The following is a 57671-nucleotide window of genomic DNA, read 5'->3' as shown; positions in this document are numbered from 1 at the left end:
TGGCCGCGCCGTTTATCGAGGGACTGGATCGAGGTTACGCCACGCAACTGGGACGCTGGTTTGCCGGTGGCCAGGAGTTGTCTGGCGGGCAGTGGCAGAAGATCGCCTTGTCCCGTGCCTACATGCGCCGCAACGCCGATATCCTGATTCTGGACGAGCCGACCTCAGCACTTGACCCGGCTGCGGAAGCGGCGGTGTTCGAGCATTTCAGCGAGCACACCGAAGGCCGCATGACGTTGCTGATTTCCCACCGGTTTTCCAGCGTGCGCAATGCCGATCACATCATTGTGCTGGATCAGGGGGTGATCCTGGAGCGCGGCGATCACGACAGTCTGGTGGCAGCGGGCGGGCGTTATGCGCAGTTGTTCAACCTGCAAGCCCGGGGTTACCGCTAGACCCGGCCACCTGCGCCGGTTTTGCCTTCATCAGGTTCTCGAGTGCCTGGCGGTATTGGCTGCCACCCAGGCTCATGCTGTTGTTGTGCGTACCGCCGGGCACCAGCAACAGGCGCTTGGGTTCGCTGGCGGCATTGAACAGCTGCTGGCTGAACCGCGAGGGCATGAACGGATCGGCCAGGCCATGCACCACCAACAGCGGCATGTCGATGTCGACGATCTTGTCGATGGAATCGAATTTCTGCGACAGCAACCAGCGCACCGGCAGCCATTTCACCGGCAGGTTGTTGTCGGCCACTTGCGCCACGGCATCGCCCAGCGACGTAAACGTGGACTCGATCACCAGACCGCGCACCGGTATCGCGCTGTGGTCCTTTTTCGCTTGTGCCGCCAGGTCTGCCGCGAGGTCGATGGCCACCGCGCCGCCCAGGGAATGGCCGTAGATCAGGCGTTTGTTGGCGTCCGGTTGCATCGCCTTGAAGCGCTCCCAGGCGACTCGGGCATCTTCGTAGACACTGGCTTCCGACGGCAGATCACCCTTGCTCTGGCCAAAGCCTCGGTAGTCGATCGCCAGCACCGAATAGCCCATCGCCCGCAATTGCTCGATGCGGAACGCCTGGCCGGTCAGGTTCCAGCGCACCCCATGCAAATACAGGATCGACGGCGCATCGCGACGCGCAGCGGGCCACCACCAGGCATGCAGGTTTTGCCCGCCCTTGAAGCTGGCAGGCTTGATATCGAATTCCTGAACGTCTTTGGGCAAACCGCGATACCAGCCGGCAGTGCCCGGCTCGATACGGAACAGCAGCTCGCGCTCTTTGTATTTGAGTACGCCGCAACCCACGGGCAAGCCGACAACCAGCGCGGCCATGCACAGCCAGGGTAGCCAGCGTCGGCTCAGGCGGCTCATCAGGTTTGAAAACATGCAAAGGTCCGGAGGGCGTAAAGGAAAGTTCGGGTTTTAACAGATGCGTGGGGGGAGGTGGGGATAAATTCGACAGTCGTATGGATGGGCCGGATCAGGCGGTGATGCTTCCGGCCCCATCGTCGGAACGCCGCCCGGAGCCGGCTCGCTCCCACATTGGAATGCGTACTCCTGTGGGAGCGAGCCTGCTCGCGATGGCGTCATTCCTACCTACGCATGTTCAAAGCTGCGCGCAAAGCCATTCGTCTTTGCCTCAAACCAAATCCTACAAAAAGATTGAATAATCACACAAAATGTTATTTAAATAACAAAACAACAACGTCCAGCGTCAGTCTGGCAAGCCGGATCAAGGTGGGATAGCAATGAGCAAGATCGCAGTCATCGGCAGCAACATGGTGGATCTGATCACCTACATCGACCGCATGCCGGCCCAGGGCGAGACGCTCGAAGCGCCGGGGTTTGCCCTCGGTTGTGGCGGCAAGGGCGCCAATCAGGCGGTCGCTGCGGCGAAGCTCGGTGCGCAGGTGCTGATGCTCACCAAAGTCGGCGATGACATGTTTGCCGACAACACGCTCGCGAATTTCCAGCGCTTTGGCATCGACACCCGTTACGTGCAGCGCGTGCCCGGCGTGTCCAGCGGTGTGGCGCCGATCTTCGTCCAGGCCGACTCGCACAACAGCATCCTCATCGTCAAAGGCGCCAATGCGCATCTGGTCCCGGCGGATATCGACGCGGCGGCCCAGGCATTGCGCGAGTGCTCGCTGATCGTTCTGCAACTGGAAATCAACGTCGACACCGTTTACCACGCCATCGAATTCGGCCGCGCCCACAACATCCCGGTGCTACTCAATCCGGCACCGGCCTTGTCAGGTTTGAACCGTGAACACCTGGCGCAACTGGATTTCCTGGTGCCCAACGAATCCGAGCTGGCGCTGATCACCGGCCAAATCGTCGACTCGCCGGAGTCGGCGCATAAAGCCGCGCAGACGCTGGTCGCCAGCGGCATTCGCCACGTCATCGTGACCCTCGGCCAGCAGGGCGCGCTGTATGTGGGTGAGGAGGGCGAGTTCCAGATTCCTGGCCTGTCCGTCGCCGCACGCGACACCACCGGGGCAGGCGACGCCTTCATCGGTTGCTTCATCCATCACTGGTGCCGCGACCGCGACATCCGCGCCGCCATGACTCAGGCCGTGGCGTATTCCGCCTGCTCGGTCACGGGCCTCGGCACCCAGACCTCCTACCCGGACGCCACTGCATTCGCTGAATTCCAACGCCAACTCGGCGCTTGAAATCGAGCTGATTCACCCTTCGACACTCACCACGGAGAACAACAATGACAAAGCCTCCGCTCCAACAGACGGCCGATGGTTTTTACCTGAACCGCACGCCCTGGTTCGCCTTCATTTTGCTGTGCAGCATCTTCGCGTTGTGGGCGGCGGCCGCGAGCATGAACGACGTGCTCATCGCGCATTTCAAGAAGGCCTTTCTGCTCAGCGATTTCCAGACCGCGTTTGTGCAGTCGGCGTTTTACCTGGGCTATTTCTTCGTGGCGATTCCGGCCGCGCTGGTGGTCCGCCGTTTCAGCTACAAGACCACTATCCTCATCGGCCTGATGCTGTACATGTTCGGTTGCCTGCTGTTCTTCCCGGCGGCGTCGAGCGCCAAGTACGGCATGTTCCTGCTGGCGCTGTTTGTGATTGCGGCGGGGCTGTCGTTTCTCGAAACCGCGTGCAACACCTATTCAACGCTGATGGGACCGCGTGAAACCGGCACCCGTCGCCTGAATATTTCCCAGACGTTCCACCCGTTCGGCGCGATGGCCGGCGTGTACGTCGGCAGCTTCGTGATGTTCAAGGACACCGACGCGACCCGCGAGCAGCTCACGCAAATGAGCGCATCCGACGCGGCGGTCCAGCAACTGCAAATGATCCAGTCCACTTTGCTGCCGTACAAATGGATGATCGCGGTGTTGGTGCTGATGTTCATCCTGATCGCCATCACCCGGTTTCCGAAGTGCAAGGGCAATCAGCCGAGCAGCACGAAAACCGCCAGCCTCGGCCAGAGCCTTTCCCGCCTGTGGCGCAACAAGCGTTTCACCTTTGGTGTGTTGGCGCAGTTTCTGTACGTGGGCGCTCAGGTCGGGGTGTGGAGTTTCACCATTCGTTTGGCGATGCAGTTGGGCGGCATGAATGAACGCAGCGCGTCGTGGTTTTTGCTGACCACATTTGCCGCGTACTTTGTTGGCAAGCTGATCGCCAACGTGCTGATGCGCAAGCTGCACCCGGCCAAGGTGCTGGCGGTGTACGGCGTGCTGTGCATCGCCTTGCTGGCATATACGATTCTGGTGCCGAACATCACCGCGGTGTACGCAGCCGTCGGCGTCAGCGTGTTCCTCGGCCCGTGCTGGCCAACCATTTACGGCCTGACGATTGACGGCTTGGGTGAAGACACCGGCGTCGGCGGTTCGCTGTTGGTGATGAGCATCGTCGGAGGCGGGGTGATTCCGATCTTCCAGGGCCTGCTGTCCGATTACAGCGGCGGCAACATGCAACTGGCCTACAGCGTGCCGTTGCTGTGCTTCATCGTGATCGTGATGTACGCGGTGCGTTGCCTGCGTCATTCCGACAGCGAAAGTGCGCCGGTGGGTGCGGTGGTGGCTTCATGAATACGCGGATCAGTCTGCAACCGTCGCAGTTCGGCGAGGCGCGCAAAACCTTGCTGGAGTCGGAGGCGTTCACGGTCAGTTCCTGGGTCTATCCCAGTGGCGTGCTTGCACTGGAATTGGCCAACAGCCGTGGCCGTCTGGTGGTGCTGCCGTATCAGGGGCAGATGATCTGGTCGGCGGTGTTCGACGGTTGTGATCTGACCATGAGCAACCTGTTCAGCCAGCCCCGGCCCAGCCCGACGGTGATCGGCACCTACGGCTGTTTCATGTTCCACAGCGGCCTGCTGCGCAACGGGTGCCCGAGCCCCGAAGACAATCATCCGCTCCACGGCGAGATGCCTTGCGCGGCGATGGATCGCGCCTGGCTGGAGGTCGGTGAAGACAGCGTCGGTCAATACCTGCGATTGGGTGGCGAATACGAATACGCGCAAGGTTTTGGTGATCGATATCTCGCCGGTCCGAGCGTGACCGTGCGAAAAGATTCGGGGCTGTTCGACATCGCCCTGCAGGTGACCAATCTGGCGGGCAAGCCCATGGACCTGATGTACATGGCGCACATGAATTACGCCTATGTTGAAGGCGCCCGTTTCATCGAGCCCTTGGGTTTCGAGCGGGTGCGCTTGCGCAGCAGCGTGCCGGCTCACGTGAAACCGACGCCGGCCTGGACCGACTATGTGCATGAGTTGGGGCAAGAACCGGGGCAATTCAACCGTCTGGATCAGCCGCATCTTTACGATCCAGAGATCGTTTTTTTCTTCGACAATGTGCTGGCAGACGACAGCGGTCATGCGCATTTTCTGCTGAGTCACCCAGACGGCGCCGCGTTCTACACCCGCTATCGTCCGGATCAATTCGACCATGCTGCGCGCTGGATTTTGCACAACGCCGATCAGCAAGTGGCGGCGTTCGTGCTGCCGTCCACCTGCGAGCCGGAAGGCTACCGCGCCGAGTCCACCAAGGGCTATGTGCGCTCACTGGCGGCGGGTGCGACGGCGGATTTCAGCGTCACCACCGGTTACCTCAGCGCGGAGGAGCAGCAGGCCTTGATCAGATGATCAACTGCGCGCCGCTGGCGCTGATCGCCTCGCGATAGACCTTGGGGATTTTCTTGTCGCTGACCACGAACTGGAAATCCTCAAGGTTGGCGAAATGTGCGGTGCGCACCGTGTCGAACTTGCTGTGGTCGGCCAGCAGCAGCCGCTGTTGCGCCTGACGCAGGACCTTCTGCTTGACCTCCACTTCGTTGAAGTTGAAACAGGTCACGCCGAAGTCCTGGCTGATGCCGGCGGCGGAAACGAAGGCCCAGGTCAGGCGCACGCTGTCGAGAATGCCGCTCTCGGTGGTGTTCTCGAACACCTGGTTCTTGCGGTGGAACGTGCCGCCGCACACGACGATGTGGCAGTTGGGTTTTTGCGACAGTTTGAGCAGCACGTTCAGGGAGTTGCACACCGCGGTGAACTCAAGCTCGTCGGGAATGAAGTCGACCACGAAAGGCGTGGTGGTGCCGCAGTCGAAGAACACCGTGTCGCCCGGTTGGATAAACCCGGCGGCGAGCTTGCCGATGCGGCGTTTTTCTTCGACGTGTCGGGTGTCCTGTTCGGCCACACGGTAATCGCCGGGCTCGTTGCCATCGTGGATTTTGGTGATGTAGCCACCGAGCAGCCGCAGGTGGTCGGTGTATTTGCAGAGGTCGCGGCGCAGGGTCATCTCGGACACGTCCAGCAATGCGGCCATCTCGCGCAGATGAATGGCGCTCTGGTCTTGCAGGGCTTGTTGAATCAGCTTGAGACGCTCGGCTTTTTTACTGTCCACAGGCATTCCGGGGTTGATTGTTGGTGTTATTTAAGTAACATTATTTGTGAGTTTTGTAACGTTTTTGCGCGAATCACCCTCGATTGTGGCGCAGGGGCATTTGAATATACAAACTGGAGTTTTTGCCATGGCACACCTCGAACCCAAAGCGCTGGCGCAATACATCGATCATACCTTGCTGGCGCCCGATGCTTCCCGCGAGCAAATCGCCGCGTTGTGCCACGAAGCCGCCGAACACGGCTTCTATTCGGTGTGCGTGAACTCGGGGCAGGTGCCCCATGCTGCGCAGTGCCTGGCAGGGCAAAGCGTGAATATCTGCGCAGTGGTCGGCTTCCCGCTGGGCGCCGGGTTGAGCGACACCAAGGCGTTTGAAGCCGAGCGGGCGATTGCTGCCGGCGCCGGGGAAGTCGACATGGTGTTGAACATCGGCTGGTTGAAGGACGGTTTGTTCGATCAGGTGCGCGACGACATCGCCCAGGTGTTGCAGGCGTGCGGCAAGGTTCCGTTGAAAGTCATCCTGGAAAACTGCCTGCTCACCGATGCGGAAAAGGTGAAGGCTTGCGAGATCTGCCGTGAACTGAACGTCGCGTTCGTCAAGACCTCCACCGGTTTCAGCCGCAGCGGCGCCACCGTGGACGACGTTGCGCTGATGCGCGGCACCGTCGGGCCTGACATCGGCGTCAAGGCCTCCGGTGGTGTGCGCGACTACCCGACCGCCCTGGCGATGATCGAAGCCGGCGCCACGCGACTGGGCACCAGCTCGGGCATCGCGATCATCAGTGGCGCAAAATCGGCGGGCGAGGGGTACTGAATCAGTCCACCTGCAACACGATCTTGCCGATGTGATCGCCGGCTTCCATCCGCGCATGGGCCTGCGCCGCATCGGTGTACGGGTAAACCTTGTCGATCATCGGCAGACAACGCCCGGCGGCGAGTACCGGCCACACGTATTCGCGCAGCTGCTCGGCGATCGAGGCTTTTTCTTCACGGGTGCGCGAGCGCATCAGCGAGCCGGTGATCGTCGCGCGTTTGCCCATGATCGCCATCAGGTCGACATCGTTGGCGTGGGCGCCGCCGAGGAAGCCGAGCATTACCAGTCGGCCTTCCATGCCCAGTGCCGCGATGTTCTGGTTCAGGTACGAGCCGCCCATGATGTCGAGGATCACGTTGACGCCTTTGCCGGCGGTTTTTTCCGCGATGACCTGGACGAAATCCTGGTCGCGGTAGTTGATCGCCTCGGCGCCCAACTGACGGATCGCCGCGCATTTTTCCTCACTGCCTGCTGTGGCGAAGGCCTTGACCCCGAATTCGCGGCAGAGCATCAGCGCGGTGGTGCCGATGCCGCTTGTGCCGCCGTGAATCAACGCGCGCTGGCCTTTGCTGGCGCCGCCCATGTCGAACAGGTTGGCCCAGACCGTGAAGAAGGTCTCCGGCACCGCCGCTGCGTGGACCCAATCCATGCCTTGAGGAATTGGCAGCGTCTGGCTGGTCGGCGCGACGCAATATTGCGCGTAACCGCCGCCATTGGTCAGCGCACAGATGTTGTCACCGACGATGAACTCGCTGACGCCCGCGCCGATGGCCACCACTTCACCGGCCACTTCCAGCCCGGGAATCGGGCTCATGCCGGGTTTCATCGGGTACTTGCCGGCGCGTTGAATCACATCGGGACGGTTGACCCCGGCGGCGTGCACGCGAATCAGCACTTCGCCTGGGCCGGCCGTGGGTACGGGCTCCTGGCGCGGCTTAAGTACCTCGGGGCCACCGGGCTCGGTGATTCCAATCAGGGTCATGGTTTGGGGCAAAGTCATTTCGGAGTCCTGTCTAGAAAGTCATCTGTAAATGGGATCGCATGAATGAACCAATGATTCAGTCCAAAACACCAATCCCCTGTAGGAGCGAGCCTGCTCGCGATAGCGGTGTTCCAGTCACCTACTGTGTTGAATGTGATGCCGTCTTCGCGAGCAGGCTCGCTCCTACAGGGGATCTATTCAGCAACCGCATCATTTGTTCCAGCAACAACGCAACCACAATCGCGCCCGCCGCAATCACAAACAACAACCCATGCTGCCCGCCACTGGCATTGAACAGCGCCGAATACGCAAACCCTGCAATCGCCTGAAACGTGGCAAACGACACCGTCGCGCGGCTCCAGGCAATTTGCTGCTGGTGATGGTTCGGCAGCAGTTCATGAACCCGCGCCAGCGCCAATGGAACGATGCCCGGCGGGAACGAACCGAGGATCACTGCCAGCAAGGCCAGCGCGGTGAACGAACTCGAAATCGACAACAGGCCAACGGCAATCGCCTGAACCACCAGCACCAGCCGGATGCTCAATTTCGCACCGAGTTGATCCGCCAGAAAACCGTAATTCACCGGCCCGATGATCGCGCCCAGTCCGTACATCACCCAGATCAGCGCGCCGACATGCGGCCCGGCGCCGAGCCCGCGGGCCACGTAATCCACCAGGAACACCATCGCCGGCACCAGCCCGGCGGCCATGAACGCGTATTGGGCAAACAACAGGTAAATGCCTGGATCGGTCGGCGTGGTAATTTTTTCGATCGACACTTCAGCGGCTTGATGATGCGCCTCTTTCGGCCAGCCGAACCAACTCGCAGCCGTCAGAGCCAGTGACAGCAGGCCCAGGCCAAACCAGGTTTGCTGCAAGCCAAGGCTTAGCAACGGCGGAACAATCGTCCCCGAGCCGGCAATGCCCAGGCCGATGCCGAGGAAGATCGCACCGCTGGCCAGACCTCGGCGCGACGCCGGCACATGCGGCAACACCGTTGCGGCCACCAGCACCATGATCGCGCCGCCGGCAACGCCCGACAGCAGGCGCCAGCCGAAGAACCAGCTCACCGAGAATGGAAAACCACAGGCGAAAAACGACAAGGTCACGGCCAGCATCATCAGGCGCAACGCGGTTGTGTTCGACGTGCGGTTAGCCAGTGGCCGGCCGATCAGTGCACCGATCAGGTAACCCACGAGGTTGGCGGCGCCGAGGTACACCACATCACTGGCGGAAAACCAGTGCGCCTGGATCAATGACGGAATCAACGGTGTGTAGGCGAACCGCGCCAGGCCAATGCTGACCAGGCTGGCGGCGAGGCCGGCGAAGATCGGCAGCCAGATCGCGCTGCGCGGGGGGGTCGATGTGCTGTGCATGGGAAACGTCCTGTGAGGTTTTACGCTTGGCCTCCAGACTATCTTGAACGCTTGATGCAATAACGCAGCGATTTTGCGCTATGTTGATGCGATTCTGCATCAGTAGGGGAACGGCATGAATTGGGATGACGCGCGGGTGTTTCTGGCGGTGTGCCGAGAGTCGACACTCAGGGGCGCGGCGCGGGTGCTGGGGGTTGATCAGGCCACGGTCGGCCGACGGATCACGGCGCTGGAAAAGTCATTGAGTGCAACGCTGTTCCTGCGCACTTCTGAAGGCTATGCGCTGACAGCGGTGGGGGAGGCGGCGTTGGCGGCCGTGGAGAAAATGGAGCATTCGGCGCTGGAGCTGGAGCGCCGGATTCAAGGGCTCGACGATCGAACGACCGGGTTGGTGCGGATCAGCACCACCGACTCCCTGGCGGTCGATTTTCTGATCCCGGCCATTGCTAACTTGCATGAACGACACCCCGACGTACGGGTGCAACTGGACGCCTCCACGCAGATTCTCAGCCTGGCCAAACGCGAAGCCGACATCGCCGTGCGCAACACCCGGCCGGATAACCCCGACCTGATCGCCCGCCGCATCGCGCGCTGGCCGGTGGGCCTTTTTGCTTCTCAAGACTATGTGGATGCCCATGGCGTACCGGCGCAAGGCTCGGCATTCGAGGGGCATGATCTGGTGGTGTATCAGCCGTATCTGCAAGGCAACAAAGACATGACCCTGGTTTCAGAACCGCTGGGGCGCGGGCGGATTGTGGCCAGTCTGAGTTCCAGTCTGCTGGTGCGTCGATCCCTGGCGGCGGGACTCGGGGTCGGGGAAATTCCGGTGTACATGGGGGAGAGAGACGGGCTGGTCAGGCTGTGGCCGGAGCGCACGCGACCGGTGCCGTATGACGTCTGGCTGGTGACCCACGCGGATTTGCGGCATACCGCCAGGGTTCGTGCGGTCATCGATGAAATTGTCGCGGTGTTTTCCGGTACCGGCGAATGAGTCGTCGCTAAGCAAAGGACTAACACAACCCCTGTGGCGAGGGAGCAAGCTCCCTCGCCACAGGTGATGTGATTGGCTGGTAAAAGCCTGAGGGCAAAGGCCCCCAGGTCATTCACGGTCATGGCATTTCCGGCAGTTCCTGCGGCCGCAAATCGAACACCAGCACTTCGGCATCCACACCGTTGCTCAACGCCAGCACCTGCTCTTCACGAACCCGCACACCATCGCCTTCCTGCAACTGCACGCCGTTGAGTTCGACACTGCCACGGGCCACATGCACATAGGCGTAGCGGTTGGTGGCCAGCTCCAGGGTGGCGCTTTCCTTGCCGTCGATCAGCGCGGCATATACCCGTGCGTCCTGACGCACCTTCAGCGAGCCCTTGGCGCCGTCGGGGGAAATGATCAACTGCAGGCGCCCGCGTTTTTTCTGGGTGCTGAAGTGCTCTTGCTGATAACGCGGCTTGGCGCCGCTGACTTCCGGCACGATCCAGATTTGCAGGAAGTGCACCGGCCGCGTGGCCGAATGGTTGTATTCGCTGTGCGCCACGCCGCTGCCGGCGCTCATCAATTGCACGTCACCGGGGCGGATCACGGAACCGGTGCCCAGGGTGTCCTTGTGTTCCAGGGCACCTTCGAGCACGTAGGAGAAGATCTCCATGTCGCGGTGCGGGTGCTGGCCAAAACCTTTACCGGCCGCCACGCGGTCATCGTTGATCACCAGCAGGTCGGAAAAACCCTGCTCTTTCGGGTTGCGGTAGTTGGCGAAGGAAAAGGTGTGGAACGACTTCAACCAACCGTGATTGGCGGCGCCGCGATCGGAGGCTTTGCGAAGGGTCAGCATGATGAAATCTCCTGTGGGGACGTTGATTCGTCCGAGTGAGGAGAAGGTTAATGGTTACTGGCTGGTGCAATAAGTAGATGGAAATTGAAATACTGTCGCCTTTAGGTTGACAGTGATTGGTACGCAATCAGGTAATCTTCTCCGACACCGGCCCACACATTGGCCATAATGCACAGCATCCCTCTAATGCCGGCCACAAACCCCCTGTGGGAGTGAGCCTGCTCGCGATAGCGGTGTATCAGTCAGCATTTTTGGAAACTGACACACCGCTATCGCGAGCAGGCTCGCTCCCACAGGGGGGATCGGTGTTTGGCAGATGGAATTTCTTTTGACTTCAGTGATTTTTGAACCCATGAAAACCGTGGCTATGGTGTTGTTTCCGGACTTTCTGCTGCTCGACATGGCCGGGCCCATGGAAGTGTTTTCCATCGCCAATCGATACTTGGCAGCGGATGACCGTTATGAGCTGTCGACCCTCGGCACCGAGCATGGCGCGCTTCGCGCCTCCAACGGCGTCAGCGTGCACACCGATCTGCACATCGATCAGGCCGATAAAGCCTATGACCTGCTGTTGGTGCCGGGCGGCCCGGGGGCGTACAACGAAAAACATCCACCGTTGCTGTGCTGGCTCAAAGACGCGGTGAAACGCGCCGAGCGCTACGGCTCGATCTGCACCGGCGCATTTGTGCTGGGGCATGCCGGTCTGCTGGACGGTTATCGCGTCACCACCCACTGGCATTACACCGAGCGCCTGATCAAAGGCTTCCCCAAGGCAACGGTGGAGACCGATCAGATTTTCGTCCAGGACCGCAACCTCATCACCTCCGGCGGCGTCACCGCCGGCATCGACCTGGCCCTGTCGGTGGTCGCCGAAGACCACGGCAAGAAAGTCGCTCAGGACGTGGCCAAGGTGCTGCTGGTGGTGATGAAGCGCCAGGGCGGGCAAGCGCAGTTCAGCCCGTTGATGGCTACCGTCGCACCGCAGGAAACGCCGATCACCCGGGTGCAGAACCATGTACTCGAACACCTCGATGAAGCCTTCAGCATCGAACGCATGGCCAGCCTGGCGAACATGAGCACGCGGCACTTCGCCCGGATGTTTGCCCGGGACGTGAACATGACGCCTATGGAGTTTCTGCAGAGCGCACGGATCGATTGCGCGAGGAACCTGCTGGAAACCAGCGACTTGCCACTCAAGACCGTAGCCTTTAAAAGTGGCTTTGGCAGCGTGCGGCACATGCGCTTTCTGTTCGCTGAAAAGCTCGGTCTGACCCCCTCGCAATACCGCGAACAGTTCAGCTAGAGCGTTCTTGGCCGTTGTGCGCACCGCAATGGCCGCAACGCTCCCACCGTGGCAGTTGTACCGTCACGGAGGCCTGCCAAGATAGCCGTGAACTCTTTGCAATGGAGGTGCGGGAGCCTGGGAGGCGGGTGCGATGGACATTTTGCACGGTGAGCCGGGCCAGGTTTTCAGCACGCAAACGTGCATGAACAGCCTCAGAGATTTAAACAGCGATACGGTGCTGCGGTTCGGCCCCTACGCATTCCACCTGCGGCAACGGCTGATCCTGGACGGTGATCGGCCGCTACGCATGGGCGGTCGGGCTCTGGATATCCTCCAGGTGCTGGTCGAGCGTGCCGGCCAGGTGGTCAGCAAGGACGAGTTGATTGCCCACGTCTGGCCGACATCGGTGGTCGAAGAAATCAACCTGCGCGTGCACATTGCGGCCCTGCGTCGGGCCCTTGGCGATGGGCAGAACGGCCAGAGTTACATTGTCAACATTCCCCAGCGCGGCTACAGCTTTGTCGCCCCGGTGGAGCCTGTGCCTGCGGGGACATTGGTCCCGATCGAGACCGCGCAAAAACATCAACACAACCTGCCGGCACGGCTCACGCCCGTGACAGGTCGGGATTCGATTGTCGGCAGTCTGGTCCGGCAGTTGCCGGTGCGGCGGCTCATGACCCTGGCCGGTCCCGGTGGCATCGGCAAGACCACGGTGGCGCTGCGCGTTGCCGAACTGCTGTTGCAGCACTATGAGGATGGCGTGTGGCTGGTTGATTTTGCGGCGCTCGATGACCCGGCGCGCGTGGTCGATCATCTGACGCAAACCCTTGAGCTGGAAGTCGGTACGACCCTGGATGTGTTGGCGCAACGGCACACGTTGCTGGTGCTCGACAATTGCGAGCACTTGTTAGAACGCTGCCGGACTCTGGTCGAGGATTTGCTGGTGTCGGCGCCTCGGTTGTCGATCCTTGTCACCAGTCGCGAACCGCTGCTGGCGACGGGGGAAACAGTCCAGCGTTTACCGTCCCTGGCGGTGCCACCGGCGTCGGCCTTGAACAGTGTGGCCGAAGCCATGGGTTATTCGGCGGTGCAGCTGTTCGTCAGTCGCGCCCGCGCCCGTCAACAAGGGTTTGCCTTGCGCGAACAGGACCTCGAGGCGGTGCGGGAAATCTGTCGGCGGCTCGATGGTTTGCCACTGGCCATTGAACTGGCAGCGGCGCAAATCGATGCGCTGGCATTGGTCGGTTTACAAGCGCAGCTGGATAACTGTTTTCAGTTGCTGACCCAGGGACGGCGCACGGCCGTGCCCCGACATCAGACCCTGAAGGCCGCGCTGGACTGGAGCTATGAACGATTGAGCGCTCTGGAACAAACCGTGCTGCAGCGTCTCTCGGTCTTCAAAATGTCCTTCACCCTCGATGCCGCGATGGGCGTGAGCAGTTGCGAGGCGCTCAAGCCCAAGCAACTGGCGACGCTGTTGCAGCGCCTGGTGGCCAAGTCGTTGCTCTCGATGGATCAGGTCAACGGCGCCACCCGTTATCGTTTTCTTAACACTACGCGCACTTATGCGCTGGAGATGCTCGAGCACAGCGGCCACCTGCGTACGTTCGAGCGGCGCTATTCGCAATACATCAGCCGTGCGCGCTGGGTCTCAGGCGTGCAGTTGCCCATGAAGCTCGTCGAGTAGACGCCGGACGTTGCTCAGGTCCGGCGTGGCAAAACCTTCGGTGAAGCGGTTGTAGACCGGCGCCAGCAGATCATGGGCTTGCTGATTCAGGCCCTGTCGCTGCCAAAGTTGTGCCAGCGACGTCGCGCTGCGCAATTCCCAGGCCAGGGCACCCTGATGCCTGGCCACATTTAATGCCCGAAGTAATATCTCCTCGGCTGCCACGACCGTGCAGGAGCGAGCCTGCTCGCGATGGCGTCCTTCCAGGCAATCCATCGCCGGCTGATAACCCTCCGCCAACAAGGCATCAGCCCTGGCGCGCAATATCTCCGCCGTGCTCCAGCCGGCCGTACCGGCGTCGGCCCGTTGCAACAGGGCGTCATCGACAAAGCCGCTATCCAGCGTGACCATGATGTCTTTGATCAATCCCACGCCTGGCTGAAGAGGCAAATGCGCCTCGGCGCGGTCGATCACCTGCGCGTAGTGCCGGGCCCAGGTGTAGAACAACAGCACCGAGTGTTTCTGTGATTGCTCCAGCAGCAGGCGCAAGAGTTCACGAGCCGTTCGGGTGTCGCCGTTGTAGTGGGCGATCAGGCAGCCGGCCAGCGCCAGGGTGTAGCAAATGGAGGTGCCGTGGTTGATCTGGATCGCGATGTCCAGTGCCTGACGGGCGGTTCGCCACGCTTGCTCCGGACGACCTTGCAGCCAGAGGATGCGCGCCAGAATGGTCAGGGCCGCCACGCTCTGATCGTATTGCACGCCAAAACCGTGGGTGAAGCGGTTGAGGTGTCCGCTCTGGGCCATGCGCTGGATGACCTGTTCGGCGTTCACCCGGGCCAGTTCCTGATTCCCGGCAAAGTGCAGGGCGAGGACGCGCAAGCGGTGCGTGCTCAGCGACAGCACGGCGTCATCCTGCGCGCCCAGGCGGTCGAACAGCTGGCTTTGCTCCAGCGCCATTTGGTAATGGCCGCAACTGAGGTTGACCGCCATGTGCCCGGACACGGCCCGCAGCTGACCGGCCACGTCATTGTTGTGCCTGGCCAGGGCTCTGGCGCTGACGAAGGCGGCGATGGTTTCGGTCGTACCGCCCTGGGTGTGGTAGCAGGAACTGCCGAGGGCCAGCTTGAGAGCCATTTCCAGGTGAGGGCAGGGCTCGGGCGCCGCCTCAAGCAGGGCCAGCGCTTTGCGTACGTAGACGCCGTGTTCCTTGAGCAGCGACAGCTCCTGCCAGAGCGGCGTCGAGGTCGCGGTCAAGCGGATCGCCAGTACTTGCGGACCTTGAGCGTTCAAGCCCCAGTCGAGGGCCGAACGAATGTCATCCAGACTGCGGGCATAACGCTCGATCCACAGGTCGGTGGAGATCAGCTCCCAGTCAGTTTGAGCCTGTTGCATCAAGCCCAGGCAGCGCTCGGCGTGGCGCTTTCGCGTGTCCGGCAGATCCACGGTCTGGTCGAGTTTCTCCAGGGCGTAGCTGCGGGTGGTGTCGAGCAGGCGATAGAACACTTCTTCGTCGCCCACTTCCACGTTGAGCAACGACTTGGCCACCAATTGCGTGATCGAGCCGAACACCACGCCGGGCTCGATGTGGTCGCCGACGATCACGGCTGCCGCTGACTCCAGCGTGAAGCCGCCCCTGAACACACCCAGTCGACGCAGGCAGGTTTGCTCGCAGGCGTTGAGCAGTTCGAAGCTCCAGTCGAGTGTGGCGCGCAGGGTCTGGTGCCGGGCCAGCGTCGATGGACAGCCTTGGGTCAGCAGGCGAAAGCTGCCTTGCAACTGCGTGAGCAAACCGCTCAGACCAAAATTGCCGACCTGCGCTGCCGCCAGTTCAATGGCCAGCGGAATGCCGTCCAGGCGGTGGCAGATCTCAATCAACCGCGGCAGTTCATCATCGCTCAGCTCGAAGCTGTCATGGCTGGCCATGGCTCGTTCGACGAACAGTTGCAGCGCGGAAAAGGACATCGCCTGGGTGCGGTCCAGCACTGCGATGGGCGGCGGGCAATCGAGGGATTCCAGACGCTGGACGAATTCACCTTCGGCCCGCAGGCTCTCGCGGCTGGTGGCCAGGATATGCACATGTGGCGCGGCGCGCAGGATGCTTTCGCAGAGCAATGCGACGGCGTCGATCAGGTGCTCGCAGTTATCGATCACCAGCAGCATCTGCCGATCGAGCAGGCACGCGGCGATGCCGCTCATGGGTTCGGCGTCGTGCAGGGACAGATCCAGTAGCGTGGCCAGATGCGCGGTGATCGTCGACGGGTCGTTGATCGGCGCCAGGTCCAGCAGGCGAATGCCGTCCCGGTAGCGACCGATCAACAGTTCAGCGACGCGCAACGCCACGGTGGTCTTGCCGATGCCACCGGGGCCGACGAGAGTGATGAAGCGCTGGCGTGACAGTTGCGTGACCAGGCTCTCGACCAGCGTTTGGCGACCGATCATGCGCGTGCGACGGACCGGCAGATTATGCGCGCTCGGTTCGATGCTTTCGCTCGTCAGAGATGGTTCGATCGGCTCCAGCGAGAAAGGCGCAACAAAACTGTAGCCGCGCTGGGCGACGGTGATGATATAGCGCTGGCCGGCCTGGCCATCGCCGAGGGCTTTGCGCAACGCGGCCATGTGCACGCGCAGGTTGATGTCTTCGACGACGCTTTTGGGCCAGACCCCGGCGATCAGTTGCTGTTTGCTGACCACGTTTGGGGCGTGCTCCAGCAGGATCAACAGAATGTCCATGGCGCGCCGACCCAGGCGCAGCGGCTGGTCGGCCTCCAGCACCAGACGTTTACCGGGATAGATCCGGTAGGGGCCGAAATGGATGGCCTGATCGAGGGGAAGGGTCAACGTGTCACTCCTGCTTGCAGCCGTCTAATACGCGGTTTTGAGCATATTCCTCAGGTTTTTCCATCAACGCAACGAGGGATCGGATGACTGCCAAGTGTTCGCCGCGACCGTCTATACCCGGCGCCACTGGCCGGTGCCGTGTTTATTGGGTGCAAGGGTAGCAAAGCAGGTGTTGAGGCTTTTGGCGCGCCAATGAAAATTAACAACGTTTAACTCGTCCTGCGTCTGGTCTACGCCCAAAACTCTGCTGCTTCAACCTCCGCCGGTCTTGCGGGATTGCGCAACCTGTAGGAGTGACCTGTGGCGAGGGGATTTAGCGAAACGTCGCACCGCCCCGTTGGGCTGCGAAGCGGCCCCAAAACCATTCAACTCAGTAGTAACAGCTAAACCGCATCAGCCGGATTTACGACTGCTGCGCAGCCGAACGGGGATAAATCCCCTCGCCACAAAGGCTCGCTCCCACAGGGGGAGGGGTAGTGTTGCAAAGGGATCAACTTGTCATGAGGACACCGGGATGAGCAACGTGGTGGTGGTCTATCACAGTGGCTACGGACACACCCGGGTCATGGCCGAAGCCGTGGCCCAGGGTGTGGAACGGCACGTGGGCAGCTCCTGCCTGCTGATTCCGGTCGACGAAGTGGACCAGCACTGGGACCGGCTGCACAGCGCCGACGCGATCATCTTCGGCGCCCCGACCTACATGGGCAGCGCGTCGGCACCGTTCAAAGGCTTCATGGAGGCGACAGCGGCGTTCTACCTCGCCCAGCCGTGGCGCGACAAACTGGCCGCAGGCTTCACCAACTCCGGCTGCCTGTGCGGCGACAAACTCAACACCCTGCTGCAGATGGCGGTGTTCGCCGCGCAGCATTCGATGATCTGGGTCGGTCTCGACCTGCTGCCGGCGCGCTCCAGCACCGGCGCCTTCGATGGGCAAATGAATCGCCTCGGCAGCTCGCTAGGCGCCATGGCCCAGTCGAATGTCGAACAGACCCCGGACCTCGCCCCACCGCCCGAAGATCGCTGCACCGCCGCGCATCTGGGCGAGCGGGTGGCGCGTCTGGCCGAACGCATGGCCCCTCCACCGGTTTGATCCACCCCAACACTCGCTAAGGAGACATCGCATGAGTACGTTCACGACCCGAGACGGCACCGAGATCTACTACAAGGACTGGGGCACCGGTCAACCCATCGTCTTCAGCCACGGCTGGCCGCTGAACGCGGACAGCTGGGAATCGCAGATGATCTTCCTGGCCTCCAAGGGCTATCGGGTGATTGCCCACGACCGCCGTGGTCATGGCCGCTCCAGCCAGCCGTGGGCCGGTAACGACATGGACACTTACGCCGATGACCTGGCGCAATTGATCGAGTTGCTCGACCTCAAGGACGCCGTGCTGTTCGGCTTCTCCACCGGCGGTGGCGAAGTGGCGCGCTACATCGGTCGCCACGGCACCGGGCGCGTGGCCAAGGCCGGGCTGATTTCTTCGGTGCCACCCCTGATGCTCAAGACCGAAGCCAACCCCGGCGGTCTGCCAATCGAAGTGTTCGACGGGATTCGCCAGGCGTCCCTGGCCGACCGTTCGCAACTGTACATCGACCTCGCCAGCGGGCCGTTTTTCGGCTTCAACAAACCGGACGCCAAGCCGTCCCAGGGCATGATCGACTGGTTCTGGATGCAAGGCATGACGGCCGGGCACAAGAACGCTTATGACTGCATCAAGGCGTTCTCCGAAACCGATTTCACCGAAGACCTGAAGAAGTTCGACATCCCGACGCTGGTGGTGCATGGCGACGCGGACCAGGTGGTGCCGATCGAAGCGGCGGGCATCGCTTCGGCAAAACTGGTGAAAGGTTCTACGCTGAAGATCTACCCCGGCGCGCCCCACGGCTTGACTGATACCCACAAGGATCAGCTCAACGCTGACCTGCTGGCGTTCCTCAAGGGTTGATGTACCCCGGCGCGGGCGTAGATCCGCGCCGGTTTTCGCTCCTGATGAGAGTAGACAACCATTGAGATCAAGTTCATGAAAAAGCTCACAAACGCCACCGGCGCCCCGGTGGTCGATAACCTTAATATCCAGACCGCCGGCCCTCGTGGACCGGCGCTCTTGCAAGACATCTGGTTGCTGGAAAAACTCGCCCACTTCGACCGCGAACTGATCCCCGAGCGGCGTATGCACGCCAAGGGCGCGGGCGCCTATGGCACCTTCACCGTCACCCACGACGTCACGCGCTACACCAAAGCCAATATCTTCAGTTCAGTGGGCAAGGAAACCCCGCTGTTCGTGCGTTTTTCCTCGGTGGCCGGCGAGCGCGGCGCGGCGGATGCCGAACGCGACATCCGTGGCTTCGCGGTGAAGTTCTACACCGACGAAGGCAACTGGGACATTGTCGGCAACAACACGCCGGTGTTTTTCTTCCGCGACCCGCTGCGTTTCTCCGACCTCAACCACGTGGTCAAGCGCGACCCGCGCACCGGCCTGCGCAACGCCACCAGCAACTGGGACTTCTGGACCCTGCTGCCTGAGGCGCTGCACCAGGTGACCATCGTCATGAGCGATCGCGGGATTCCCACCAGCTTCCGCCACATGCACGGCTTCGGCAGCCACACCTTCAGCCTGATCAACCGTGACAACCAGCGGGTGTGGGTGAAGTTTCACTTTGTCTGCCAGCAAGGCATCGAAAACCTCTCGGACGCCGAGGCGGCAGCGGTGGTCGGCAAGGACCGCGAAAGCAATCTGCGGGACCTGTATGAAGTCATCGAACAGGGCAACTTCCCGCGCTGGAAGCTGTGCATCCAGGTGATGGAAGAAGAGCAGGCGATCAACTATCGGCATAACCCGTTCGACCTGACCAAAGTCTGGCCGCATGGCGAATTTCCGCTGATCGAGGTCGGCATCATGGAGCTCAATCGCAACGCCGAGAACCACTTCGCCGAGATCGAACAAGCGGCGTTCTCGCCGGCCAACGTGGTGCCGGGCGTCAGCTTCTCGCCGGACCGTATGCTCCAGGCGCGGCTGTTTTCCTATGGCGATGCCCAGCGCTATCGCCTGGGTGTGAACTTCAACCACATCCCGGTCAACGCACCGCGCTGCCCGGCCCACAGCTACCACCGCGACGGCGCGATGCGCACCGACGGCAACCTCGGTGGCACCGCCAGTTACTTCCCGAACAGTGTGGGCGAGTGGCAGGACTCCCCGGAACTGGCCGAGCCACCGCTGCCGCTGGAAGGCTTCGTGCAGCACTACGATCATCGGCTGGAAGAGGACCATTACGAGCAGCCGGGGAATTTGTTCCGCTTGCTCGATCCGGTGCGCAAACAGCTGCTGTTCGACAACACCGCGCGGGCCATGAACGGCGTGCCGCAGGCGATTCGTCAGCGCCATATCGACAACTGCACCAAGGCTGATCCGGCGTATGGGTTTGGCGTTGCCGAGGCGTTGGAACGCCTGTCCCCGTTGGGGTGACGCGATCCACGTGGCAACGCAAGGCTCAGTAGCAACTGTCGAGCCTGCGTTCGGACCTGTAGCAGCTGTCGAGCCTGCGAGGCTGCGTTCGGCTGCGCAGCAGTCGTGAAATCAGCCAACGCGGTGTTTCAGGTAAACCGCGTATTCAGGTTTCACGACTGCTTCGCAGCCGAACGCAGCCTCGCAGGCTCGACAGCTGCTACAGAACCGGGTGCAGCTTCGCAATCACTACGAACGTGGTGACGAGATTTATTGCGCGTGAAGTTGAGCGGTGCAGGCGGGGCGTTGGGGCAGGGCGCGCACCGCACGGCATCGCCATGCGAACGGATTGATGCCTTCGCTGCGAGTGAAGATGTGGCAGAAATGCGCCTGATCGCAGAAGCCGCATTCGAGGCTGATTTGCGTCAGTGACAGGTCGGTGCTCTGGATCAATTGCTTGGCCCGGGCGATGCGCTGGTGGCGAATCCAGTCTTGTGGGGAGTGCCCGGTGCTGCACTTGAACGCGCGGGAGAAATGGCTGCGCGACAGGGCGCAGGCGCGGGCCAGTTCGGTCACTTCAACGGATTCACCCAAGCGTTCGAGGATCAGTTGCTTGACCAGGCTTTCGCGCCACGGGGTCAGGCCGCCGGTGGTTTTCTTGCGCGTATCAGTGACAGTCGCGCAGGCGAGGTTTTGCTGAGAAGAGGCCATGACAGATGTCCGTGTCGGTGAGCTTCATTCTTGGTCGCGGGGCGCTGGCAGGCGAGTTAAACGTTGTTAATTCCGTCGTTGCTCAGGGATGAACAACAGCGCTAATTCAGCACATTGCTGCAATTTCTTTGGGCACGGCTCGTGCAAACTCGTCCTCATCCGGCGGCGTATACATCGCCGCTTCTCTGACTTGATCTAGGGTGAAGGCATGAAACATTCTCTGGTTTGCGCGCTGGGGCTCGCGGTTGCGCTGGCGTCCGGTATTGCCTCGGCGCAGGCACCGGCGCAGGTCGGCACACAAGTGCCGGGTTACTTCCGTCTGGCGGTAGGCGATTACGAAGTGACGGCGTTGTTCGATGGCTACAACGACCTGTCGCCCAAGTTGCTCAAAGGCCTGACCCAGAGTCAGATTCGTGCGCTGCTGGCCCGTCGCTCGATTGAAACGCCTGGCGTGCAAACCGCGTTCAACGCCTTTCTGATCAACACCGGCAAGCAGCTGATCCTGGTGGACACCGGCGCCGGCCAGTGCATCGGCGAAACGGCCGGCATGCTCTCGGACAACATCAAAGCGGCCGGTTACGAGCCCGCGCAAGTCGACACGATCCTCTTGACGCACCTGCACCTGGACCATGTTTGCGGGTTGGTCGACGGCCAGCAGAAACCGGTTTTTGCCAACGCCACGGTCTTTGCGGCGAAGGCAGAGGCCGATTACTGGCTTGATCCGCAGGCGCTCGCCAAGGCGCCCGAGGGCGCCAAGCCGTACTTCAAAATCGCCCAGGACTCGACCGCGCCGTATGTGGCCGAAGGGCGTTTCAAGACCTTCGCAGCCGGCCAGTCGCCGGTGCAGGGCGTGGTCGAGGCCGAGCTGGAAAGCGGACACACGCCGGGCAGCACCACTTACCGATTTACCTCCCAGGGCCAGAGCATTCTGTTCATGGGCGATCTGGTGCATAACCTTGCGGTACAGTTCGAACATCCGGAAGTGTCGATCGGTTTTGACGTCGACAGTCAGCAGGCGATCAAGAGCCGCGCCAAGGTGTTCAGTGCTGCGGCGGCCAGCAAGACCTGGGTGACGGCGGCGCATCTGCCGTTTCCGGGCATCGGTCACATCGCGGCAGAGGGCAAGCACTTTCAGTGGGTGCCGGTGGAATACGGGCCTTACAAACGTGCGGCCAAAGTGCCTCTGATCGAGTAAAGTCCCCGGCTGAACACACAAGGAAACCGTGCCTATGAACCGTAACGATCTGCGTCGCGTCGACATGAACCTGCTGGTGATTTTCGAAGCGTTGATGTTCGAGAAGAACCTGACCCGTGTGGCCGAAAAACTGTTCATGGGGCAACCGGCGGTGAGTGCGGCGCTGGGGCGGTTACGGGACCTGTTCGATGATCCGTTGTTGCTGCGCAATGGTCGTGGCATGGAGCCGACGGGGCGGGCACTGGCGATTCTCAAGGAGCTGCAACCGGCGATGGATGTGATTTCCGGGGCGGTCAGTCGGGCCAAGGAATTCGATCCGACGACCAGTTGCGACGTGTTTCGCATTGGTTTGTCGGACGACGCGGAGTTCGGTTTGTTTCCGCCATTGTTGCGGCAACTGCAGGAGGAGGCGCCGGGGATTGTCGTGGTGGTGCGTCGTGCCAATTATCTGCTGATGCCGGCGTTGCTGGCCTCGGGCGAAATTTCCGTGGGGGTGAGTTACACCACGGATTTGCCGGCGAATGCCAAGTGCAAGAAGTTGCGGGACATTCCCTGCAAAGTGCTGCGCGGGGACAAGCGACCGGGGACGCTGACGCTTGACGAATACTGTGAGCGGCCGCATGCCATGGTGTCGTTCTCCGGCGACTTGAGCGGCAACATTGATCTGGATCTGGCCAAGGTTGGGCGCAGTCGCCGTGTGGTGTTGGGTGTGCCGCAGTTCAGCGGGTTGCGTGCGTTGCTGGCCGGGACTGAGATGATTGCCACGGTGCCGGATTATGCGGCGTGTGCGCTGGTTGAGGGGTGTGCGTTGCGGGCGGAGGATCCGCCGTTTCCCATTGATGCGGCGCAGTTGTCGATGGCCTGGAGTGGGGTGCATGACAATGATCCGGCGGAGCGGTGGTTGCGGTCGCGGATCAGTGAGTTTATGTCGAGGCCTTTGCCGGTTTCGGCTTGAACGTGGCGGCCTCCGGGCCGACCACATTCCTTTGTGTTCACACCCTTCAACTGTGGGAGCTGGCCTGCCAGCGATGGCGGCCTGATAGCCGACCAGTCTCTTTCAGGTGTGCATATCCATTCCTGCGGTAACGGCCGCTTATGGTTTCGCTCTTACAGCGACTCCCTTTGGCAAACGCCCCAAAGGAAGCAAAGGTCTTCGCCCCAACGTCCAGCCCCTCGCCTAGGCTCGGCGTTCCTTCGCTCCGGCATTCATCTGGGGGCATCGCCTCCGGTCGGCTTCGCTTCGACCTCCTCTCGATGTGTGCGGCTTCGCCGCACGGCGCTACGCGCCTACCCCCCAGATGAACGCCTCCACTCAGCCTCCCGACGGGGCGGGCAGATCAAAAGCCAGATCAAGATCAAGAGCTGCAGGCGAGCTAACGCTCGGCCTGTTGAGTGGTGAAAAGCAAAACGTGTACGCCGATCCACTGTAGGAGTGAGCCTGCTCGCGATGGCGGCCTGACAGCCGACCAATCTCTTGCAGGCACGCATCATTCTTGTGGGAGCTGGCTTGCCAGCGATAGCGGCCTGACAGCCGACCAGTTTCTTGCTGATGTACACCAAACCCCTGTGGGAGCTGGCCTGCCATTGAGGCGGCCTGACAGCCGATCAGTCTCTTGCAGGCACACATCATTCATTGTGGGAGCTGGCCTGCCAGCGATGACGGCCTAACAGCCGACCAGTCTCTTGCTGATGAAACATCAAACCTTGTGGGAGCTGGCCTGCCAGCGAAGGCGGCCCGACAGCCGACCAGTCTCTCGCTGATGAACATCAAACCTTGTGGGAGCTGGCCTGCCAGCGATGACGGCCTGACAGCCGACCAGTCTCTTGCAGACACACACCATTCCCCTGTGGGAGCGAGCCTGCTCGCGATGGCAGTGGATCAGCCAACATCAATGCTGAATGACACACCGCCATCGCGAGCAACCTCGCTCCCACAGGGAAAATGTGTTAATTCGAGGGCTGTGTTTAATGGTGTTTAGCGTTACGTCCTGAAAGCTACACATCCTTGCGCCGTTGCCTACGACTGCGCCAGAATCCGCCGGCTTGTGCGCTTTGTGCCTGGTCTTTATCGTTTCCGCATCGCTGGCAATCAGCGATCGGGTTCAGCGACCTGATCAGGTATAAGCGCAACACGCTCCATCTTTACTGCAGGCGAATGTCTGCAGATTCGATATGGTGGCTGTGCGCGGGAGGCCTTCGGGTCTGCCGGGTCTTATACCTCTCGGTTCGCTAACCTGCGTACAGCCGCCACCCTTACTTGTTTAGCGACAGGTGCTGGTGTTCCAACAGGTATAAATGGAGATTCACCATGTTCAAGGCCACACCCAATCCCCCTGAACCCGACGACGTTTCCCCCTACGATCCCCTCGATCCCAAGGAACTCAACGAGGCCGCCGACCGCGCACTCGATCACTATCTCAATCCGTCGGCCCTGAAAGCCCCCGTCATCCGCAAGCCCAGCACAATGTTCATCATCGCCCCCGATATCGATAACGAAAGCCTGTTGGCCCCACGCTTGCGAATCCCTGGCGTCGGCGAGTGTGCTGGCCGGTGATTTTGCGGGGCATCTGGAGGGGCGGCAGCGGCATACGATGCTGGGCATTCAGCAGGTCATCATGCTGGCCGAGCTGGCGGTGAATCGAGCGCTGGATGGTGTTGATCCGCGGTAACGGCGTCAGTTGAAAAGAACGGTCTCGATGAGGCCGTTTTTTGTGCCTGGCAGAAACCTTCCAGCAATGAAGATCCCCTGTGGGAGCGAGCCTGCTCGCGATGGCGGCATGACATTCAACATTGATGTCGCCTGACCCACCGCCATCGCGAGCACGCTCGCTCCCACAGGGATTTTCGGTGGATTACAGGTTGGAGTACGCCGCAAAAAGAGCACGTACATCCAATTTTTCCCGCCCCCACACCGGCACTATCAAATGAAGTCCCGGCGCAACGACGCCGGTAGTTTTTCATTTGTGCAGGTGAGCCCATGAATACGTCGCGATGGGATGAACGGGCCCAGGATCTCGGCCTGCTGTTTCTGCGGGTCACTGGCGGTTTGTTTTTGCTGTGGGTGCACGGTTTGCCGAAGCTGCTTCACTACAGCGCTCAACTGCAGGTCATCGAAGACCCTTTCCACGTAGGCGCAAACGTCACGCTGATGCTGGCGATTTTTGCCGAGGTGGTGTGCCCGTTGCTGATCATCGCCGGGGTGTTGGTGCGCTTGGCGTGCCTGCCGATTCTGGCGGTGTTGCTGGTCGCGTTGCTGGTGGTGCATGCGCAATGGAGCGTCGATGAAGGGCAGTTCGGCTGGCTGCTGTTGATTCTGTTCACCAGTCTTCTTATCGCCGGGCCGGGACGGCTGGCGCTCAATGTGCGATTCGCCGGAGCTTTGCGTTATGCCTGAATCCAATCGTTTCGAGGAAGTCGTGACCCTGGTGATCAAGCACCGGGTCAAGGCCGGTTTTGAAGTGCCCTACGAAGCCTGGTTGCGCAACATTGTCAGCATCGCCGGGCAGCAGGAAGGGCATTTGGGCGTGGATGTGATGCGCGGAAAAAACGCCGGCCTCGATATGTACACCTGCGTGCTGCGCTTTTGCACCACCGAGGCGATGCAACGCTGGCTCGATTCGCCGCAGCGCCTGGCGCTGGTCAACGAAGCCACGCCAATGCTCGCCGATGGCGACCAGACCGAGGTCAATCCGGTCAACGAGTTCTGGTTCGCGCCGCAAGCCGATGCCGCTTCGCCACCGCCACCACGCTGGAAGCAGGCGGTGGTGACATTGTTGGTGATTCTGCCGCACACCTTGCTGGTGCCGCTGCTCTGGGGTCCGCTGCTGCAACTCAACGCCATTCTGTCCAATTACGTGGTCGCCACGTTCCTGATCACGCTGACCATCGTCGTCTCGGTGGTGTACCTGTTCATGCCGATGGCGACGCGTCTGTTCGCGCCCTGGCTGTCCCATTCCACTCCGTCCAAGGAAACGCGATGAACGCCGATCTGATTTTATTCAATGGCCAATTTCATACCGTTGACCGTGAAAACCCACGCGCCAGTGCGGTGGCGATCAGCGAAGGTCGCTTCGTTGCGGTCGGCACCGACGCCGAGGCCATGGCCCTGCGCGGGTCGGGCACCCAGGTCATTGACCTCAAGGGCCGTTGCGTCATTCCCGGCCTCAACGACTCGCACTTGCACCTGATCCGTGGCGGTTTGAACTACAACCTCGAGCTGCGTTGGGAGGGCGTGCCGTCGGTGGTCGATGCCTTGCGCATGCTCAAGGACCAGGCCGATCGCACGCCCACGCCGCAATGGGTGCGGGTGGTCGGTGGCTGGAACGAATTCCAGTTCGCTGAAAAGCGTATGCCGACCCTCGAAGAACTCAACCAGGCCGCGCCGGACACGCCAGTGTTTGTTCTGCATTTGTACGACCGTGCCTTGCTCAACCGCGCCGCATTGCGCGTGGCCGGTTACACCCGCAACACGCCGAACCCGCCGGGTGGCGAGATTGTGCGCGATAGCAACGGCGAGCCGACCGGCATGCTGGTGGCGCGTCCCAACGCGATGATTCTGTACTCGACGCTGGCCAAGGGTCCGAAGTTGCCGCTGGAATATCAGGTCAACTCGACCCGCCAGTTCATGCGCGAACTTAACCGCCTTGGCCTGACCAGCGCCATCGATGCCGGCGGCGGTTTCCAGAATTATCCGGATGATTACCAGGTGATCGAGCAGTTGGCCAAGGACCAGCAACTGACCATTCGCATCGCCTACAACCTGTTCACGCAGAAGCCGAAAGAAGAGCTGACCGACTTCAAGAACTGGACCAGCAGCGTGACCCTGCATCAGGGCGATGATTACCTGCGGCACAACGGCGCCGGGGAAATGCTGGTGTTCTCGGCGGCGGATTTCGAGGACTTCCTCGAGCCGCGTCCGGACCTGCCGCAGACCATGGAAGACGAGCTGGAACCGGTGGTGCGCCACCTCGTCGAGCAGCGCTGGCCGTTCCGTCTGCACGCCACGTACAACGAATCCATCAGCCGCATGCTCGACGTGTTCGAGAAGGTCAACCGCGACATTCCGTTCAACGGTTTGCCGTGGTTCTTCGACCACGCTGAAACCATCACCCCGCAGAACATCGAGCGGGTGAGGGCGCTGGGCGGTGGTATCGCAATTCAGGATCGCATGGCGTTTCAGGGTGAGTATTTCGTCGAGCGTTATGGCGCCAAAGCCGCCGAAGCCACGCCGCCGATCAAGCGCATGTTGGCTGAAGGTGTACCGGTCGGCGCCGGCACCGATGCCACGCGAGTGTCGAGCTACAACCCGTGGACCTCGTTGTACTGGATGGTCAGCGGTCGCACGGTAGGCGGCCTGGAACTGCACGCCGAGGGGCTTTCGCGACAAACTGCGCTGGAGCTGTTCACCCACGGCAGCGCCTGGTTCTCTTCCGAGCAGGGCAAGAAAGGCATGATCAAAGTCGGCCAACTGGCTGACGTCGCGGCCTTGAGCGCGGACTTTTTCAATGTCGATGAAGAAGCGATCAAGTGGATCGAATCGGTGTTGACCGTGGTCGGCGGCAAGGTGGTGTACGCCGCCGGTGATTTCGAAAAACTGGGACCTGCCAGCGTGCCGGTACTGCCGGACTGGTCGCCGGTGGTCAAGGTGCCGGGTCACTGGCGCCCGACGTCGCCGATGCAGGCGCAGGTTCACCATTGCAGCGGGCCGTGTGGCGTGCATTCCCACAGCCATGAAAAGGCCCGCTTATCGAACGCGCCGGTCAGCGATTTCGCCGGTTTCTGGGGCGCGTTCGGCTGCTCGTGCTTCGCGTTCTGACGATCACATCTAGCGCCGATGCACTGTGTCGGCGCCGTGCGTAATACCCATCCATCGAGGAGTTTCACATGAGCAACGTTCCGTACAAACGCCTGAACAAAGACGATGCTGTTGTCCTGTTGGTCGACCACCAGACTGGCCTGATTTCTCTGGTCCAGGATTTCTCGCCGAACGAATTCAAGAACAATGTGCTGGCCCTCGCGGACCTGGCCAAGTTCTTCAAACTGCCGACCATCCTCACCACCAGCTTCGAAAACGGCCCGAACGGCCCGATGGTGCCTGAGCTCAAAGAACTGTTCCCGGACGCGCCGTACATCCCGCGTCCGGGCCAGATCAATGCCTGGGACAACGAAGATTTCGTCAAGGCAGTCAAGGCGACTGGCCGCAAGCAACTGATCATCGCCGGTGTGGTGACCGACGTTTGCGTAACGTTCCCGACGCTGTCGGCGCTGGCGGAAGGTTTTGAGGTGTTTGTGGTGACCGACGCATCGGGCACTTTCAACGAAACCGTGCAGCAAGCGGCATGGGCCCGCATGGCGGCGGCCGGTGCTCAATTGGTGAACTGGTTCTCGGTGGCGTGCGAGTTGCAGGGCGACTGGCGCAACGACATGGAAGGCCTGGCGAACCTGCTGTCACCGCGCATTCCGAACTATCGCAACCTGATGAACAGCTACTCGGTGCTGACGTCGAAGTAAGCCCGGCGATCCAAAAAATGCCCGCGACTGTGCGGGCATTTTTTTGTCTGACATAACCCGATTCTGTGGCGAAGTTATTGTGGCGAGGGAGCTTGCTCCCGCTGGGCTGCGAAGCGGCCCCAATTTTGTGAGCGCTGCGCACTCAAGCGGGAGCAAGCTCCCTCGCCACAAAAGCCCTCCACCACAAAATTTAGTCAGCCACAAAAACTAGGCCTGTTGGCGCTTCTGCAACCAGCTCAGAAATCCTCCTTTCTTGATCTGTACAGGTTTGGCCATCAACGCCAACCGGCTGTTCTGCTGCCGCACCGCTTGCAGCTTGTTCAGCGCCCGACCCACTTCAACCTGTTGCTCCATGCAATCACGGGTCAGGGATTTGTCGATCCGGTAAATGATGCACGAGGTCAAGGTGGTGAAGGTGGCCTGGGACGGTGTGTCGGTGAGGATGCTTTGTTCACCCATCACTTCACTCGGCCCCATGCGACCCGCTTCGGTTTGCCCGTTGCCATCCGGCACGGTAGCGCTGACCACACCCGTGGCGATTACCATCAGGCTTTCCGGCACTTCACCCAATTCCAATACCACCTGGCCTGCCGCGTACTGCTGCGGGACCATCGACTGAGCCAATTGGTCGCGCTCGTCGTCGCTCAGGGAACGGAAGACTTTCACTTCATCCAGCAACGCTCGTGCGCGGGTTGTCGGTTCAATCACGCCATCGATCTGTCGGGAAATCCCTGCCGCTTCAAGGTGCCGATGCGCCAGGTCGAACAGTTGATTACGCACTTCGCTTTTCTTCCCCAGCTCGGCGATAAAACCGCTGGCCACGTACTCGGACATGCTTTCGCCGGCTTCTTTGAGTACCGCTTTCGGTGCCGGGTTGAGCAGCAAACTGCTGCTGCCTTGAAGCGTGCGCTCCAGTGCATCCAGCACCCGACGTGGACGAATGTGGTTGGGCACCTGGATGCTGATCGACACGCCGTGCATGTTGTTCGGTCGACTGAGGTTGACGATCTTCGCCTTGGCCGCCACCGAGTTCGGCACCACGGCCGTGCTGCCGGCGCTGGTCAGCAGGTGGGTGGCGCGCCAGTCGATGTCGAGCACTTTGCCCTCGACGCCATCGATCATGATCCAGTCATCCACCTGATACGGCTTGGTGGTGTTCAGCACGATCCCGGAAAACACATCGCTCAAGGTGCTTTGCAACGCCAGGCCGACGACGATGGCCACGACGCCGGACGTCGCCAGCAAGCCTTTCACCGGCAGCTCCAGCACGTACCCGGCCGCCGCGACGATGGCGATCAGGAATACCAGTGCACCGATGACGTCCTGCAACAAGCGGCCGCTGTGACCGATGCGGCGCATCAGCACCAGGCCGATGACTTCGGTGAGCACCCGCGCGGCGTACAACCACCAGAGAATCCCCAGCGCCGTCGCTCCCAATTGAGCGACGCGATCCTCGGTCAACAGCGGCGCCTGCAACGGGCTCACGCCAGCATTGATCACCAGCGCGCTGAACATCACGAACAGCGCCAGCCGCACACCAACCCGCGTGACGCGATGCTTGAACGGCGCGAGGTGCCAGAGCAGGGCGTCGATCACCAGCAGCAGGGCACTCCAGGACAGCAGATGGGTGAGGATAAAGGACATGGGAGACTCCGGAAGGGTTTGTAAATCGATTTTGTGGCGAGGGGGAGGGACTCAGTTCAAGTGAGTCTTGAGTTCCAATGCCGCCTGGCGAACCGCCGCTTTCACCTCCGCAATCTGGCTCAGCGGGTTGAGCAGGCCGAAGTCGTGAATCATGCCGTTGTAGCGCACCGCCGTGACCGGCACACCGGCCGCGTCGAGGTGGCGGGCGTAGGCTTCGCCTTCGTCTCGCAACACGTCGAACTCAGCGGTTTGTACCAGGGCGGCGGGCAAGCCCTTCAGCTGTTCGGCACTGGCTTGCAGCGGCGAGGCATGGATCTGCGCACGCTCGGCCTGGTCTGTGGTGTAGCTGTCCCAGAACCAGTTCATCATGCCCTTGGTCAGGAAGTGTCCTTCGGCAAATTGCTGATACGAGCCACTGTCGAACTGCGCATTGGTCACCGGCCACATCAACAACTGGAAGCGCAGCGCCGGGGTTTTCTGTTCTTTGGCCATCAAGGCCACGACCGCCGCCATGTTGCCGCCGACGCTGTTGCCGGCCACCGCCAGGCGTTTGCCGTCGACGCCGATGTCTTTGCCATGCTCGGCCACCCAGCGGGTCGCGGCGTAGGCCTGGTTGATCGCGGTCGGGTAGTGCGCTTCGGGCGATGGCGTGTAATCGACATACACCGCGACGGCGCCGGAGCCGACCACCAGGTCGTGGATCAGACGTTGGTGAGTCGGGTAATCACCCAGCACCCAGCCGCCACCGTGGAAGAACATGAACACCGGCAATTCACCTTTGACCTTGGCCGGCCGGACGATTTTCAGATTGATGGTTTGCCCGTCGACCTTGATCGCGCGGTCGCTGACGTCTACACCCGACAGATCAACCTTCACCGAGTTTTGCGCACCGGTCAGTACCGCACGGGCCTCTTTCGGGGTCATCTGCTCAAGCGGCTTGCCACCCCCGGCGGCGAGGGCTTCGAGGAAGGCTTGGGTGTTGTGTTCGACACCCGGGCTGCCGGCGGCGAATGCGTTGCCGATGGAGAGGGCGAGGAGGGATGCGGTCAGGGTTTTGTTGACGAGGTTCATGGGTTAAATCCTTTTTAGTTAATTTGAGATTGATTACCTAAGGTCAGGTCGCTGCTGGCGCGGTAGATCAGGCCTCAGCAACACCGTGGACACAGATTAATAGGTCGCTCAAAAGGGAAAAAGCCGCTATAAAGTGTTTGACTGTCAACCAAGGCGTGACAATGAACCCGTTCGAAGATATGCGTATTTTTTGCCAGGTCATGGACTCCGGCAGCTTCACCTCGGCAGCCGATCAGTTGGGCCTGTCCAAGCAGTTCGTCAGCCGTCGCCTGATGCAGCTCGAAGAGCGCTTGGGCGTGCGCTTGCTCAATCGCTCGACGCGGCGGCTGGACGTCACGCCGCTGGGCCAGAGTTACTACGAGTCGGCGTTACGCCTGCTCGGTGAAGTCGAGCAGGTGGAACAGGGCATCGCCGGCCAGACCACCGAGCCGCGCGGCACCATTCGCGTGAGCGCACCGTTGTCGTTCGCGCTGGCGCATTTGGGTTGCCTGCTGCCGGTGTTTTTGCAGCGCTATCGCGATGTCACTGTGGAGGTGGACTTGAGCGATCGGCCGGTGGACTTGCTCAGTGAGGGCTACGACCTGGCGTTGCGCATCGGCATGCTGGAAGACTCGACCCTGATCGCCCGCCGTATCGCCTCTATCCAGCGCGTTTACTGCGCCAGCCCGGCTTACCTTGCCGAGCGCGGCACGCCGCTCAAACCTGAAGATCTGCACAGCCATGACTGCCTGCCTTACGGCCACGGACGCCAGGTGCAATGGCGTTTCGAAGGGCAGGGCAAGCCGCTGACCGTCAACGTGACGGGCAGGATGCGAGTCAATAACGGTGAGTTGCTCAAGGATGCGGCGGTGGCCGGGATGGGGATCACGTACTTGCCGACGTTTATTGTTGGCGCGGCGCTGAAGGAGGGGCGGCTGGTGCCAGTGCTGGATGAGTTTCGACCGCAGCCGCTGACGTTGTCAGCGGTGTATCCGCAACACCGCCAGAGTTCGCGGCCGGTGCAGGCGTTGATCGAGTTTTTGCGCGAGCGGCTGGATCGGGTTGAGGGTGGGTTGTAAGGCTCACCCTTTCCACTGTGGGAGTGAGCCTGCTCCCACAGGGGTTTGTGGTGGTCTTGTGATCAGTGTCTGTCAGGTCCTTTTGTCATCGCCTGGCTCGCCACCGACATGCACGCCATGGTCATCGCCGATCTCACCGGAGCGATGCACGCCGTGGTCATCACCGATTTCGCCGGAGCGATGCACGCCATGGTCGTCGCCGATTTCGCCGGAGCGATGGACGCCGCGATTGTGGCCGACTTCGCCTGAACGATGAACGCCATGATCGTCGCCCGGTTCGGCGTGGGTACCGCTGCGACCGGAGGAGGATGAGGCGGTGTTGCCGGAGTGCCCCGAACCATGGTCGCTGCCGCTGTGACCGCTGCCGCTATTGCCGCCGCTGCCACTGTTACCACCGTTGCCGCTTCCGCCGTGACTACCGCCATTGCCACCACTGCCGCTTCCGCCGTGACCACCGCCGTTGCCGCCGCCACCGCTTCCACCGTGACCACCGCCATTGCCGCCGCCACCGCTTCCACCGCCACCGCCATTGCCACCGCCGCCGGATCCACCACCACCGCCGCCACCGGATCCGCCCCCACCGCCTCCCGATCCACCGCCACCACTACCATCCTTGGCCTGTGCACTCGACACCCCGGACAAACTGTCCGGGATCAATACGGTAGACGCCGACAGAACTGCGCCAATCGCTACTGCCAGTAAAAGCTTGTTGATGTGCATGTCGTTCTCCGTCTTCTTATTCAGGTTGGAACGTTGATGAACAATGCAACTTGCTGCTCGATTCAATGGGTGAACACCGCAGCGCGCTGATTAATTCAGTTGCAACGTGGATGAACGATGAACGGTACAACCCGACCTTGTTCCAGAATCAGTGAATACTCGAGGCCAGTTCGAAGATCGGGATGTACATCAGGATCACGATGACCCCGATCAGCAGGCCGATGAAGGTCATGAGCAAGGGTTCGAACAGCCGCACGAACCACTCGATCCAGCGGCTGATTTCTTCGTCGTAGAAGTCGGCGCTGCGCTCCATCATCTGCCCGAGGTTGCCGGACTGTTCGCCCGCTCGCAGCAAGCGCAGGGACACCGGGGTCACCAGGTGATTGAGTTCGAGTGCGGCCGATAGCGATTGCCCTTCGCGGACTCGTTCGCAGGCCTGGTCCAGGCGCACGCGGGAGGCGGGGGTGAGCAGGCCGCGGACCATGCCCATGGCGGTGACGAGTGGGATGCCGCCCTGCAGCAGGATGCCCAGTGAGCGATAGAAGCGCGCCAGTTCGTACATGAAGATGCGTTGATGAACCGCCGGGAGTTTTTCAATCACCCGGTCGACGCCTCGGCGAAAGGCCGGTTGGCGCTGGAGGAAGCCGAGGGCGACGACGATCGCCGCCAATGAGCCGAAGAACTCACCCTGGTGCGCGTGCAGGAACATCCCGCAGCTCATCAGCACTTGCGACAGCCACGGCAGGTTCGACCCCAGCCCTTCGAACACCAGGCTGAAGCGCGGCACCACATAACCCATCAAAAACAACACCACGCCGCCGCCCACCACCAGTAACAGCAGGGGGTAGATCGAAGCGCTCACGATCTTTTGCCGGACCTCGTCCATGCGCTGTCGATAGCTGACATAGCGGCCCAGGGCATCGCCCACGGCGCCGGTCTTCTCGCTGGACTGCACCAGCGCCACGTAGAGCGGAGGGAACACTGCCGACAACTGGGCCAATGCCTGGGAGAACGATTTACCTTCGTAAAGCAGGCGCACCAGTTCGCTCAAGGTTTTACGGGCCTGTGGCGCGTTCTCTTTTTCCGCGAGGCTTTCCAGCGCATCGATCAACGGCAGGCCGGCGTTGAGCAAGGTGGTCAGCTCCTGGCTGAACAGCACCAGGTTGAAGGTCTCGCGCTGTCGAAGGCGCAATGCGCGCCAGTGCCGTTCGACGTGCAGGCTGACCACCCGCAAGCCCTGGTCTTCGACGATGCGCCGGGCTTCGCTGTGGCCGGGCGCCTCGACGGTCATCGAGACCACGCCGGCCTTGCCCACTGCCTTGAGATGAAAGCGCATGGTCGCCACCCCCGTCATTGCCAGCTGGTGACTTCGGCGTTTTCGCCATCGCCGCCGGGTTGGCCGTCCTTGCCCATGGACAGCAGATCGTATTCGCCGTTTTCGCCGGGGTAGCGGTAGTTGTAGTTACGGCCCCACGGATCCTGAGGCAGTTTTTTCTGCAAATAAGGACCGGTCCATTTGGTTTCATCGCTGGGCGCCGTGACCAGCGCCTGCAAGCCCTGTTCGGTCGACGGGTAATGGCCGACCTCCAGACGGTACAGGTCGAGCGCTTTGCCCAGGCCTTCGATTTGCGCCTTGGCCACCTTCACTTCGGAGCGGCCCAGTTGGGCGAAATACTTCGGCGCGACGATGCCGGCCAACAGCCCGAGCACCACCAGCACCACCAACAGTTCGAGCAGGGTGAACCCGCTTTGAGTACGCGGGGCGGAACGCAAACGCTGATTCATGATGACCTCACACAGTCGGCAGAAGGGTCGCCCTGAAGGCGTATGCAATTGCCATGCTCACCCCCGTTCATCCATCCGAAACCCCTGTATTCCGGGCCTTTGCGCTTTCGGCACAGTGCTTGCGTATGGCTGATTCACTACCGGCCATTGGGGCATTACCCCCATTTTTCGGGGCCGGGCAGGGGAGGCAAAATAATGAAAACACTCACCACAGGACTGCTCGGCTGTTTGCTGCTGACGAGCGTCGCACAGGCCGATGTGTTCGTTTCCGTTGACGCCAAGGGCAGCTACGTACTGTCCAATGTTCACCGTCCCGGCCGCACCTATGAACGGGTCATTCACGAACCCCAATCCTCGCTGGTCGGTCTTGATCAGCAGCCACAGATGATTGCCAGACAACCTTACGCAGAGCTGGTTTCGGCGGCCGCCACGGCCAATGAATTGCCGGCGGCGTTGTTGCACGCGGTGATCCGCGAAGAGTCCCGCTACAACTCGGATGCGACGTCCCCCAAAGGCGCCGGCGGGCTGATGCAATTGATGCCCGACACGGCGCGGGAAATGGGCGTGAAAAATGTCTATGACCCCAAGGCCAACATCCAGGGCGGCGCCAAATACCTCAAGCGCCTGCTGACCCTGTTCGACAACGACATCGCCCTCGCCGTAGCCGCCTACAACGCCGGTCCACAAGCGGTGCTGAGCCGTGGCGGGGTGATCCCGCCGTTCGCCGAAACCCAGCGTTATGTACCCAGTGTCTTGCGCCAGTACCGGCGCTTGCAGGGCATGCCCGTGGATGCGCCGCTGTGATTGGGGCAATCCCCCATATGTGGGGCAACCCGGTTTGTACCACCGACCGAAGATCGCATTCGCCCCGTAGCAGTCGGGTCCACCCGGGAAAGTGGGGGAAATAAGTGGGGGATATCCCCCGGGTTCTCAAATCGTTGCTGTAACTGGCTGAAAACCAACTGAATTTTTTATGGCATGCGGATTGCTCAAGGGGATTTGTCGAGAACTATTCCCTGTGAGCACCCACAGCGAGGCCCGTGATCATGACCGGCATACCGAACGCTTCGTCCTTTTTCAAATTTGCGCTGTTGGTGGTGTCGATGTTCGGCATCGACCTGGCAGAGGCAGCCTTGCGTTGCGAGCGCAACCTGGTGGCAAACGTCGTGGCGCTGGATCAGCCGCTGATGTTCAACCGCCTCGGCGCCCAGAACGTCAACGGCATGATGTTCGCCCTGCGCCGGGACGTGGTCGACGACCATAACGTGTCCCTGGCCCAGGGCGGCGCAGCGGTGCCGGGCAAAGTCTCGCTGCGGCCCGACAAGCGTCCGCGTCCCTTGGTGCTGCGGGTTGCCGCCGGCGACTGCCTGACCATCAACCTGCAGAACTTGCTGGCCTATCAAGCCAACCCCGGTTCGCATGACCACGGCGAGGAAGAAGAGGGCGAGATCGAAGGCGAAGTCGAGATCGGTGAAGCAGACGATTTCAAAGTCGATGAGCAGGTCACTGACCGTCATGTCGGCTTCCAGGTCAACGGCATGCAAGCGGTCAACAGCATCGACGACATCGCCTCGTACACCGGGCGCAACGGCAATTCGCTGGTGGCCCCGGGCGGCACCCGTTCCTACACGTTGTTCGCTGAGCGCGAAGGTGCATTCGCTGCAAGCAGCCGTGGCGCGACGTTCGGTGGTGAAGGCGATGCGGGCAACGTTGCCAACGGCCTCTTCGGCCAGGTCGTTGTGGTGCCCAAGGGCGGCCGCAGCTACCGCAACACAGTGACCGAAGAAGAGATGCGCCTGGCCAGCGGCGGCCGCACCCCGGCCGGTCAACCGATCGTCGATTACCAGGCGCGCTACCCGCAGCGCGAACCCTGGATCCGTGAAGGCAAGGCCGGCACGCCGATCATCAACATGGTCGACGGCAATGAAATCATTTCCAGCGAAAGCGATGCGATTGTGATGGGCAGCAACGCCGACGGCAGCTTCCCGCCTTCGACCTATCCGCTGGAAGCCGTCGGCAAACGCAACCCGGCAATTCCGAACCGGCTCGAACCGTTCCGCGATTTCGCCTCGCAGTTCCAGGATGAAACCGCCGCGACCCAGGCGTTCCCCGCTTACTGGGCGGACCCGGTCATGGCCCATGTGCTGGAGCCGACCCGCGACTCGTTCATGATCAACTATGGCTCCGGTGGCATGGGTGCCGAGGTGGTGGCCAATCGGTTGGGCGTCGGGCCGATGCATGATTGCCTGTCTTGCGCCTATGAAGAGTTCTTCCTCAGTTCGCACACCGTCGGCGACGTGGCGATGCTGGTGGACGTGCCGGCCAACGCCGGTCTGGAAGGCATTCTTCCAGGGCAGGTTCCGAACGCCGATCAGATCGGCGTCAAGGCGACCATGGCGCTGTACCCATCCGAGCCGTCCAACGTCAACCACAGCTACATCGGCGACTTCGTCAAATTCCGCAACACCCACAACGGCCACGAGCAGCACATCTTCCACCTGCACGGGCATCAGTGGCTGTTCAACCCCAACGACGACAACTCCGACTATGTAGATGCCCAGGGCATCGGCCCGGGCGCCGGCTACACCTATGAAATCGCCAATGGGGGGTCGGGCAACCGCAACCGCGTCGCCGGTGATGCGATCTACCACTGCCACTTCTACCCGCACTTCGCTCAAGGCATGTGGAGCATGTGGCGGGTCCACGACGTGTTTGAAGAAGGCACCAAACTCGAAGTCTCGCAACAAGGGACCGACGGTTACCACAGCGAACCCTACGCATTGCGCAGCGGCAAACCGGCGGCGGGCGCCCGGGCCTTGCCCGATGGCGAAATCATTGCCGGTACACCGATTCCTGCGGTCGTGCCGCTGCCGGGCAAAGCCATGGCGCCCATGCCAGGCAAGGTCGCAGTGGTGCCGAAAATCGGCGAAACCCTGGTCGCCGGTAACGATGACGACGATGAAGAAGAGGATGACGACGGCGAGCATCATGGCGGCAGCGGCGGCGCTCAAGCCATCGGTTCCCTGGCCCTGGTGGATCGCAGCGAAGCCAACCGCAATGCCGACGGCAGCCTGAAAAACCCTGGCTATCCGTTCTGGATCGGCGGCATGGAAACCTCGGTCGGCCAACGTCCACCGACTCCTCCGCTGGACATGCTCGACGCCGCCAAGGCTCAGTCCTTGAAAACCAGCGGCAACGCCTTGTGGGCCAACCTCGACCCGGCTTCGTCCGGGGGTTGGGACGGCGGCCTGGGGCGGCATTCGCTGGACGGTTTCTCCGCCGGTGGCGTGGCGCACACCATTACCACGTCGCTGGATTTCTCCAAGGAAGTAACCCGCGCCAAACCGATCTACATGCCGGAAGAGGGCACCGAAGTCGAACAGGCGGCCATGGCCTTCCACGCCAAAAAGGACCATCCAAGCTTTGCCTTGCTGCCCGGTAATCAAATCGTGGCGAAGGCCTTCCGCACCAACGGCGCCTTGCCGATTGCCGGCGCGCCATACTACGAGCCCTGCATGGACGACCGGCAAAAACGCCTGACCAGCAGTGCCGGCACCGGCGAATTTGCCAGCGGCGAACGGGCCGACGGCATGTCTTACACCGGCTCCTCGACCTTCACCGCCGACCGTCCACGGATCTACAAAGCGGCGAACATCCAGTTCGACGCGGTGTACAACAAGGTCGGCTACCACTTCCCGCAAGCGCGCATTCTGGCGCTGTGGGAAGACGCCTGGCCGGTGATCACCAAGCAGCGTCCGCCAGAGCCGCTGGTGATGCGCATGAACACCTTCGACTGCGTGCAATACCAGCAAACCAACCTGGTGCCGGCCACCTATGAAATGGACGACTATCAGGTGCGCACGCCAACCGACGTGATCGGCCAGCACATTCACCTGCCGAAATGGGACCTGACGGCGGCCGACGGTTCGGCCAACGGCTGGAACTACGAAGACGGCGTGCTTTCCCCGGGTGCCGTGCAAGAACGCATCCACGCCATTCGCGAGTTCAACCAGTGCACCGGCACCGATCCACGTGACGGCACCCCAGCCTGCCCGAAAGCCAAAAATCACCCGTACTTCGGTCAATTTGGCCGGGCGGATTGGGTCGGGGCGCGCACGGCGATGCAGCGCTGGTTTGTCGATCCGGTGGTGAACGCCAAAGGTGTCGACCGTGGCCTGGGGACCATTTTCACCCACGACCACCTCGGCCCATCGACTCACCAACAGATTGGCCTGTACGCCACCGTGCTGGCTGAACCGGCCGGTTCCACCTGGTTCCACGCTGAAACCGGCGAGCCGTTGTACAGCGGCGCGCGCCAGGACGGCGGGCCGACTTCGTGGCAAGCGGTGGTGTCCACCGGTGACATCGATGGCGACGGCAAGAACGACAGCTTCCGTGAGTTCTTCCTTGAGTACAGCGACTTCCAGCACGCCTATGAAGCCGGTGTGTATGTGGGCGCAGGTCCTAACGGCGTGCCTAATCCGCAAGCCTTCCCGGCCACCGCGGACAGCTTCCGCTACGCGATCAACCCGCCGGTGCGCAACAACGCCAGCACCTTGCTCGACGGCATCATCGAGGTGCAGGGCGGCATGGTGCCGGGTTGTCCGACCCGGCCATGCCCACAGGCGATCTCGGTCGATGACCCTGGCATGTTCGTGGTCAACTACCGCAACGAACCGCTGGCCCTGCGGGTGTACGACCCGAACAAGGTCGGCCCGGACGGCAAGCGCGGCATGCAAGCCGACGGCCTCGGCGGCGACCTGGCGTACGCCATGCAAAGCCGTACCGACCGCGCCATTCCGGCGATGAACCTGGCACCGAACCTGGTCACCGCCGCCACGGGTCCAACCGGCGGCACCACGCTGTTCCCGCCGCACGTCAACCGTGGCGGCGCGGAACCGGGTGACCCGTTCACCCCAATGTTGCGTACCTACACCGGGGACAACGTGCGGCTGCGGGTGCATGCCGGCGGTCACGAAGAAGAGCACAACGTGACCCTGCACGGCGTGAAATGGCTGCAAAGCGGTTCCGGTTTCGGCAACAGCTCCAACTCCGGCTGGCGCTCGTCGCAGATGGTCGGTATCTCCGAACAGATGGGCTTCAATGCGCCGGTCTCGATGCTGTCCAGTTCGGCGGCGACCACGGGGGATTACCTGTACTCGATGGACGCTTCGATTGAAGGTTACTGGAACGGTATCTGGGGCGTGATGCGCAACTACACGGCCCAGCGCAGCGATCTGTTCGCGGTGCCAAACAACCCCAAACCGGCGGGCATGCGCAACACCGTGGCATTCGATGGCTCCTGCCCACGGATCAGTGCCAACCCCAACGGCATCGGCACCCGGCCGACCGTGCAACGCAACTATGAAGTGGTGGCGGCGCTGGCCAACGACATCCTGCGCAATCCGTTGAACCTGACCATCGGCGATCCGGCCGGTATCGGCCAACACGTGGGTGGGCCGTTGAATCCGGCGGGTGGCACCCTGGTGTTCAACTCGCGGCCGGTGAACATCCCGCAGGTCACCGTGGTCGATCCTGAAGATGGCGAGACGATCACCATCGGCGGTCAAAGCGGCCCGTTGCATGATCCGACTGCGATCCTGTACGTGCGCAAATCCGACCTCGACCCGGCCACTGGCAAGCTGAAAGCCGGCGTGCCTGTCGAACCGCTGGTGTTGCGTGCAGCGGCGGGTGATTGCATCAACGTCACCCTGGAAAACCGCTTGCCTGTGGTCATGCCCGACCTGACCCAGACGGCCGTGATGCAAGGGCTGGTCAAGCGTGACCGGAACAATGGCCAGGGCTCGACCATCTTCACCAACAACCTGTTGCGGCCGTCGAGCCATGTGGGTCTGCACGCGCAACTGCTGGCGTATGACATCACCAAATCCGACGGCACCAACGTCGGCGCCAACCCGACCCAGACCGTGCCACCGCGCATCGGCAACAGCGGCGCGTACCCGACCCGTACTTATCAGTACTACGCCGGGCACCTGGAGCGTGAAGGCAAACCGGTGACGCAACTGGGCCGCAGTGTCGACAACATCAACGCCACGGCGGTGGAGTTCGGCGGACTGAATATCACCCCGGCGGACCTCATCAAACAACCGCAGAAAGGCTTGGGTGGGGCGATGACTATCCTGCCGATCGGCGCAACTTGGGTTGAGGATGCGCGCAAAACCAACGCAACGGTCACGGCGCCAGGGCAGACCACTTACCGCGACTTCGCGATGGTCTGGCAGAAAGCGTTGAACATCCGCTGGGCCAACGGCCGGCCGGTGGAAGGCATTGCCGCCGAAGGCTTCGGTGTACCGACCGATCCACAGGACAACTCGAGCATGGCCATCAACTACAAGGCCGAGCCGATCTGGTTCCGCTTCGGGTTGGCGCCGGATGCGCCGTTCGGGCATGCCGACGGTGCCGGTTACGGTGACGTGCCTAACGCGCATATGGCCTACAGCAACGCGCTGATCGGCGGCGATCCGCAGACACCGGTGCTGTATGTGAAACCGGGGCAACCGTTCCGCACCCACATCATGATGCCGACCGGTGGCAGTCGCGGCACGACCTTCCAACTGGACGGTCACGTCTGGTCGGTCAACCCGTTCCAGTCGGAGAAAAGCGATGTCGGTGGTTATCCGCTGGCCACGCCAGGGGTGGGGTCGGTGCGGTTCGGCTACAACCCGATGTCGATGTACATCGGCGCTCGAGAAAGCATCCTGCCGGCGGCGCACTTCAGCTTCATGCACCCGAGCGCCGGGGGCAGCAACGCAATACCGGGCGACTACCTGTACCGCGACTACGGCGCCTACGGCAACACCGCCGGGCTTTGGGGATTGCTGCGGGTGACCAACGAACCTGAACCGGCCCCGGCACCGTAAAGCCAGGGATGGGGTGGTGGCTGACACCCCCCCATCCCTGTAGGAGCGAGGCTTGCCCGCGAAGGCGCCATTCGCCTCACCACGAAAAACCGAGGTGACTTCATCGCGAGCAGGCTCGCTCCCACAGGAGCTACACCAGTTCCATCAGGGCAAAGAGTAGGCAGGCACAGATCTGTAAGGGGAGAGTGGAATGAACAGGACTATCGGATTCGCCGTTTGCGTGCTGGCTGTCGGGGTAGCGCTGATCAGCTTCGGCGTCTGGCGCACCGCGCCGCCCAACCTGCTGAGCGAAGTCGCGCTGCCGGATACCTGGAGCAGTCAGAACCTCTCCCGCGACGGGATTTCGGTGGCGCTTGAGGTCAAGCCACTGGCCGAGGACGGCGTGTTGCGTGAAGGCGGGTTTGCCGACGTGCAATTCCGCGTCAGCGACAGTGCCTCGGGCCAGCCGCTGTCAGGGGTCAACCCCGGCGCCTGGCTGGACCCGGAAACCGTCGCCGCCGACCAGGCCCAGGGCCGCGAGCAGAGCTGCAAATCCCGGGTCGGGGTCTTCCTGAAATCGAGCATCGGCGCGCGGCCAATGCTCGATCTCAACAGTTACTTCCTGCTGGTGATGAACCGCGACGCCAGCGTCTCGGTGGTCGATCCGTCGGTGTCGGTGGGCGGCATCACCAGCACCATGGCGCGCATCGACATCAAGCAACCGCCGATGGACTGGACCACGCCCAAGGACAACAAAAGGGTGTTCGTCTCCATGCCGACCGCCGACGAAGTGGCGGTGATCGACAGCGAGCAATTCAAAATGATCGACTCGGTCGCCGCCGGCAACAACCCGGTGCGCGTGGCCTTGCAACCGGACGAGCGCCTGCTGTGGGTCGGCAACAATGCGAAAACGGCCGAGCAGTCCGGGGTCACGGTGATCGACACCCGCAGCCTCAAGCCCCTCAAACACCTGGCAACCGGCGCCGGGCATCACGAAATCGCCTTCAGCAAAGACAGCCGCTACGCCTTCGTCAGCAACCGTGACGACGGCACGCTGAGCATCATCGACATCGCCAGCCTGACCATCAGCAAGCAACTCAAGACCGGCTCGCACCCGCTCTCGGTGGCGTACTCGCCGCTGTCCCAGGCGGTGTATGTCGCCGACGGCAAGGACGGCACCGTGACCGTGGTCGACACCGCCAGCCTCGCGGTTCGGCGGGTGATCAAGATGAAGCAGGGCCTGGGCCCGATGGGGTTCAGCGCGGACGGGCGTTTCGGCATTGCCCTCAATACCCTGGAAAACCAGGCCGCGGTGATCGACGCGGCCACTGATTCGATGATCCATGAGCTGGACGTGTCCGCCGAACCCTATCAAGTGGTGTTCACCAAGGCCTACGCCTACGTGCGCGGACTGGCCTCGGCCAAGGTCACGATGATCAACCTCTCGTCTTTGGGGGCGGGCCGCACACCGATCAGCCAGGGTTTCGAAGCCGGGCCTCAGGCGCCACGGCTGGCCGGTGATTTGCCGCTGGCTTCGAGCTTGGCGGTGTCGCGGGACGACAACGCGGTGTTCGTGGTCAACCCGGTGGACAACACCACTTATTTCTACGCTGAAGGCATGAACGCGCCGATGTCCGGTTATCCCAATCGCGGGCAAGTGGCGCGGGCGGCCATGGTCATCGACCGCAGCCTGCGCGAGGTCGAGCCCGGGCTCTACAGTTCGCGGATCAAGTTGCCAGTGGCCGGGCGTTTCGACGTGGCGTTCCTGCTCAACCAACCGAACATCATCCATTGCTTCACGGCGCTGGTTGAACCGGACAAGAACCACGCAAAACTCCCCGGCGTGCCAAAAGTCGAGTTCATGCTCGACAAATCCACCGCCGCCCTCGGCAGCCCTTACACCGTGCGGTTTCGCATTGTCCAGGGCCAGCAGAAGGTACAGCGCAGCGGGGTCAAGGACGTTCAGGTGCGCTACTTCCGCGCCCCGACTTCCCGGGCCCAACACGTCGCCGCCCTTGAAGTGGGCAACGGCATCTATGAAGCGCCGGTGACCCTCGACCAGAACGGCGCCTGGTACCTGCACGTGAGCGCGGCGTCCCTGGGCGCGAGTTTCGATGACAAGACCTTTGCCAGCGTTCGGGTGCTACCCGGCGATGCCCACTGAAGAGGAAACAGACATGAACCGATTCGCACACCGTGGACTGCTGACGTTCTGCCTGTTGGCTGTCGGCATCGGCCAAGCCCTGGCGCACTCGGCGGATGAACACGCCGGGCACGAGATGCCGGCCAAAAGCGCCAGTTCGGAGAGCGCCCAGGTCAAATTCGCCGACGTCGCGCTGGTGGACCAGAACGGCAAACCGGTGCGACTGGAAAAGGACCTGGTGAAGAACAAGATCGTGGTCATGAGCTTCATTTACACCAGTTGCACCACGGTGTGCCCGGTGGTGTCCTCGATCATGGGCAAGGTGCAGAAGCAACTCGGCGCCAGGGTCGGTGACGAAGTGCAACTGGTGTCGATCAGCATTGACCCGCAGCGCGATGACGCCAAGCGCCTCAACGACTATGCCCGCAGTTTCCAGAAGGGACCGGGCTGGAGCTGGCTGACCGGCAGCTCGCAATCGATCAACGAAACCCTCAAGGGCCTCGGCTCTTTCAGCGGTGACTTTAAAAGCCATCAACCGCTGATCCTCGTGGGTGACGGCAACAGCCGCCACTGGACGCGCTACTACGGCTTCACCGACCCGGCGGTGCTCACACGTGAAGTCGAGAAACTCAGCGGCCAGCGCAACGCCCACGCCAAACACACCGCCATTGCCATGGAGCACCAGCCATGAAAGCCCTCGTATTGATCTTCCTGACGATGTGTTTTTGCGTGATCAGCTTCATGGCGTTTTCCCACGAGGAGCATCACGAACCCGCGCCGACGGTCGCCGCCGCGCAACCGGCCAGCGGCACACGGGATGCGAAAACCTGGTTTACCGACACGCCGTTGCTGGACCAGAACGGCAACACGCTGCGTTTCTACAGTGATGCGCTGCAAAACCGCGTGGTGCTGCTGAACGTGATTTTCACCAGTTGCAACGATGCCTGCCCGCTGATCACCCAAAAGCTCAAGGAAGTTCGCGAGGTACTGGGCGACAAGGCCGACGGCATCACCTTTATCTCCCTTACCAGTGATCCGCTGCGCGATACGCCGGCGGTACTCAAGGCTTACACCTTGAAGCAGGGCGTTGATGGCCCCCACTGGCTTTTTCTCACCGGCGACAAGGCGCAAATGGACCTTGTACTGGGGCGCATCGGCCAGATTGTGCCGACCCCCGAGCAGCACTCGACGCAGCTGATTGTCGGTGACGTGGCCAACAAACGCTGGAGCAAAATCCGTCCCGATGCACCGGCCGCCGCCATTGCCCAGCGCTTGCAGTTGCTGACAATGCCCGTGGCCGGTCGTTGAGCCCGCGCGCCATGAAATTTGCCCTCGCCCTCAGCCTGCTGCTCCTCGGCGGCATCAGCCTCGCCGCCAGTGCGTTGCCGCTGACCCCCAGCGAAAGCGCCGGCAAACGGCTGTACCGCGAGGGTGTATCCGGGAGTGGTGAGCCGATCATGGCCAGGGTCGGGGCGGCGGGTATGCTGCTGCCCGCCACCAGCCTGCCGTGCGCCAATTGCCATGGCGCCGATGCTCAGGGGCGGCCCGAAGGCGGGGTACGGCCGCCGAACATCAGCTGGTCGCGCCTTTCCAGCAGTTACGGCCAGCAGCAAATCAATGGTCGCAATTACCCGGCCTATACCGAGAGCACACTTGCCCGGGCCATTCAGGAAGGGCGGGATCCGGCGAACAATCGACTGGACCCGGCAATGCCGCGGTTCGTGCTGTCGATGAATGATCAGCGCAACCTGATGGCTTACCTCAAACGCGTGGCCGATGACCTCGACCCCGGCCTCACCGCCGACAGCCTGCACCTGGGCACCTTGTTGCCGAGCCGGGGACCGTTGGCGGAAGAGGGCGCAACCGTGTCGTCGGTGCTCAAGGGCAGCATCGCACGGATCAACGAGGCGGGCGGGATTCATGGCCGGCAACTGCGCCTGACTGTCCTCGACCCCGGCCCGGACCGCGCCAGTGCCGAACGGGCGCTGGACCGCTTGATCGACCAGGAACAGGTGTTCGCCCTGATCGCGCCACTGGCACCCGCGCTCGATACGGAACTGGTCACGCGACTGGAACGCGCCGGCATTCCGCTGATCGGGCCGCTTTCGCTGCAGGGCATGGCCCAGGCCAGTCGGCAGATTTTTGAACCGCTGTCCGGGCTGCGCGAACAGCTGATCGCCCTGGCCGACTACGGAGCCGCCAATTTGCGCTTGCTCCAGGGACCGACACTGATTACCTATCCGGATGAGCCGAACCAACGACTGGCGGCGCAGAACCTCGGCCAGTACTTGCAGGATCACGCCTGGCAGCAAGTGCGGTTGCAGGCGTACAGCTCGGCGCAGGACGAGCTGCCGCTGGGTTCGCGATCGGTATTTTACCTGGGCAGCGGCGTCGGTTTCAGTCGCCTCGCCGAGCGCTTGCAAGCGGCGGGGCAGGTGCCTTACCTGTTCGCGGCGTCGAATCAGGTGGCAGGCGACCTGTTTCAGTTGCCCAGTGATTTTTCCCGACGGGTATTCCTGGCCTATCCATTCGTGCCCAGTGACTGGACGTTGGCCGGACGCCTGGCGTTGACGCAATTGCGCAAGAACCAGGGCCTGGGCGGTGAGCACGCGGTGCTGCAGGTCGGCGCCTACAGTTCGATGCTGCTGTTCAGCGAAGGCATGAAACAGGCCGGGCGCGACGCCAGCCGCGAGAAACTGGTCAGTGCCCTGGAAGGGTTGCACGATTTCGACACCGGGCTGACCCCGCTGATCAGCTTCGGCCCGGGCCGCCGATTGGGCTTGAGCGGTGCCCATATCGTCACCGTGGATTTGCCCGACCAGCGTTTCTATCTGGTCGCACCGTACAAACCCATTGCCGCGACACCCTGACGGGAGGCTTGAAGATGAAACTCAAGACGCTGCTGATTCTGCTGATGGTGTGGGTCCCCATTACGTTCGCCAGCAACGGCCCGGTCGCCGCGCGAGTCAACGGCGAGGTCATTTCCGAGTTCCGCCTGGAGCGTTACTTCGCCGAATTCCTGGAGGACCAGGGCCGGGCAGTGGGCAGTATTCGCAATCCCAAGGCGTACAAACAACTGCGCCAGAAAGCGCTGGACGCCTTGATCGACAAAGAGTTGCTGTGGCAGGAAGCGCGCAAGCGTGGGGTGGAGATCAGCGATGAAGTGGTGCAAAGCCAGGTCGACCAGACGCGGCAAGCAATCGGTGGTGCCGAGGTGTTCGCCCGCAGGCTCGAAGACGCCGGTTTCGACGAGGCCAGCTTTATCGAGTACACACGCCGTGAGCTCGCGGCGCAGCAAGTCTTTGCCGACCTCATCCAGGTTGCTGAGCCGGACGAAAAACAGGTCCGCGCGTTCTTCGAGGAACACCGCGCCGAGATGAACCGGCCCGAGCAAATCCAGGCGCGGCACATCCTGGTCAAAGTGCCTCAAGGTGCCGATGCCGCCACGGTTGAAGCCGCCCGGCTACGCTTAGAGGAGATGCGGGTGAAAATCGGCCAGGGCGAGGACTTTGCCAGCGTTGCCCGGGCCGGCTCCGATGATGCCTCCGCCACCGAAGGCGGGGATCTGGGCTATTTTCCCCGTGGGCGTATGATGCCGGAATTCGAAGCCGCGGCATTTGCCTTGGCGCCGGGCGCCGTCAGCGCGCCGGTGCGCACGCCGTTGGGCTGGCATTTGATCTACTTGCAGAACCACATGGAGGCGGCCGATGTCTCAGAAACTCAGGGGCTTGAATTGGTTCGGGCTTACCTTGCCCGACAGCAAAAGGATCAGACTCGCCTACGCGTCCTGGCGCAGTTGCGATCAAGCAATCGAATCGAACGGATTGACGATGATTGAAGGTTCCCCCCCAAAAGTGGGGAAAGCTTCAGGGCAAATTCGAGCGCTTCCCCGTCTTTGGGGGACGGGGTTCCTGAACGAAAAGATTTTTTCATGAAAATCATAGAGATGAATCGGCCAAAAACCGGCGCTCAGTCTGGCATGAAGTGTGCGTTAGCCTAATTAAGGCGCGTACTCCCAGGCACGAATATCGGACCTGCGGTTTCAAGGAGTCCACCTTGTTAAACAAAGTACTGGTTGTTGAAGACGAACAGCTGCTGGCGGAAAACCTCAAGAATTATCTCGAGGCGCAAGCACTGGAAGTCCGGATAGCTCACAACGGTGCCAAGGCAATCGACGAAGTCGAACGTTTTGCACCCGATGTGATGGTGTTCGATTACCGCTTGCCCGATATGGAAGGCTTTGAGGTGCTCGATGCCGTCCGCCAGAACAGGAAGTGCCATTTTGTGCTGATTACCGGGCACCCAACCGCTGAAGTCTGTGAGCGGGCCCGGCAACTGGGAGTCAGCCATATCCTGTTCAAACCGTTTCCGTTGGCGGAATTGGCCCGTGCAGTCTGTGACCTTCTGGGGATGGAGCGGGAAAACCGAACAGGCGCGAGCCCATCCGAAGGATTCGTCGAACGACGCCAGAGCAGGACCGAAAGCTTCCCGCTGCAGCTGTACGACGGTAGTTGGGTGCTGGCAGATCGTCGACGAAGTCCATCGACCTCCAAGGCACCAGACGACGAACAAATGCTCACCGGGGAGTAGTGGCGCGACAAGACGTTCCGGCAATTGCCGTAATGGCCTGCCGCGTCGACAGGGCTCAAAGCCCCCGGCGTTGGAGAGCATGCCATGGACCGTCTATCCCTTGCCGTAGAACCGGCGCAGTTGGAATGTGTACCGTCGCGATTTTCCAGTGAGCAACTGGCCCAGGCCCGGGCCCTGGCCACCACTTCCGGCGAACGGGTTCTGGAAGCCCTCGGGGTGTTGTGCGAACTGGCCCCCATGCCCTTCATCCAGTGCCTCGGCGCTACCCTGCATTATCCGGTGCTCGACACCGACACTCTGTTTCAAGCCACCCCGGTGTTCGACCGGGTCACCCTGGCCCAATGCCTCAAACGCGAATTCATCCTGCTGCGTCACGACGATGCGGTCATTGGCGTGTTTGCCGACCCGTTCGACACGGCGCGCCTGGCCTGGATCGATGATTGCCTGCACGGTGCGCCGCTGTACCTGGTGCATGCCGACGACCTGAAAGCCTATCTGGCGCGCCACGAAGAGAGCTTCCACGCGGTGGAATCGCTCAACGCCCAGGCTGACGCCAATGTCGAAATCGATACCCTGCAAAGCCTGTCCCTGACCAGCATCAGCGAAGACGCCAGCGTGGTGGTCAAACTGGTCAACTCGACGCTGTACGACGCGTTGAAAATGCACGCCAGCGACATCCATCTGGGCACCACCGGCAGCGGCCTGGTGATCAAATACCGGATCGATGGCGTGCTGAACAACATCAGCAAGATCCAGGGCAGCGAGTTCGCCGAGCAGGTGATCTCCCGGGTCAAAGTCATGGCTGAGCTGGACATCGGCGAAAAACGCGTGCCTCAGGACGGTCGATTCAAGATCGGCATCAGCGGTCGGCAGATCGACTTTCGGGTGTCGATCATGCCGAGCATTTTTGGTGAAGACGCGGTGCTGCGGGTCCTCGACAAACAGGACCTGGCGGACAAGGTCAGCGGCGTGCAATTGCAGGCCCTGGGCTTTGAAGAAAACACCCTGCGCCAGCTGCGCAGACTGGCCGCCGAACCCTACGGCATGGTGCTGGTGACCGGCCCGACCGGCAGCGGCAAGACCACCACGCTCTACGCGATGATCACCGAGATCAACCACGGCGTGGACAAGATCATCACCATTGAAGACCCGGTGGAATACCAGTTGCCGGGCGTGCTGCAAATCCCGGTCAATGAAAAGAAAGGCCTGACGTTCGCCCGTGGCCTTCGCTCGATCCTGCGCCATGACCCGGACAAGATCATGGTCGGTGAAATCCGCGACCCCGACACCGCCCAGATCGCCGTGCAATCGGCCCTCACCGGGCACCTGGTGTTCACCACCATTCACGCCAACAACGTGTTCGACGTGATCGGCCGCTTTACCCAGATGGAAATCGACCCTTACAGCCTGGTCTCGGCCCTCAACGCCGTGCTCGCCCAGCGGCTGATCCGCCTGGTGTGCGCCAGTTGCAGCGCGCCGAGCAACCCGACCGACGAAGAACTGCGCCTCTCCGGTCTCGATCCGCAGAAGGTTGATCACTACCACTTCGTCCATGGCAAAGGTTGCGGCCATTGCCGCGGCACCGGTTATCGCGGGCGGACCGCGATTGCCGAGCTGCTGCACCTGGACGACGAACTGCGGCAGATGATCGTCGAGCGCCAACCCGTTTCGAAGATCAAGGCACACGCTTGCAAACGTGGCTTGCGCCTGTTGCGCGAGTCGGCCCTGGAACTGGTTGCTGATGGGCGGACCACGCTCGAGGAGATCAATCGTGTCACTTTTGTCTCGTGATCGTTATGTCGCCGTGCTCGGCGCCAGTGGTGTCGGCCTGGGTCAGCGCAAGGGTGGCGACACCCTGTGGCTGGGCAGCGTCGGCTATATCGACGAAGGCTTCCATGCCTGGGCCGTCGCCCTCGAAACCCTCGACCGCCTGTTGGGCGAACATGCAACCACCGGTGCGGAGTTGAGCGTGGTGATCTCCGGGCACTTCAGCCGTTTCTGCCTGGTGCCCTGGAGCGAACAAATTACCAGCCCTGACGAATTGCTCGGGTTTGCCCAACTGTGTTTCGAAGACCTCTACGGCGTACCGACCCAACCCTGGAGCATGGTGCTGTCGGCCGAACCTGCGGGTCACGACCGGATCGCCACCGCGTTGCCCGAGGACTTGCTGGCGCGTCTGCGCAGCCTGGTCAGCGGTCGTGGCCTGCGCCTGCGTTCGGTGCAGCCGTACCTGATGGCGGCGTTCAATCATTTCGATAAAAGCCTCGATGCCGGCGATTTCCTGTTCGTGGTCGCCGAGCCGGTGCGCAGTGTCTTGCTGCTGGCCAGGGAAGGGCGCTGGACCTCGGTGCGCTCGGTGGGCGGCAGCGACAGCGATGCCGCACTGACCGCGCTGATCGGCCGGGAAAGCCAGTTGCAGGCCTCCACCAGCGAACGGCCGCTGAACGTTTACCTGCACGCCCCGGCTCGCCTCGATGTGCAGCCCGACGTACCCGGTGTGCACCTGCGCACCCTCGAAGAAGACCGGACTGACGTACGCGATTGTTTGTACGTCATGTCCCGGGCGGTGGCCTGACATGCGCGCCCTGACGCTCGACTTCCAGCCACGCCGCCGCTCGGGCCCATTGGGCTGGAGCCTGCTGGCAGGTGGCGTGGTGCTGGTGGTGACCTGTTTTGTCGCCCAGCAGCACGTCGCCGAACAGGCCTCGCAACAGCAAGGCCATCTGCAAAACGCCCAGCGCGAACTCACCGGCGACACCGGCAGCAAAGTCACCCTGAGCCCGGCAGAAACCCGCGAGCAGGCGCAGAACCTGGCGGAAATGCGCAAGGTCTCGCAGCAACTGCGCCGGCCCTGGGAGCGCCTGTTCGCCATGCTCGAAGCCATGCCGCGCGACAACGTCGCCTTGCTGACCCTGACCCCGGATGCCCGCAAGGGCCAGGTGCGCATCAGCGCCGAGGCTCGGGACCTGGAAGCGATGCTCGACTTCCACCAGCGCCTGGAAGCCAGCGACGAGCTCTCCGATGTGTCGCTGCTGAGCCACGAAATCGTCGTGAAATCGCCGGAACAACCGGTGCAATTCAACCTGTCGGCTAGCTGGGAGATCGGCGATGCAAATCTCTAGATTGATCGTCCATGAATACCTGCAAGGCCTGGGCGTGCCAGGTCTGGCTGGGCTGGCGATGTTGCTGCTGGCGCTGGCCTGGGCCCTGGGTGGCCTGATGCCGGACTGGAACTCGTTGCAAACCCTCAGCCAACAGACCCGCGAAGCCGGCGAGTACCTGGCCAAGGTTGAAGACGGCAGTGTCGCCGCCCCGGTGGTGCCGCAACGTCAGCTCGACGACTTCCGCAGCAAATTGCCGTCGCAGCCCCAAGCCACCGTGGCCATCGACAAGATCTACGCGCTGGCGGCTCAGGAACGCATCACCCTGGCACGGGGTGAGTACTCACTGGGCATCGACCCCAAGACCCATCTGGCGCGTTATCAGATTCTGCTGCCGGTGCGCGGCAGCTACCCGCAACTGCGGCGCTTCCTGCACGCGTTGCTCGGTCAGTTGCCGGCCGTGGTGGTGGAGGACGTGGAGTTCCAGCGTAAAAAGATCGCCGACACCGACCTGACCGGGCGGATCCGCATGACCCTTTACCTGTCGAGGTCATGATGAATACCAAACGCGCAGTGGGTTGGGTGGCGTTCTTCGGCGTGGCCGCGGCGCTGACCTGGGGGCCTGATTACTTCATGCCGTCGGAGGAAGGTGATGCATTGGTCGCAACGGCGACAACGCCCGCCAAAAGCAAAATCCGCGGCACGCTGCCGGCCGTAGTAGCCACCGGCAAACCTGCGGCGATCAAAGACCTGAGCCCGTCCGGCGACTTGTTCGCCGCCCGCAGCTGGAAGGCTGCACCGACGTTGGCCAGCGTCACCGAACAACCCGTCAACCAGACCCCGGTGGTGCAAGTCCCCAGCGTACCGCCGATGCCTTTCCAGTTCGTCGGCAGGCTGACTGACAGTTCCGACCTGCAAGTTTTTTTGCAGAACGGCGAAAAAATATACGTCGTACGCAAAGGGGATGTGATCGACGACACCTGGAGGATCGAGGGGATTTCCGATGTGGAACTCAGCTTTGTCTACCTGCCTCTGCATTTGTCCCAGACCTTGTCTGTGGGGAGCACGCAATGAACAGATCATGCCGTAATACGCTAGGAGCGCTGATGAGCCTTTGCCTGTGCGCAGCGCTGGCCGCGTGCAGCTCGGCGCAGGTTGCCAAAGAGGAGGGGACCGACCTGATGGCGTCGGGGCAGTACGAAGCCGGCCTGGCACGTATCGAGGAAGGGATCAAGGAAAACCCTCGCAACACCGAACTGCACCTGGCCCTGACCAGCGGCCGTGCCCGTGCCGTGACGGCGTTGTTGACCCAGGGCGACATGGATCGCGCCCAGCGTGATTTCGCGTCGGCACGCATGGCGTATAGCCGGGTGTTGACCATCGAACCCAACAACCGTCGGGCCCAGGACTCCCTGCGCCAACTCGAACACATGCGCAGTCTCGATGACAAACTCGAACTGGCCCGAGGCGACCTGCGTCGCGGCGATATCTACGGCGCCGACCGCCAGGTCAAACAGATCCTCGAACTGGACCCCAAGAATGAAGGCGCCCTGGAACTGCAAAGCAATATCCGTCTGGTGCAAAGCCGCAACGTGATTCCTTATCCGCAACTACGCACCCGTCTCGACCGGCCGGTGACCCTGGAATTTCGCGACGCCAACCTGAAAACCATCTTCGAAGTGCTGTCCCAGGTCGCCGGTTTGAACTTCATCTTCGACAAGGACCTGCGCCCGGACATGAAAGCCACCATCTTCGTGCGTGACGTGCGCATCGAAGACGCCGTGGAACTGCTGCTGCAACAGAACCAGCTGCATCAGAAAGTGGTGAACGAAAACACCTTGCTGATCTACCCGGACTCGCCGCAGAAGCTCAAGGATTACCAGGAGCTGGTGATGCGCACCTTCTACCTGACCAGCATCGATGCCAACACTGCGCTGAACATGATCAAGACCATGCTCAAGACCCGTGACGTGTTCGTCGATGAACGCCTCAACACCCTGACCATGCGCGACACCGAAGACGCCGTGCGCATGGCCGAGAAACTGCTGCAATCGCAAGACCAGTCAAACCCTGAAGTGGTGCTGGAAGTGGAGGTGATGGAAGTCGCCACCCAACGCATTCTCGACCTTGGCCTGCAATGGCCGAACACCTTCGGCGTGGTCAACAGCGACGGCTCGGCGGTGACCCTGCTCGATCAACTCAAAGGCATCAACTCCAGCCGGATCACCATTTCGCCGTCGCCCCAGGCCAAGATCAACGCCCAGGACAACGACATCAATACCTTGGCCAGCCCGGTGATCCGCGTCAGCAACCGTGAGCAGGCGCGTATCCACATCGGTCAGCGTGTGCCGATCATCAGCGCCACTTCGGTGCCGTCGACCCAAGGCCCGGTGATCACTGAAAGCGTCACTTACCTTGACGTCGGTCTGAAGCTCGAAGTGCAGCCAACCGTGCACCTGAACAACGAAGTGGCGATCAAAATTGCCCTGGAAGTCAGTAACGCCACGCCGCTGGAACCGACTCGCCAAGGGACGATTCCGGTGCAGGTCGACACCCGCAACGCCCAGACCACCCTGCGCCTGCATGACGGCGAAACCCAGGTGCTGGCCGGCCTGATGCGCGACGACCATGGCGCCACGGGCAACAAGATTCCGGGCCTTGGCGACATCCCCGGTCTGGGCCGGTTGTTCGGCAGCAACAAGGACACCGTCGGCAAGTCGGAACTGGTGCTCTCCATCACCCCGCGGATTGTGCGCAACCTGCCGTACCAGAGCCCGTCGGACATGGAATTCCCGACCGGCACCGAAACCAGCATGCACATCCAGGCGCCTGATCGCCGGATGCAGGAGACGACTCAAACTAAACCCCTTGATCGGCCGCCGGTAGCGTCCACTTCCAACACTGTCGTCGTCAAGAAGGACTGATCATGAACGCCTCGCAACGTGGTTTTACCTTGATCGAAGTCGTGGTGACGCTGGCCCTGATCGGCCTGCTGGCCGGCATGGCCGCGCCGCTGACCGAGACCGTGGTGCGCCGGGGCAAGGAGCAGGAATTGCGCACGGCGCTGTACCAGATCCGCGACGCCATCGACGCCTACAAACGCGCCTTCGACGCCGGTTACATCGAGAAGTCGCTGAACAGCAGCGGCTATCCACCGAGCCTGCAAGTGCTGGTGGAAGGCGTGCGCGATGTGCGCAGCGCCAAGGGGGCCAAGTTCTACTTTTTACGGCGCGTGCCGCATGACCCGCTGATGCCGGTCAAGCGTGACGACGACGGTGGCTGGGGCTTGCGTTCTTACGACAGTACGGCTCAAAACCCGCGCGATGGCGAAGACGTCTTCGACGTTTACTCCCATGCAAAGGGCAAGGGTCTCAACGGCATCGCGTACAAGGAGTGGTGAATCATGCGTCGGGAAAAGGGTTTTACCCTGCTGGAACTGATGGTGGTCATGGCAATCATCGCAACCCTGATGACCATCGCCTTGCCACGCTATTTCAACAGCCTCGAAGCCTCGAAAGAAACCACGCTGCGCCAGAGTCTGTCGGCCATGCGCGAAGCCCTGGATCACTACTACGGCGACACCGGGCGCTATCCCGATTCCCTGGAACAACTGGTGGAGCAGCGTTACTTGCGCAACCCGCCGATGGACCCGATTGCCGAGCGCAAGGACCTTTGGGTGCTGGTCGCGCCGCCGGACGGCGTACCGGGCGGGGTCGCCGATATCAAAAGCGGATCCACAGGGAGGGCGCGTGATGGCAGCCTTTATTCCGAGTGGTAGGCCCGCCGACGAGGCCGGGTTCACTTACCTGGGCGTGCTGTTTCTGATCATGGTGATGGGCATGGGCCTGGCCAGTGCCGGCGAGTTGTGGTCCACCGCCTCGCGCCGTGACCGCGAACGCCAGTTGCTGTGGGTCGGCACTCAGTATGCCCAGGCATTGCGCAGTTATTACCGCAGTTCGCCAGGCCTGGCGCAGTACCCGAAAGAGCTTGCAGACCTGTTGCAGGACGAGCGTTTTCCGTCGGCCAAACATCACATTCGCCAGCTCTATCCGGACCCGATCGGCGGCGGTGAGTGGACCTTGATGCGCGGGTTCGACGGGCGCATCACCGGCCTCAGCAGTCCTTCCACGGACCTGCCGCTCAAGCAGTCGGATTTCCCCAGCCAGTGGTCGGACTTCACCGGCATGGCGAGCTACAAGGACTGGCAGTTCGTGGCCGAGAAAGCCTTCCTCGATGGCGCTTCAGGGCCGGTGAAAAACCAGGCCGGATCGCCTCAGGCGGTGACGCCATGAACCGCCAGTGGCTGTCGGGCCTGATCCTCGCATGCGTGGCGACGTTCGCTGGCGCCGCCGAGGAGGATGAAATGAAAGGTTTTATCGTCGACGACACGATCTCGCACATCGGCCACGACTTTTACTACTCGTTCAGTGAACGCCTGCGCGCCACCAGCCCGATGGATTTCAACCTGGTGGTACGCGAACGACCTTCGGCACGCTGGGGCAGCCTGGTGACCGTGGAATATCAGCAGCGACTGGTTTATCGGCGCTTCCTGCCGCCGAACACCGTGGAACTCAAGGACGAGGCTTATGACGCCGCTGACTGGGTACGCGGACAGATTGTCCAGCGCAAGCTGGAAGCCTTGTTGCAGGACACTACGGACCTTGAGAGGGACGAATTATGAAAACGAAAACTGTCTCACGGAACCTCGGGCTCTGGTTGATCGGGCTGGGCAGTTGCAGCCTGGTGCACGCCACGGAGCTGGTTTACACGCCCATCAATCCCTCGTTTGGCGGTAACCCGTTGAACGGCACCTGGTTGCTGAACAACGCTCAGGCGCAAAACGATTACGACGATCCAGACCTGAAAAACCGCACCTCGGTCGCCGGGACTTCGGCCCTCGAACGCTTCACCAGCCAGTTGCAATCGCGGCTGCTGGGGCAGTTGCTGGACAACATCTCCACGGGCAATACCGGGAGCCTGTCCACCGACGCTTTTATCGTCAACGTCGTCGACGACTCCGGTGCACTGACCATTGAAGTGACCGACCGAGCGACCGGTGAAATTTCGGAAATCCAGGTGAATGGCCTCGCCCCTTGATGGGGATTCGGGTCGATGGGGAGAAACGGACATGAAAAAAATAATAGCGCTGGGGCTGATGTTGGCGGCATTGCAAGGGTGCAGTTTGCGCGAGAATGTGGGCGCCGAGCAGGACACCGAATCACCGACCCTGACACCTCGGGCGTCGACCTATTACGACTTGCTGAACATGCCACGACCCAAGGGCCGGTTGATGGCGGTGGTGTACGGCTTCCGGGATCAGACCGGGCAGTACAAACCGACCCCGGCCAGTTCGTTTTCGACCAGCGTGACCCAGGGCGCGGCGAGCATGTTGATGGATGCGTTGCAGGCCAGTGGCTGGTTTGTGGTGCTGGAACGGGAGGGGCTGCAGAACCTGCTGACCGAGCGCAAGATCATCCGCGCTTCGCAGAAAAAGCCCAATACGCCAGTGAATATTCAGGGTGAGTTGCCACCGTTGCAGGCGGCGAATCTGATGCTGGAAGGCGGGATCATTGCCTATGACACTAACGTGCGCAGTGGCGGGGAAGGGGCGCGGTATCTGGGGATTGATATTTCCCGGGAGTATCGGGTGGACCAGGTGTCGGTGAACCTTCGCGCGGTGGATGTGCGCAGCGGGCAGGTGCTGGCGAATGTGATGACCAGCAAAACGATTTACTCGGTGGGTCGCAGTGCCGGGGTGTTCAAGTTTATCGAGTTCAAGAAGTTGCTGGAGGCTGAGGTCGGGTACACCACGAACGAGCCGGCGCAGTTGTGTGTGTTGTCGGCGATCGAGGCGGCTGTCGGGCACCTGTTGGCTCAGGGGATCGAGCGGCGTTTGTGGCAGGTTGCCGGGGATAATTCTTCGCCTGATAACAATGCGACGCTGGATCGTTATCTGACTCAGGCCAAGGTTGTGCCTGAGGGTGAGGACGAGTGAACCGAGGCGGCCTTCGGGCCGACCAGGTTCTCCTGATGTGCGCCGTCCAGCTGTGGGAGTGAGTCTGCTCCGGGCGGCGCTCCGACGATGGCGGTCTGACAGCCGACCAGTCTCTTTCAGGTGTACATATCCATTCCTGCGGTAACGGCGGCTGGCGGTTTCGCCCTTACGGCGACTCACTTTTTTTACAAGCGCCTAAAAAAAGTAAGCAAAAAAACGCTCGCCCCAAGCGTCCGGCCCCTCGCCTAGGCTCGGCGTT

At 61.7% G+C, this 57671-nt stretch carries 50 protein-coding genes and 1 pseudogene (1 of these 51 running past the window's edge); 39 read left to right on the top strand and 12 right to left on the bottom strand.

The annotated features are described in order from the left end of the window. Nucleotides 1–395 carry the final stretch of an ABC transporter ATP-binding protein gene (locus tag ACRC4F_RS24830; RefSeq protein ID WP_438661733.1) on the top strand. The gene continues 1420 nt to the left of window position 1, outside the view, so the window shows 395 of its 1815 coding nt (coding positions 1421–1815); its start codon lies off the left edge, out of view; it ends in the stop codon at nucleotides 393–395. Here the strand turns inward: ACRC4F_RS24830 and ACRC4F_RS24825 are convergent. Next, a complete protein-coding gene (locus ACRC4F_RS24825) occupies nucleotides 367–1320 on the bottom strand; it encodes an alpha/beta hydrolase (protein ID WP_438661732.1) in 954 nt (317 codons plus the stop codon). The genes ACRC4F_RS24830 and ACRC4F_RS24825 overlap by 29 nt on opposite strands. Nucleotides 1321–1682: 362 nt before the next feature. On the opposite strand from ACRC4F_RS24825, the gene rbsK reads away from it, so the two are divergent. From rbsK to ACRC4F_RS24810, 3 genes are read left to right on the top strand one after another with little or no spacing between them, the layout of a single operon-like run. Further along, nucleotides 1683–2609, top strand: a complete 927-nt coding sequence (rbsK, locus tag ACRC4F_RS24820; protein WP_438661731.1) for a ribokinase — start codon at nucleotides 1683–1685, stop codon at nucleotides 2607–2609. A 44-nt stretch (nucleotides 2610–2653) separates the two neighbouring features. Beyond that, the gene (fucP, locus tag ACRC4F_RS24815) at nucleotides 2654–3985 is read left to right on the top strand and encodes an L-fucose:H+ symporter permease (protein ID WP_438661730.1); all 1332 of its coding nucleotides are present in this window, start codon (nucleotides 2654–2656) and stop codon (nucleotides 3983–3985) included. Further along, nucleotides 3982–5040, top strand: a complete 1059-nt coding sequence (locus ACRC4F_RS24810) for an aldose 1-epimerase family protein (protein ID WP_438661729.1) — start codon at nucleotides 3982–3984, stop codon at nucleotides 5038–5040. The genes fucP and ACRC4F_RS24810 overlap by 4 nt, the downstream gene beginning before the upstream one ends. Here ACRC4F_RS24810 and deoR read toward each other — a convergent pair. Further along, the gene (deoR, locus tag ACRC4F_RS24805) at nucleotides 5033–5803 is read right to left on the bottom strand and encodes a DNA-binding transcriptional repressor DeoR (protein WP_438661728.1); all 771 of its coding nucleotides are present in this window, start codon (nucleotides 5801–5803) and stop codon (nucleotides 5033–5035) included. The two genes, ACRC4F_RS24810 and deoR, sit on opposite strands and share 8 nt — an antisense overlap. 121 nt (nucleotides 5804–5924) lie before the next feature. Here deoR and deoC point away from each other — a divergent pair, with 121 nt between their 5' ends. Beyond that, the gene (gene deoC, locus ACRC4F_RS24800) at nucleotides 5925–6608 is read left to right on the top strand and encodes a deoxyribose-phosphate aldolase (RefSeq protein WP_438661727.1); all 684 of its coding nucleotides are present in this window, start codon (nucleotides 5925–5927) and stop codon (nucleotides 6606–6608) included. A 1-nt stretch (nucleotide 6609) separates the two neighbouring features. On the opposite strand, the gene ACRC4F_RS24795 is transcribed toward deoC, so the two are convergent. Further along, nucleotides 6610–7608 carry an NAD(P)H-quinone oxidoreductase gene (locus ACRC4F_RS24795; protein ID WP_438661726.1) on the bottom strand — a complete coding sequence of 333 codons (999 nt, stop codon included), beginning with the start codon at nucleotides 7606–7608 and terminating at the stop codon, nucleotides 6610–6612. Nucleotides 7609–7729: 121 nt separating this feature from the next. Beyond that, entirely contained in the window at nucleotides 7730–8965 is a 1236-nt protein-coding gene (locus ACRC4F_RS24790; protein ID WP_438661725.1) for a YbfB/YjiJ family MFS transporter, read from the bottom strand. A 115-nt stretch (nucleotides 8966–9080) separates the two neighbouring features. Here ACRC4F_RS24790 and ACRC4F_RS24785 point away from each other — a divergent pair, with 115 nt between their 5' ends. Next, complete coding sequence (locus tag ACRC4F_RS24785; RefSeq protein ID WP_438661724.1) at nucleotides 9081–9956, top strand: LysR family transcriptional regulator; 876 nt, start codon at nucleotides 9081–9083, stop codon at nucleotides 9954–9956. A gap of 118 nt (nucleotides 9957–10074) precedes the next feature. Here the strand turns inward: ACRC4F_RS24785 and ACRC4F_RS24780 are convergent, their stop codons facing one another. Next, entirely contained in the window at nucleotides 10075–10797 is a 723-nt protein-coding gene (locus ACRC4F_RS24780) for a pirin family protein (RefSeq protein WP_438661723.1), read from the bottom strand. A 352-nt stretch (nucleotides 10798–11149) separates the two neighbouring features. Between ACRC4F_RS24780 and ACRC4F_RS24775 the strand changes: the two genes are divergently transcribed. Together ACRC4F_RS24775 and ACRC4F_RS24770 are read left to right on the top strand one after the other, a co-directional pair. Further along, nucleotides 11150–12100, top strand: coding sequence for a GlxA family transcriptional regulator (locus ACRC4F_RS24775; RefSeq protein WP_438661932.1), 951 nt, complete (start codon nucleotides 11150–11152; stop codon nucleotides 12098–12100). Nucleotides 12101–12284: 184 nt separating this feature from the next. Next, nucleotides 12285–13769, top strand: coding sequence for an ATP-binding protein (locus ACRC4F_RS24770; protein ID WP_438661931.1), 1485 nt, complete (start codon nucleotides 12285–12287; stop codon nucleotides 13767–13769). Here the strand turns inward: ACRC4F_RS24770 and ACRC4F_RS24765 are convergent. Beyond that, nucleotides 13734–16586 carry an ATP-binding protein gene (locus ACRC4F_RS24765; RefSeq protein ID WP_438661722.1) on the bottom strand — a complete coding sequence of 951 codons (2853 nt, stop codon included), beginning with the start codon at nucleotides 16584–16586 and terminating at the stop codon, nucleotides 13734–13736. The genes ACRC4F_RS24770 and ACRC4F_RS24765 overlap by 36 nt on opposite strands. 514 nt (nucleotides 16587–17100) lie before the next feature. On the opposite strand from ACRC4F_RS24765, the gene ACRC4F_RS24760 reads away from it, so the two are divergent. The 3 genes from ACRC4F_RS24760 to ACRC4F_RS24750 all read left to right on the top strand — a co-directional run bounded on the left by ACRC4F_RS24760 (nucleotide 17101) and on the right by ACRC4F_RS24750 (nucleotide 20050). Further along, nucleotides 17101–17676, top strand: coding sequence for a flavodoxin family protein (locus ACRC4F_RS24760; protein WP_438661721.1), 576 nt, complete (start codon nucleotides 17101–17103; stop codon nucleotides 17674–17676). Between the two features lie 31 nt (nucleotides 17677–17707). Further along, nucleotides 17708–18532: an alpha/beta fold hydrolase gene (locus tag ACRC4F_RS24755; protein ID WP_438661720.1), complete on the top strand. Its 825-nt coding sequence runs from the start codon at nucleotides 17708–17710 to the stop codon at nucleotides 18530–18532. Nucleotides 18533–18607: 75 nt separating this feature from the next. Further along, entirely contained in the window at nucleotides 18608–20050 is a 1443-nt protein-coding gene (locus ACRC4F_RS24750; RefSeq protein ID WP_438661719.1) for a catalase, read from the top strand. 249 nt (nucleotides 20051–20299) lie between these two features. Here the strand turns inward: ACRC4F_RS24750 and ACRC4F_RS24745 are convergent, their stop codons facing one another. Continuing rightward, nucleotides 20300–20740: a helix-turn-helix domain-containing protein gene (locus ACRC4F_RS24745; protein WP_438661718.1), complete on the bottom strand. Its 441-nt coding sequence runs from the start codon at nucleotides 20738–20740 to the stop codon at nucleotides 20300–20302. A gap of 208 nt (nucleotides 20741–20948) precedes the next feature. On the opposite strand from ACRC4F_RS24745, the gene ACRC4F_RS24740 reads away from it, so the two are divergent. From ACRC4F_RS24740 to ycaC, 7 genes and pseudogenes are all read left to right on the top strand, one after another. After that, nucleotides 20949–21935 carry an MBL fold metallo-hydrolase gene (locus ACRC4F_RS24740; RefSeq protein WP_438661717.1) on the top strand — a complete coding sequence of 329 codons (987 nt, stop codon included), beginning with the start codon at nucleotides 20949–20951 and terminating at the stop codon, nucleotides 21933–21935. 34 nt (nucleotides 21936–21969) lie between these two features. Further along, on the top strand, nucleotides 21970–22890 hold the full coding sequence (locus ACRC4F_RS24735) for a LysR family transcriptional regulator (protein ID WP_438661716.1): 921 nt from the start codon (nucleotides 21970–21972) through the stop codon (nucleotides 22888–22890). A gap of 1353 nt (nucleotides 22891–24243) precedes the next feature. Continuing rightward, a pseudogene (locus ACRC4F_RS24730) lies at nucleotides 24244–24604 on the top strand (DUF6124 family protein). A 308-nt stretch (nucleotides 24605–24912) separates the two neighbouring features. Beyond that, on the top strand, nucleotides 24913–25329 hold the full coding sequence (locus ACRC4F_RS24725; RefSeq protein ID WP_438661715.1) for a DoxX family protein: 417 nt from the start codon (nucleotides 24913–24915) through the stop codon (nucleotides 25327–25329). Next, nucleotides 25322–25915 (top strand): antibiotic biosynthesis monooxygenase, encoded by a 594-nt coding sequence (locus ACRC4F_RS24720; protein ID WP_438661714.1) that lies wholly within the window; start codon nucleotides 25322–25324, stop codon nucleotides 25913–25915. The genes ACRC4F_RS24725 and ACRC4F_RS24720 overlap by 8 nt, the downstream gene beginning before the upstream one ends. Beyond that, nucleotides 25912–27750, top strand: a complete 1839-nt coding sequence (locus tag ACRC4F_RS24715) for an amidohydrolase (protein ID WP_438661713.1) — start codon at nucleotides 25912–25914, stop codon at nucleotides 27748–27750. Before ACRC4F_RS24720 ends, ACRC4F_RS24715 begins: the two co-directional genes overlap by 4 nt. Nucleotides 27751–27818: 68 nt before the next feature. Beyond that, nucleotides 27819–28445 carry an isochorismate family cysteine hydrolase YcaC gene (ycaC, locus tag ACRC4F_RS24710; RefSeq protein ID WP_123434523.1) on the top strand — a complete coding sequence of 209 codons (627 nt, stop codon included), beginning with the start codon at nucleotides 27819–27821 and terminating at the stop codon, nucleotides 28443–28445. Nucleotides 28446–28652: 207 nt separating this feature from the next. On the opposite strand, the gene ACRC4F_RS24705 is transcribed toward ycaC, so the two are convergent. Together ACRC4F_RS24705 and ACRC4F_RS24700 are read right to left on the bottom strand one after the other, a co-directional pair. Next, entirely contained in the window at nucleotides 28653–30089 is a 1437-nt protein-coding gene (locus ACRC4F_RS24705; RefSeq protein WP_438661712.1) for a mechanosensitive ion channel domain-containing protein, read from the bottom strand. Between the two features lie 51 nt (nucleotides 30090–30140). Beyond that, nucleotides 30141–31160, bottom strand: a complete 1020-nt coding sequence (locus ACRC4F_RS24700; RefSeq protein WP_438661711.1) for an alpha/beta hydrolase — start codon at nucleotides 31158–31160, stop codon at nucleotides 30141–30143. A 161-nt stretch (nucleotides 31161–31321) separates the two neighbouring features. Here ACRC4F_RS24700 and ACRC4F_RS24695 point away from each other — a divergent pair, with 161 nt between their 5' ends. Beyond that, the gene (locus tag ACRC4F_RS24695) at nucleotides 31322–32218 is read left to right on the top strand and encodes a LysR family transcriptional regulator (RefSeq protein WP_438661710.1); all 897 of its coding nucleotides are present in this window, start codon (nucleotides 31322–31324) and stop codon (nucleotides 32216–32218) included. Nucleotides 32219–32290: 72 nt separating this feature from the next. Here ACRC4F_RS24695 and ACRC4F_RS24690 read toward each other — a convergent pair whose 3' ends face one another. The 3 genes from ACRC4F_RS24690 to gspG all read right to left on the bottom strand — a co-directional run bounded on the left by ACRC4F_RS24690 (nucleotide 32291) and on the right by gspG (nucleotide 34723). Further along, nucleotides 32291–32938, bottom strand: a complete 648-nt coding sequence (locus ACRC4F_RS24690) for a hypothetical protein (RefSeq protein WP_438661709.1) — start codon at nucleotides 32936–32938, stop codon at nucleotides 32291–32293. Nucleotides 32939–33086: 148 nt separating this feature from the next. Beyond that, nucleotides 33087–34274 carry a type II secretion system F family protein gene (locus tag ACRC4F_RS24685; protein WP_438661708.1) on the bottom strand — a complete coding sequence of 396 codons (1188 nt, stop codon included), beginning with the start codon at nucleotides 34272–34274 and terminating at the stop codon, nucleotides 33087–33089. A gap of 14 nt (nucleotides 34275–34288) precedes the next feature. Then, nucleotides 34289–34723, bottom strand: coding sequence for a type II secretion system major pseudopilin GspG (gene gspG, locus ACRC4F_RS24680; protein WP_438661707.1), 435 nt, complete (start codon nucleotides 34721–34723; stop codon nucleotides 34289–34291). Nucleotides 34724–34918: 195 nt separating this feature from the next. Between gspG and ACRC4F_RS24675 the strand changes: the two genes are divergently transcribed. The 20 genes from ACRC4F_RS24675 to ACRC4F_RS24580 all read left to right on the top strand — a co-directional run bounded on the left by ACRC4F_RS24675 (nucleotide 34919) and on the right by ACRC4F_RS24580 (nucleotide 57412). Beyond that, a complete protein-coding gene (locus ACRC4F_RS24675) occupies nucleotides 34919–35527 on the top strand; it encodes a lytic transglycosylase domain-containing protein (RefSeq protein WP_438661706.1) in 609 nt (202 codons plus the stop codon). A 242-nt stretch (nucleotides 35528–35769) separates the two neighbouring features. Further along, nucleotides 35770–41604, top strand: a complete 5835-nt coding sequence (mnxG, locus tag ACRC4F_RS24670) for a manganese-oxidizing multicopper oxidase MnxG (RefSeq protein WP_438661705.1) — start codon at nucleotides 35770–35772, stop codon at nucleotides 41602–41604. 190 nt (nucleotides 41605–41794) lie between these two features. Beyond that, nucleotides 41795–43747 (top strand): YncE family protein, encoded by a 1953-nt coding sequence (locus tag ACRC4F_RS24665; protein ID WP_438661704.1) that lies wholly within the window; start codon nucleotides 41795–41797, stop codon nucleotides 43745–43747. Nucleotides 43748–43760: 13 nt separating this feature from the next. Further along, nucleotides 43761–44417: an SCO family protein gene (locus ACRC4F_RS24660; protein WP_438661703.1), complete on the top strand. Its 657-nt coding sequence runs from the start codon at nucleotides 43761–43763 to the stop codon at nucleotides 44415–44417. After that, nucleotides 44414–45034: an SCO family protein gene (locus ACRC4F_RS24655; RefSeq protein ID WP_438661702.1), complete on the top strand. Its 621-nt coding sequence runs from the start codon at nucleotides 44414–44416 to the stop codon at nucleotides 45032–45034. The genes ACRC4F_RS24660 and ACRC4F_RS24655 overlap by 4 nt, the downstream gene beginning before the upstream one ends. Nucleotides 45035–45045: 11 nt before the next feature. Continuing rightward, on the top strand, nucleotides 45046–46596 hold the full coding sequence (locus ACRC4F_RS24650; RefSeq protein WP_438661701.1) for a cytochrome c/ABC transporter substrate-binding protein: 1551 nt from the start codon (nucleotides 45046–45048) through the stop codon (nucleotides 46594–46596). Between the two features lie 14 nt (nucleotides 46597–46610). Then, a complete protein-coding gene (locus tag ACRC4F_RS24645) occupies nucleotides 46611–47564 on the top strand; it encodes a peptidylprolyl isomerase (RefSeq protein WP_438661700.1) in 954 nt (317 codons plus the stop codon). 218 nt (nucleotides 47565–47782) lie between these two features. Beyond that, nucleotides 47783–48316 (top strand): response regulator, encoded by a 534-nt coding sequence (locus ACRC4F_RS24640; RefSeq protein WP_438661699.1) that lies wholly within the window; start codon nucleotides 47783–47785, stop codon nucleotides 48314–48316. 84 nt (nucleotides 48317–48400) lie between these two features. Continuing rightward, nucleotides 48401–50107, top strand: a complete 1707-nt coding sequence (locus ACRC4F_RS24635; RefSeq protein ID WP_438661698.1) for a GspE/PulE family protein — start codon at nucleotides 48401–48403, stop codon at nucleotides 50105–50107. Then, nucleotides 50088–50891, top strand: coding sequence for a hypothetical protein (locus ACRC4F_RS24630; RefSeq protein ID WP_438661697.1), 804 nt, complete (start codon nucleotides 50088–50090; stop codon nucleotides 50889–50891). The genes ACRC4F_RS24635 and ACRC4F_RS24630 overlap by 20 nt, the downstream gene beginning before the upstream one ends. Nucleotide 50892: 1 nt before the next feature. Continuing rightward, the gene (locus ACRC4F_RS24625) at nucleotides 50893–51438 is read left to right on the top strand and encodes a PilN domain-containing protein (RefSeq protein ID WP_438661696.1); all 546 of its coding nucleotides are present in this window, start codon (nucleotides 50893–50895) and stop codon (nucleotides 51436–51438) included. Beyond that, nucleotides 51425–51973: a GspMb/PilO family protein gene (locus tag ACRC4F_RS24620; RefSeq protein ID WP_438661695.1), complete on the top strand. Its 549-nt coding sequence runs from the start codon at nucleotides 51425–51427 to the stop codon at nucleotides 51971–51973. Before ACRC4F_RS24625 ends, ACRC4F_RS24620 begins: the two co-directional genes overlap by 14 nt. Then, a complete protein-coding gene (locus ACRC4F_RS24615) occupies nucleotides 51973–52491 on the top strand; it encodes a hypothetical protein (protein WP_438661694.1) in 519 nt (172 codons plus the stop codon). Before ACRC4F_RS24620 ends, ACRC4F_RS24615 begins: the two co-directional genes overlap by 1 nt. Then, nucleotides 52488–54341: a secretin N-terminal domain-containing protein gene (locus ACRC4F_RS24610; RefSeq protein WP_438661693.1), complete on the top strand. Its 1854-nt coding sequence runs from the start codon at nucleotides 52488–52490 to the stop codon at nucleotides 54339–54341. Before ACRC4F_RS24615 ends, ACRC4F_RS24610 begins: the two co-directional genes overlap by 4 nt. 2 nt (nucleotides 54342–54343) lie before the next feature. Continuing rightward, entirely contained in the window at nucleotides 54344–54817 is a 474-nt protein-coding gene (locus ACRC4F_RS24605) for a type II secretion system protein (RefSeq protein WP_438661692.1), read from the top strand. Nucleotides 54818–54820: 3 nt separating this feature from the next. Then, a complete protein-coding gene (locus ACRC4F_RS24600; protein WP_131059665.1) occupies nucleotides 54821–55195 on the top strand; it encodes a type II secretion system protein in 375 nt (124 codons plus the stop codon). Then, nucleotides 55170–55709 (top strand): type II secretion system protein, encoded by a 540-nt coding sequence (locus ACRC4F_RS24595; protein ID WP_438661691.1) that lies wholly within the window; start codon nucleotides 55170–55172, stop codon nucleotides 55707–55709. Before ACRC4F_RS24600 ends, ACRC4F_RS24595 begins: the two co-directional genes overlap by 26 nt. Continuing rightward, nucleotides 55706–56098: a curli production assembly/transport protein CsgE gene (csgE, locus tag ACRC4F_RS24590; protein WP_438661690.1), complete on the top strand. Its 393-nt coding sequence runs from the start codon at nucleotides 55706–55708 to the stop codon at nucleotides 56096–56098. Before ACRC4F_RS24595 ends, csgE begins: the two co-directional genes overlap by 4 nt. Beyond that, nucleotides 56095–56514, top strand: a complete 420-nt coding sequence (locus ACRC4F_RS24585) for a curli assembly protein CsgF (RefSeq protein ID WP_109632931.1) — start codon at nucleotides 56095–56097, stop codon at nucleotides 56512–56514. The genes csgE and ACRC4F_RS24585 overlap by 4 nt, the downstream gene beginning before the upstream one ends. A 31-nt stretch (nucleotides 56515–56545) precedes the next feature. Next, nucleotides 56546–57412, top strand: a complete 867-nt coding sequence (locus ACRC4F_RS24580; protein ID WP_438661689.1) for a CsgG/HfaB family protein — start codon at nucleotides 56546–56548, stop codon at nucleotides 57410–57412. The last annotated feature ends 259 nt before the right edge of the window (nucleotides 57413–57671 follow it).

The organism is Pseudomonas sp., from assembly GCF_051660785.1.
Lineage (GTDB): Bacteria > Pseudomonadota > Gammaproteobacteria > Pseudomonadales > Pseudomonadaceae > Aquipseudomonas.
This window is presented reverse-complemented; position numbering and strand designations above follow the sequence as displayed.

Coding starts and splice junctions, on each gene's coding strand:
- ACRC4F_RS24620 (WP_438661695.1), top strand. CDS start 51,425: ATGCAAATCTCTAGATTGATCGTCCATGAATACCTGCAAGGCCTGGGC.
- ACRC4F_RS24775 (WP_438661932.1), top strand. CDS start 11,150: ATGAAAACCGTGGCTATGGTGTTGTTTCCGGACTTTCTGCTGCTCGAC.
- ycaC (WP_123434523.1), top strand. CDS start 27,819: ATGAGCAACGTTCCGTACAAACGCCTGAACAAAGACGATGCTGTTGTC.
- ACRC4F_RS24580 (WP_438661689.1), top strand. CDS start 56,546: ATGAAAAAAATAATAGCGCTGGGGCTGATGTTGGCGGCATTGCAAGGG.
- ACRC4F_RS24585 (WP_109632931.1), top strand. CDS start 56,095: ATGAAAACGAAAACTGTCTCACGGAACCTCGGGCTCTGGTTGATCGGG.
- ACRC4F_RS24735 (WP_438661716.1), top strand. CDS start 21,970: ATGAACCGTAACGATCTGCGTCGCGTCGACATGAACCTGCTGGTGATT.
- ACRC4F_RS24810 (WP_438661729.1), top strand. CDS start 3,982: ATGAATACGCGGATCAGTCTGCAACCGTCGCAGTTCGGCGAGGCGCGC.
- ACRC4F_RS24660 (WP_438661703.1), top strand. CDS start 43,761: ATGAACCGATTCGCACACCGTGGACTGCTGACGTTCTGCCTGTTGGCT.
- ACRC4F_RS24720 (WP_438661714.1), top strand. CDS start 25,322: ATGCCTGAATCCAATCGTTTCGAGGAAGTCGTGACCCTGGTGATCAAG.
- ACRC4F_RS24600 (WP_131059665.1), top strand. CDS start 54,821: ATGCGTCGGGAAAAGGGTTTTACCCTGCTGGAACTGATGGTGGTCATG.
- ACRC4F_RS24685 (WP_438661708.1), bottom strand. CDS start 34,274: ATGCGCTTTCATCTCAAGGCAGTGGGCAAGGCCGGCGTGGTCTCGATG.
- ACRC4F_RS24665 (WP_438661704.1), top strand. CDS start 41,795: ATGAACAGGACTATCGGATTCGCCGTTTGCGTGCTGGCTGTCGGGGTA.
- ACRC4F_RS24645 (WP_438661700.1), top strand. CDS start 46,611: ATGAAACTCAAGACGCTGCTGATTCTGCTGATGGTGTGGGTCCCCATT.
- ACRC4F_RS24785 (WP_438661724.1), top strand. CDS start 9,081: ATGAATTGGGATGACGCGCGGGTGTTTCTGGCGGTGTGCCGAGAGTCG.
- rbsK (WP_438661731.1), top strand. CDS start 1,683: ATGAGCAAGATCGCAGTCATCGGCAGCAACATGGTGGATCTGATCACC.
- ACRC4F_RS24790 (WP_438661725.1), bottom strand. CDS start 8,965: ATGCACAGCACATCGACCCCCCCGCGCAGCGCGATCTGGCTGCCGATC.
- ACRC4F_RS24780 (WP_438661723.1), bottom strand. CDS start 10,797: ATGCTGACCCTTCGCAAAGCCTCCGATCGCGGCGCCGCCAATCACGGT.
- ACRC4F_RS24740 (WP_438661717.1), top strand. CDS start 20,949: ATGAAACATTCTCTGGTTTGCGCGCTGGGGCTCGCGGTTGCGCTGGCG.
- ACRC4F_RS24770 (WP_438661931.1), top strand. CDS start 12,285: ATGAACAGCCTCAGAGATTTAAACAGCGATACGGTGCTGCGGTTCGGC.
- ACRC4F_RS24705 (WP_438661712.1), bottom strand. CDS start 30,089: ATGTCCTTTATCCTCACCCATCTGCTGTCCTGGAGTGCCCTGCTGCTG.
- ACRC4F_RS24825 (WP_438661732.1), bottom strand. CDS start 1,320: ATGTTTTCAAACCTGATGAGCCGCCTGAGCCGACGCTGGCTACCCTGG.
- ACRC4F_RS24625 (WP_438661696.1), top strand. CDS start 50,893: ATGCGCGCCCTGACGCTCGACTTCCAGCCACGCCGCCGCTCGGGCCCA.
- ACRC4F_RS24700 (WP_438661711.1), bottom strand. CDS start 31,160: ATGAACCTCGTCAACAAAACCCTGACCGCATCCCTCCTCGCCCTCTCC.
- ACRC4F_RS24750 (WP_438661719.1), top strand. CDS start 18,608: ATGAAAAAGCTCACAAACGCCACCGGCGCCCCGGTGGTCGATAACCTT.
- ACRC4F_RS24715 (WP_438661713.1), top strand. CDS start 25,912: ATGAACGCCGATCTGATTTTATTCAATGGCCAATTTCATACCGTTGAC.
- ACRC4F_RS24595 (WP_438661691.1), top strand. CDS start 55,170: ATGGCAGCCTTTATTCCGAGTGGTAGGCCCGCCGACGAGGCCGGGTTC.
- csgE (WP_438661690.1), top strand. CDS start 55,706: ATGAACCGCCAGTGGCTGTCGGGCCTGATCCTCGCATGCGTGGCGACG.
- gspG (WP_438661707.1), bottom strand. CDS start 34,723: ATGAATCAGCGTTTGCGTTCCGCCCCGCGTACTCAAAGCGGGTTCACC.
- ACRC4F_RS24755 (WP_438661720.1), top strand. CDS start 17,708: ATGAGTACGTTCACGACCCGAGACGGCACCGAGATCTACTACAAGGAC.
- mnxG (WP_438661705.1), top strand. CDS start 35,770: ATGACCGGCATACCGAACGCTTCGTCCTTTTTCAAATTTGCGCTGTTG.
- ACRC4F_RS24635 (WP_438661698.1), top strand. CDS start 48,401: ATGGACCGTCTATCCCTTGCCGTAGAACCGGCGCAGTTGGAATGTGTA.
- ACRC4F_RS24650 (WP_438661701.1), top strand. CDS start 45,046: ATGAAATTTGCCCTCGCCCTCAGCCTGCTGCTCCTCGGCGGCATCAGC.
- ACRC4F_RS24655 (WP_438661702.1), top strand. CDS start 44,414: ATGAAAGCCCTCGTATTGATCTTCCTGACGATGTGTTTTTGCGTGATC.
- ACRC4F_RS24695 (WP_438661710.1), top strand. CDS start 31,322: ATGAACCCGTTCGAAGATATGCGTATTTTTTGCCAGGTCATGGACTCC.
- deoC (WP_438661727.1), top strand. CDS start 5,925: ATGGCACACCTCGAACCCAAAGCGCTGGCGCAATACATCGATCATACC.
- ACRC4F_RS24795 (WP_438661726.1), bottom strand. CDS start 7,608: ATGACTTTGCCCCAAACCATGACCCTGATTGGAATCACCGAGCCCGGT.
- ACRC4F_RS24615 (WP_438661694.1), top strand. CDS start 51,973: ATGAATACCAAACGCGCAGTGGGTTGGGTGGCGTTCTTCGGCGTGGCC.
- ACRC4F_RS24745 (WP_438661718.1), bottom strand. CDS start 20,740: ATGGCCTCTTCTCAGCAAAACCTCGCCTGCGCGACTGTCACTGATACG.
- ACRC4F_RS24610 (WP_438661693.1), top strand. CDS start 52,488: ATGAACAGATCATGCCGTAATACGCTAGGAGCGCTGATGAGCCTTTGC.
- ACRC4F_RS24675 (WP_438661706.1), top strand. CDS start 34,919: ATGAAAACACTCACCACAGGACTGCTCGGCTGTTTGCTGCTGACGAGC.
- ACRC4F_RS24760 (WP_438661721.1), top strand. CDS start 17,101: ATGAGCAACGTGGTGGTGGTCTATCACAGTGGCTACGGACACACCCGG.
- ACRC4F_RS24605 (WP_438661692.1), top strand. CDS start 54,344: ATGAACGCCTCGCAACGTGGTTTTACCTTGATCGAAGTCGTGGTGACG.
- deoR (WP_438661728.1), bottom strand. CDS start 5,803: ATGCCTGTGGACAGTAAAAAAGCCGAGCGTCTCAAGCTGATTCAACAA.
- fucP (WP_438661730.1), top strand. CDS start 2,654: ATGACAAAGCCTCCGCTCCAACAGACGGCCGATGGTTTTTACCTGAAC.
- ACRC4F_RS24690 (WP_438661709.1), bottom strand. CDS start 32,938: ATGCACATCAACAAGCTTTTACTGGCAGTAGCGATTGGCGCAGTTCTG.
- ACRC4F_RS24725 (WP_438661715.1), top strand. CDS start 24,913: ATGAATACGTCGCGATGGGATGAACGGGCCCAGGATCTCGGCCTGCTG.